Source organism: Streptomyces sp. NPDC045968 (assembly GCF_056430475.1).
In genome coordinates this window covers 155964-213634 of record NZ_JBWKLF010000011.1, presented here as the reverse complement: position 1 = coordinate 213634, position 57671 = coordinate 155964, and the positions used below count along the sequence as shown (strand labels likewise).

Annotated in this window: 41 protein-coding genes (1 of these 41 only partly in view); 29 read left to right on the top strand and 12 right to left on the bottom strand. The window is 70.6% G+C overall.

Features of this window, described 5'->3' with window-relative positions:
• The 5 genes from serA to AC07FA_RS29260 form a co-directional block, all read left to right on the top strand.
• Nucleotides 1-1332: the 3' portion of a phosphoglycerate dehydrogenase gene (serA, locus tag AC07FA_RS29280; RefSeq protein WP_479079302.1), read on the top strand. It extends 261 nt beyond the left edge of the window; the window shows 1332 of its 1593 coding nt (coding positions 262-1593); its start codon lies off the left edge, out of view; the stop codon is at nt 1330-1332.
• 80 nt (nt 1333-1412) lie between these two features.
• Nucleotides 1413-2003 (top strand): TetR/AcrR family transcriptional regulator, encoded by a 591-nt coding sequence (locus tag AC07FA_RS29275; protein ID WP_479079301.1) that lies wholly within the window; start codon nt 1413-1415, stop codon nt 2001-2003.
• Between the two features lie 145 nt (nt 2004-2148).
• A complete protein-coding gene (locus AC07FA_RS29270) occupies nt 2149-4704 on the top strand; it encodes a Tox-REase-5 domain-containing protein (protein ID WP_479079300.1) in 2556 nt (851 codons plus the stop codon).
• A gap of 103 nt (nt 4705-4807) precedes the next feature.
• Nucleotides 4808-5524 (top strand): Imm52 family immunity protein, encoded by a 717-nt coding sequence (locus AC07FA_RS29265; RefSeq protein ID WP_479079299.1) that lies wholly within the window; start codon nt 4808-4810, stop codon nt 5522-5524.
• Nucleotides 5521-6060 carry a hypothetical protein gene (locus AC07FA_RS29260; RefSeq protein ID WP_479079298.1) on the top strand — a complete coding sequence of 180 codons (540 nt, stop codon included), beginning with the start codon at nt 5521-5523 and terminating at the stop codon, nt 6058-6060. The genes AC07FA_RS29265 and AC07FA_RS29260 overlap by 4 nt, the downstream gene beginning before the upstream one ends.
• A 10-nt stretch (nt 6061-6070) precedes the next feature.
• Here AC07FA_RS29260 and AC07FA_RS29255 read toward each other — a convergent pair whose 3' ends face one another.
• Nucleotides 6071-7255 carry a PucR family transcriptional regulator gene (locus AC07FA_RS29255; protein WP_479079297.1) on the bottom strand — a complete coding sequence of 395 codons (1185 nt, stop codon included), beginning with the start codon at nt 7253-7255 and terminating at the stop codon, nt 6071-6073.
• Between the two features lie 179 nt (nt 7256-7434).
• On the opposite strand from AC07FA_RS29255, the gene AC07FA_RS29250 reads away from it, so the two are divergent.
• The 11 genes from AC07FA_RS29250 (at nt 7435) to cimA (ending at nt 20583) form a co-directional block, all read left to right on the top strand.
• Nucleotides 7435-8361, top strand: a complete 927-nt coding sequence (locus AC07FA_RS29250) for a proline dehydrogenase family protein (RefSeq protein WP_479079296.1) — start codon at nt 7435-7437, stop codon at nt 8359-8361.
• 47 nt (nt 8362-8408) lie between these two features.
• Entirely contained in the window at nt 8409-10040 is a 1632-nt protein-coding gene (gene pruA / locus AC07FA_RS29245; protein ID WP_479079295.1) for an L-glutamate gamma-semialdehyde dehydrogenase, read from the top strand.
• Nucleotides 10041-10247: 207 nt separating this feature from the next.
• Nucleotides 10248-11306: a S1 family peptidase gene (locus AC07FA_RS29240; RefSeq protein ID WP_479079294.1), complete on the top strand. Its 1059-nt coding sequence runs from the start codon at nt 10248-10250 to the stop codon at nt 11304-11306.
• 420 nt (nt 11307-11726) lie between these two features.
• Nucleotides 11727-11855, top strand: coding sequence for a hypothetical protein (locus AC07FA_RS29235; RefSeq protein ID WP_256669038.1), 129 nt, complete (start codon nt 11727-11729; stop codon nt 11853-11855).
• 89 nt (nt 11856-11944) lie between these two features.
• Nucleotides 11945-12988: a 3-isopropylmalate dehydrogenase gene (locus AC07FA_RS29230; RefSeq protein ID WP_479079293.1), complete on the top strand. Its 1044-nt coding sequence runs from the start codon at nt 11945-11947 to the stop codon at nt 12986-12988.
• Between the two features lie 254 nt (nt 12989-13242).
• Entirely contained in the window at nt 13243-14346 is a 1104-nt protein-coding gene (locus tag AC07FA_RS29225; protein ID WP_479079292.1) for a branched-chain amino acid aminotransferase, read from the top strand.
• Nucleotides 14347-14547: 201 nt separating this feature from the next.
• Entirely contained in the window at nt 14548-15234 is a 687-nt protein-coding gene (gene ureA / locus AC07FA_RS29220) for an urease subunit gamma (protein WP_479079291.1), read from the top strand.
• The gene (locus AC07FA_RS29215; RefSeq protein ID WP_479079290.1) at nt 15234-16916 is read left to right on the top strand and encodes an urease subunit alpha; all 1683 of its coding nucleotides are present in this window, start codon (nt 15234-15236) and stop codon (nt 16914-16916) included. Before ureA ends, AC07FA_RS29215 begins: the two co-directional genes overlap by 1 nt.
• A 26-nt stretch (nt 16917-16942) precedes the next feature.
• The gene (locus tag AC07FA_RS29210; protein ID WP_479079289.1) at nt 16943-17968 is read left to right on the top strand and encodes an agmatine deiminase family protein; all 1026 of its coding nucleotides are present in this window, start codon (nt 16943-16945) and stop codon (nt 17966-17968) included.
• A gap of 57 nt (nt 17969-18025) precedes the next feature.
• On the top strand, nt 18026-18643 hold the full coding sequence (locus AC07FA_RS29205) for a TetR/AcrR family transcriptional regulator (protein ID WP_479079288.1): 618 nt from the start codon (nt 18026-18028) through the stop codon (nt 18641-18643).
• Between the two features lie 332 nt (nt 18644-18975).
• Nucleotides 18976-20583 (top strand): citramalate synthase, encoded by a 1608-nt coding sequence (cimA, locus tag AC07FA_RS29200; protein ID WP_479079287.1) that lies wholly within the window; start codon nt 18976-18978, stop codon nt 20581-20583.
• Nucleotides 20584-20590: 7 nt separating this feature from the next.
• Here the strand turns inward: cimA and AC07FA_RS29195 are convergent, their stop codons facing one another.
• On the bottom strand, nt 20591-22459 hold the full coding sequence (locus tag AC07FA_RS29195; protein WP_479079286.1) for a ricin-type beta-trefoil lectin domain protein: 1869 nt from the start codon (nt 22457-22459) through the stop codon (nt 20591-20593).
• A 288-nt stretch (nt 22460-22747) separates the two neighbouring features.
• Between AC07FA_RS29195 and AC07FA_RS29190 the strand changes: the two genes are divergently transcribed.
• From AC07FA_RS29190 to AC07FA_RS29170, 5 genes are all read left to right on the top strand, one after another.
• Nucleotides 22748-23722, top strand: a complete 975-nt coding sequence (locus AC07FA_RS29190) for a LacI family DNA-binding transcriptional regulator (protein ID WP_479079285.1) — start codon at nt 22748-22750, stop codon at nt 23720-23722.
• Nucleotides 23723-23840: 118 nt separating this feature from the next.
• Nucleotides 23841-26927, top strand: coding sequence for a glycoside hydrolase family 3 N-terminal domain-containing protein (locus AC07FA_RS29185; protein WP_479079284.1), 3087 nt, complete (start codon nt 23841-23843; stop codon nt 26925-26927).
• A 69-nt stretch (nt 26928-26996) separates the two neighbouring features.
• Nucleotides 26997-28379: a hypothetical protein gene (locus AC07FA_RS29180; RefSeq protein WP_479079283.1), complete on the top strand. Its 1383-nt coding sequence runs from the start codon at nt 26997-26999 to the stop codon at nt 28377-28379.
• Between the two features lie 52 nt (nt 28380-28431).
• Nucleotides 28432-31218, top strand: a complete 2787-nt coding sequence (locus tag AC07FA_RS29175; protein WP_479079282.1) for a SpoIIE family protein phosphatase — start codon at nt 28432-28434, stop codon at nt 31216-31218.
• A 93-nt stretch (nt 31219-31311) separates the two neighbouring features.
• Nucleotides 31312-32277: an NAD(P)/FAD-dependent oxidoreductase gene (locus AC07FA_RS29170; protein WP_479079281.1), complete on the top strand. Its 966-nt coding sequence runs from the start codon at nt 31312-31314 to the stop codon at nt 32275-32277.
• A 91-nt stretch (nt 32278-32368) separates the two neighbouring features.
• Here AC07FA_RS29170 and AC07FA_RS29165 read toward each other — a convergent pair whose 3' ends face one another.
• A complete protein-coding gene (locus AC07FA_RS29165; RefSeq protein WP_479079280.1) occupies nt 32369-32986 on the bottom strand; it encodes a YceI family protein in 618 nt (205 codons plus the stop codon).
• Between the two features lie 246 nt (nt 32987-33232).
• Between AC07FA_RS29165 and AC07FA_RS29160 the strand changes: the two genes are divergently transcribed.
• A complete protein-coding gene (locus tag AC07FA_RS29160) occupies nt 33233-33754 on the top strand; it encodes a hypothetical protein (RefSeq protein ID WP_479079279.1) in 522 nt (173 codons plus the stop codon).
• A gap of 59 nt (nt 33755-33813) precedes the next feature.
• Here AC07FA_RS29160 and AC07FA_RS29155 read toward each other — a convergent pair whose 3' ends face one another.
• On the bottom strand, nt 33814-35040 hold the full coding sequence (locus AC07FA_RS29155; protein WP_479079278.1) for a glycoside hydrolase family 64 protein: 1227 nt from the start codon (nt 35038-35040) through the stop codon (nt 33814-33816).
• A gap of 356 nt (nt 35041-35396) precedes the next feature.
• Here AC07FA_RS29155 and AC07FA_RS29150 point away from each other — a divergent pair, with 356 nt between their 5' ends.
• The 4 genes from AC07FA_RS29150 (at nt 35397) to AC07FA_RS29135 (ending at nt 43896) form a co-directional block, all read left to right on the top strand.
• Complete coding sequence (locus AC07FA_RS29150) at nt 35397-39266, top strand: endo-alpha-N-acetylgalactosaminidase family protein (RefSeq protein WP_479079277.1); 3870 nt, start codon at nt 35397-35399, stop codon at nt 39264-39266.
• Nucleotides 39267-39449: 183 nt separating this feature from the next.
• A complete protein-coding gene (locus AC07FA_RS29145) occupies nt 39450-41798 on the top strand; it encodes a polysaccharide lyase 8 family protein (RefSeq protein WP_479079276.1) in 2349 nt (782 codons plus the stop codon).
• Between the two features lie 245 nt (nt 41799-42043).
• Entirely contained in the window at nt 42044-43627 is a 1584-nt protein-coding gene (locus AC07FA_RS29140; RefSeq protein ID WP_479079275.1) for an acyl-CoA carboxylase subunit beta, read from the top strand.
• A 65-nt stretch (nt 43628-43692) separates the two neighbouring features.
• Nucleotides 43693-43896, top strand: coding sequence for an acyl-CoA carboxylase subunit epsilon (locus AC07FA_RS29135; RefSeq protein ID WP_479079274.1), 204 nt, complete (start codon nt 43693-43695; stop codon nt 43894-43896).
• Between the two features lie 85 nt (nt 43897-43981).
• Here the strand turns inward: AC07FA_RS29135 and AC07FA_RS29130 are convergent, their stop codons facing one another.
• From AC07FA_RS29130 to AC07FA_RS29095, 8 genes are all read right to left on the bottom strand, one after another.
• Nucleotides 43982-44563, bottom strand: a complete 582-nt coding sequence (locus AC07FA_RS29130) for a GTP-binding protein (RefSeq protein WP_014048542.1) — start codon at nt 44561-44563, stop codon at nt 43982-43984.
• Nucleotides 44544-45182 carry a DUF742 domain-containing protein gene (locus tag AC07FA_RS29125; protein ID WP_479079273.1) on the bottom strand — a complete coding sequence of 213 codons (639 nt, stop codon included), beginning with the start codon at nt 45180-45182 and terminating at the stop codon, nt 44544-44546. The genes AC07FA_RS29130 and AC07FA_RS29125 overlap by 20 nt, the downstream gene beginning before the upstream one ends.
• A gap of 90 nt (nt 45183-45272) precedes the next feature.
• Nucleotides 45273-45686 carry a roadblock/LC7 domain-containing protein gene (locus AC07FA_RS29120; RefSeq protein ID WP_479079272.1) on the bottom strand — a complete coding sequence of 138 codons (414 nt, stop codon included), beginning with the start codon at nt 45684-45686 and terminating at the stop codon, nt 45273-45275.
• A 10-nt stretch (nt 45687-45696) separates the two neighbouring features.
• The gene (locus AC07FA_RS29115; protein ID WP_479079271.1) at nt 45697-48846 is read right to left on the bottom strand and encodes a nitrate- and nitrite sensing domain-containing protein; all 3150 of its coding nucleotides are present in this window, start codon (nt 48844-48846) and stop codon (nt 45697-45699) included.
• A gap of 352 nt (nt 48847-49198) precedes the next feature.
• A complete protein-coding gene (locus AC07FA_RS29110) occupies nt 49199-49780 on the bottom strand; it encodes a GTP-binding protein (RefSeq protein ID WP_073213974.1) in 582 nt (193 codons plus the stop codon).
• On the bottom strand, nt 49761-50168 hold the full coding sequence (locus AC07FA_RS29105) for a DUF742 domain-containing protein (RefSeq protein WP_003966010.1): 408 nt from the start codon (nt 50166-50168) through the stop codon (nt 49761-49763). The genes AC07FA_RS29110 and AC07FA_RS29105 overlap by 20 nt, the downstream gene beginning before the upstream one ends.
• Nucleotides 50169-50302: 134 nt before the next feature.
• Nucleotides 50303-50716: a roadblock/LC7 domain-containing protein gene (locus AC07FA_RS29100; protein ID WP_024495006.1), complete on the bottom strand. Its 414-nt coding sequence runs from the start codon at nt 50714-50716 to the stop codon at nt 50303-50305.
• A 9-nt stretch (nt 50717-50725) separates the two neighbouring features.
• The gene (locus AC07FA_RS29095; RefSeq protein ID WP_479079270.1) at nt 50726-54439 is read right to left on the bottom strand and encodes a sensor histidine kinase; all 3714 of its coding nucleotides are present in this window, start codon (nt 54437-54439) and stop codon (nt 50726-50728) included.
• 580 nt (nt 54440-55019) lie between these two features.
• On the opposite strand from AC07FA_RS29095, the gene AC07FA_RS29090 reads away from it, so the two are divergent.
• The 3 genes from AC07FA_RS29090 (at nt 55020) to gltX (ending at nt 57547) form a co-directional block, all read left to right on the top strand.
• Nucleotides 55020-55202, top strand: coding sequence for a hypothetical protein (locus AC07FA_RS29090; protein WP_479079269.1), 183 nt, complete (start codon nt 55020-55022; stop codon nt 55200-55202).
• Nucleotides 55203-55296: 94 nt separating this feature from the next.
• Entirely contained in the window at nt 55297-56082 is a 786-nt protein-coding gene (locus AC07FA_RS29085; protein ID WP_479079268.1) for a fumarylacetoacetate hydrolase family protein, read from the top strand.
• On the top strand, nt 56075-57547 hold the full coding sequence (gltX, locus tag AC07FA_RS29080; protein ID WP_479079267.1) for a glutamate--tRNA ligase: 1473 nt from the start codon (nt 56075-56077) through the stop codon (nt 57545-57547). The genes AC07FA_RS29085 and gltX overlap by 8 nt, the downstream gene beginning before the upstream one ends.
• Nucleotides 57548-57671 lie beyond the last annotated feature (124 nt).

Genomic DNA, 57671 nt, shown 5'->3' with positions numbered 1-57671 from the left:
GCCGGCGTGATGGTCGTCAACGCCCCGACCTCCAACATCGTCACCGCCGCCGAGCTCGCCTGTGGCCTGCTCGTCGCCACGGCGCGCAACATCCCGCAGGCCAACACCGCCCTGAAGAACGGCGAGTGGAAGCGCTCCAAGTACACGGGCGTCGAGCTCAGCGAGAAGACCCTCGGTGTCGTCGGCCTCGGCCGTATCGGTGTCCTGGTCGCGCAGCGCATGTCGGCCTTCGGTATGAAGATCGTCGCGTACGACCCCTATGTGCAGCCGGCGCGCGCCGCGCAGATGGGCGTCAAGCTCCTCACCCTCGACGAGCTGCTGGAGGTCGCCGACTTCATCACGGTGCACCTGCCCAAGACGCCGGAGACGCTCGGCCTGATCGGCGACGAGGCGCTGCACAAGGTGAAGCCCTCGGTGCGCATCGTCAACGCCGCCCGCGGCGGCATCGTCGACGAGGAGGCGCTCGCCTCCGCCCTCAAGGAGGGCCGGGTCGCCGGAGCCGGTCTGGACGTGTACACGAAGGAGCCCTGCACGGACTCCCCGCTGTTCCAGTTCGACCAGGTCGTCTGCACCCCGCACCTCGGCGCCTCCACCGACGAGGCCCAGGAGAAGGCGGGCATCGCGGTCGCCAGGTCCGTGCGTCTGGCACTCGCCGGTGAGCTCGTGCCGGACGCGGTCAACGTCCAGGGTGGCGTCATCGCCGAGGACGTCCGTCCCGGACTGCCGCTCGCCGAGAAGCTCGGCCGGATCTTCACCGCGCTCGCGGGCGAGGTCGCGGCCCGCCTCGACGTCGAGGTGTACGGCGAGATCACCCAGCACGACGTGAAGGTGCTCGAACTCTCCGCGCTCAAGGGTGTGTTCGAGGACGTCGTCGACGAGACCGTGAGCTACGTCAATGCCCCGCTCTTCGCGCAGGAGCGCGGTGTCGAGGTGCGCCTCACCACCAGCTCCGAGTCGCCGGACCACCGCAACGTGGTGACCGTCCGCGGCACGCTGTCGAGCGGCGAGGAGGTCGCGGTCTCGGGCACGCTGGCCGGCCCCAAGCACCTTCAGAAGATCGTGGCCATCGGCGACTACGACGTGGACCTGGCGCTGGCGGACCACATGGTCGTGCTGCGCTACCAGGACCGTCCGGGTGTCGTGGGCGCCGTCGGCCGCATCCTCGGTGAGGCCGGACTCAACATCGCGGGCATGCAGGTCTCGCGGGCGGACGTGGGCGGCGAGGCGCTGGTCGTCCTCACTGTCGACGACACCGTGCCGCAGTCGGTGCTGACCGAGATCTCCGAGGAGATCGGCGCCGCCTCGGCCCGTTCGGTGAACCTCACCGACTGATCCTCCGCTGCTCGGACCACGTGCCCGGCATATAGACGCCCGTCTTACACAGGTGTCTGTATGCCGGGTACGCTGCGTTCATGGGACATCGTGAGGATCTGCTCGAAGGCGCCAAGCGCTGCCTGCTGGAGAAGGGGTACGCCCGGACCACGGCGCGCGACATCGTGGCCGCGTCGGGCACCAACCTGGCCTCCATCGGTTACCACTACGGCTCCAAGGAGGCCCTGCTCAATCTGGCCTTCCTCAAGGTGACGGAGGAGTGGGGCGACGTCATCACGGACGGGCCGGACCAGCCCGAGGCGGAGTCCGGGGACGCCCCCCGGGACCCCCTCGAACAGTTCCGGGACGTCTGGGAGCGGGTCATCGGCTCCTACGGACAGACCCGCGCCGTCTGGCAGCTCCAGATGGAGGTCATCTCGCGGATCGACACCGACCCCGAGCTCCAGAAGGCCCTGGCGGCCCCGCAGAACGACGCGCGCGACGGGCTCGCCCAGAACATGCTGGGCATCGACCCCGAAACCGATCCCGAGAAGGCGCGGGTGGCGGGACTCTTCTGTCAGGCGCTGCTCGCGGGCGTGATGGTCCAGTGGATGATCGACGGTGACTCCGCGCCGTCCGCCCAGGACCTGACGGACGGCCTGAAGGCCGTACTGGAGGGCCGGGCCTCCTAGGTCCTGTCAGGCGGCGCCGCCGCCCGGCCCGTCCGGCAGGACTGGGCCCTTGGTTGGGCCCTGGGGCCCACGACTCCGCACCCCGCGCGGCCCTAGCGTGAGACATCGTCATTTCGCTCACTGGCTGCACGGGTTGGGGTCACGCATGTCTGCGATCGGTGGCATACCCGCACACGGCGGCGCCGTCCCCGCGCCGGGGCCGGGGCGGCGCGAGATGCCGCGTGCGCTGGGCGCGGCCCGCCTGCTGGTCCACGTCCTCTTCGCCGCGACGGTGCTGGGCGGGTTCGGCCTGCTCGCCTCCGCGCTGGCCGCCGACGCGATGGGCGCCCGGTTGCTGGGTATCGCCGTGTACGCGGCCGTGCCCGGGGTGGCCGGCTGGCTGCTCTCCCGGCGCGCCTGGAGTGGCGGCCGCCGTGTGTGGTGGGGCCTGGTGGCCGTACAGACATGGCTGCTGCTCGGCGGTGTCGGGAACATCGGTGACGGGTCGGCGCACGGATTCACCCAGCTGTTCCTGCCGACGCTGATCCTGGTCTTCCTCACCCGGCGGCAGAGCCGGGGGTGGTTCCGCCTGCCGGTGCGGGAGCGTGAGGACAAGCCGGAGTTCTCGCTGCCGCACATGATCACCTGGCGGCGGGACCGCGGGCAGTCGACGGTGGAGTACGTCGGACTGGTCATGCTGGTCGCCGCCATCGTCGTGGCGCTGCTGGTCACGGGCGTCGGCGGCAGCATGGCGGACGGCTTCCGGTCGGCGATCTGCTCGGTCACGGGCACGGCGTGCCCCGCGGGCGGCGACGACAGCGGCACGGTGGAGGCCGGCCAGGGACAGGACGGCGGGGCCACGGGCGGCGCGGACGAGGGCTCGACCGTGACGGGGGGTTCCGGTTCCGGCGCGGGGGGCGCGGACGGCGGCGCCACGGGTGCCAAGGGCGCTGACGGGGCGTCCGGTGGCACGGGCGGTGCCGGTGGCACGGGCGGTACCGGGGGCGCCGGTGCAGGAGGTTCGACCGGTGGCACGGGCGGTGCGGACGGAGGTGCCGCCAGCGGTACGAGTGGTGCCGACGGAGGCTCCACCGGCTCCACCGGCTCCACCGGCTCCACCGGCACCACCGGCTCCACCGGCTCCACCGGCACCACCGGTTCCACCGGCACCGGCGGTGCCGACGGTGGGTCCGGTGGCGATACGACGGGCGGGCCCGAGGGCTCCCGCGACGACACCTATCCCGAGACCAGCGCCGAGCCCGAGGCGACGTACGACGACCTCCCCGCGTCGGACTCGGACGACGACGACGGCGGCGACGACGGCGACGGGGGCGACAAGGCCGACGAGGAGGACTGCGGAGGCTGGGGGTTCTTCGGCTGTGCCTGGGACCGCACCACCCAGGTCGTCAAGGGCGTGTTCGTCGACGGCATCTGGGGTGACGTCACCGGCATCATCGACCTCTTCAAGGCCGAGACCTGGTCCGGGATCGCCGACTACGGCAAGCAGCTGGGCGACCAGTGGGTGCAGGACTCCAAGGACGCCGCGGACAAGTGGAGCGACGGCGACTACCTCGGCGCGATCGGCGACTGGGGCGGAGCGTCGCTCAACACCGTGATCAAGGTCGGCGACGACGTGTTCGTCGGTGACGAGGTACGGGAGCGCTGGAACAACGGGGAGAAGACCCGGGCCGTCACCGATGTGATCTGGAACGTCGGTTCGCTCTTCATCCCCGGCTACGACGTCGCGAAGGTCATCGGCAAGGTCGGCAAGCTGGGCAAGATCGGCAAGGCCGCGGAGGAGGTCGCCGAGGCCGCCACCGACGCGGGCGACGCGGCCCGCCGGGCCCGCAAGGCGGCCGAGGCCGGTGACGTCGACGGGGTCCGGAAGGCGGCGAAGGAGGCCGACGAGGCGGCGGACGAGGCCGAGGACGCGGCCCGCAGGACCGGCTGCACCATCGCCTTCGGCCCCCGGGTGCGCTACGGCGGCACCGGGGGAGTCGCCGGGGCAGGTACCGGCGTACTGGCGTCAGGACCGCGGGACCGGGTGGTTCTCGCGGACGACGGCTGCGACGAAGCGGCCAAGGCCAAGGCGAAGGAGGCCCGCGACCAGGAGCGGGCCGCCCATCTCGAACAGAAGCGGGCCGAGGAGCCGGAGCGGGCGCGCCAGGCCGAGCTGGACAAGAAGAAGTACCCCGAGCCCGACCCGAACGACACGAGCGACCCGCGCAACTACAACCCGCCGGACTGGGCCGAGGACCTGGACACACCCACGCTGGGCGACGCCGACCTCGGTGACGGCTACTGGGCGAGCCGCGACCGCAACCCCCCGCCCAACTGGAAGAACGAGTCCTGGCTCCGCTACCAGGAGCAGATCACCGGCACCAACCGCGGCAGCGAGTACGTCGTACCGCATCCGAAGGAGGGTGTGCCGGCGGTCGAGTACGACGGCTGGGACTCCAGCCGGCAGACGTTCCTGGAGGCCAAGAACGGCTACGGCAGCTACTTGTCCAAGACCGAGCCGGGCAAGCTCACCGAGTCGGGCCGCAAGAAGTTCGTCGACGAGGCCCAGCGCCAGGTCGACGCGTCCGGCGGGCGGGCCATCGAATGGCACTTCTCCGACCCGGAGGTGGCCAAGGCAGCACGCAAGGCGTTCCGTGACGCGGGGCTCCCGATCAAGGTCATACCCACCCCGCAGAGCAAGGTGGCGGGGGCGAAGAAGTAGGAGGGAGACCGGAAGCCGGGCTGAGCGGTGACGGGGAGCGGCAAGCCCTAGGGTGGCAGCGGCTGGACCTGAGGAAGAGAGCGGCGAGGTACGGAGGCAGGACATGCAGCGTGTGGTGCGGGGATTCTGGGGACCCAGGCAGGAGTCCGCGGAGGCGCTGGCCCGGCGGTGGAAGCAGACGCTCGACCGGCTCGCCGGACTATTGCCCGAGGCGTGTGCCGGCGCCGGGAGCGACGGGGCGTGGCGGAACGTGCCGGGTTCCGGGCCCGCCACCGCTCTGCGTCCGGACGAGGAGTCCCTGCTCGCCGCCGTCCGCGCGGCGCAGGCGGCGGACGGCTGGTCGGACCGTACGGGCAGCAGCATGCAGTTCGTCGCGTCGGGGACGCCCGGGTGGAAGGTCGACGTCAGCGGGCGGGCCGGCGGCACTTCGGAGTACCTGCTCCAGACGGTCGTGATCGGTGTCCGGCCACCGGACGGTGCCGAGGTACCCGACGCCGCGCTTCTGGCGGCCGTCGCCGAAGTGTGGGAGGCCGACTTCGGGGGCGTGAGCGACGACGACGTGCTCGACGCCCTGGAGGACGAGGGCGGATTCGCCCCCGACGACCCGTCCGTCGGCTGGCTCGGATACCTCTCCTCGGCCCGCGCCGCCCTGCTGCCGGACGGCATCGCGGCCGCCCGCAAGGACGTGGGCTCCCAGGGCGTACTCCTGGACATCGCCGCACCCGGTGACGTCCCGGCGGTGCTCCGCGCCAACCTGCGGCTGCGCGAGGCGGGGGCGCTCAAGGCGCTGCCGCGCCCGATGGACCGGGCCGCGCTGTGACGGCCCGGGCGGGGGAGGAGTTCGACGCCGTACGCGCGGTCGCGGACGTGGACGCGCTGCTGGCCGGACCGGTACCGGAGGCCGGTCCGACCGTCGCCGTCGGTGATCCGGCCACGGGGGAGTGGACCACCACGCGAGGCGAGGGCTTCCGGGTCGTCCCGCTGTGGGAGGGCGACTCGCTCACGGGGGTGTACGAGCCCGGCTGGAACGCGGCGGTGGACGCCGCCGAAGCCCACCTCGCCGCTCTCGTACGCGAGTTGGACGACCGGTGGGGTGCGCACCGCCGGGTGGCGATGCATGTGCCGCTGTTCCGCAAGCAGCGCGGTGCATCCCTGCCGCCGCTGTTCGACGCCCTGCTGGCGGAGGACTGCTACGGAGATCTGATGGTGTGGGGGCCCGTGCCCGTCGAAGGTACGGAGGCCGTGCGGCGGTGGGTGGCGGTGAGCGCGGGACACAGCGACGGCGACGCCCCCGTGGTGCTGGCGGCCGCCGTCAGCGACCGGCCGGTCGTCGAGCTGCCCGAGGACGCCGCCTAGGACGCGTGCTTCACAGGCGCGCCGACTTCAGCGCCATGTGGAGCAGCAGCCGGTCCTCGCCGTCGTTCAGGTCGAGTCCCGTGAGCTGATGGACGCGGGCGAGCCGGTAGTAGAGGGTCTGGCGGTGGATGCCCAGCTCGGCGGCCGTCCGGCCGGCCTGGCCCGCGCAGTCGAGGAAGACCTCGGCGGTACGGGCCAGTTCGCTGTGCGCAGGGGTCAGCAGGGTGCGCACCGCATGGTCCGGGGCGGTGTCCGCGGACCGGGGGAGCGAGGTCAGCAGACGGTACGGGCCGATGGCGCGCCAGTCGGCGATCCTGCCGAAGCGGGTCTCGGCCGTGGCGGCGCGGGCCGCGGACGTGGCCTCGTGCCAGGAGACGGCCAGCTCCGCCAGACCCCGGCGCGGGACCGCGATCCCGGCGGTGGCGGCCGGACCCGCGGCGGAGCGCAGCCGGTCCGCGGCCGCCGTGGCGGGGTCCAGGACATCGGACGAGCGCAGCCTGATCAGCGCGGCCAGCGATACGGTGCCCGGCCCCGGCGGGCCCTCGCCGGCCGACGGGGCCGCCGCCCCGCTCGTGTACGTGACCGTGGACAGGGCCGCCGCCGACGGCACCGTACGGGCCGATGGGGTCTCGTCGGCCCATTCGGTCACGCACACCACCGTGTGCAGCCCGTCCGCGTCCGGGCCGAGGGCCTCGCGCAGCGCGGCCACCGCCATGTCGCGCTGCCAGCCGCGCACCGCCGTGAGGACCGCACCGAACTCCCGTGACAGGTCCGTGCCCGCCCGCGCCTCGTCGGAGAGCAGCGCCCCGATCCGGGACGCCACGTCCATGGCCGCCGTCAGCTGGTCGTCGGTCGGGCCGGGGTCGGCGTCGAGCAGCCACACGTAACCGAGTACGACACCCCGATGGCGTACCGGAAGACAGATCCGGCCCCGGAACACGCCGGCCTCCGGGGCGGCCGGAATGCGGACCGGGCCGGTGGCGCGGGCGATGCCGAAGTCCTCGAACCAGGCCCGGACCGCGGGTGTGGAGCGCCGGGTCAGGATCGACCGGGTGCGGACCGGGTCCATCGCCGTGTCGTCGTCGCTGTCGTGGGCCCCGAAGGCGACCAGGCCGAAGTCCCGGTTCTCCAGGGTCGCCGGGGCGCCGAGCAGTGCGGAGATCTCGTCCACCAGCTCCTGGTAATCGCCTTTCACCCGCCCATTCTCGCACCTCCTCAGACATATGTCTGAGGAGGCGGCCACAGATGCGTGACAGGTGTCGATGGCACAGGATCGGAGAGATCCTTAGATTTCACGGTGGTTCTCCGTGCTGTACCGGTCCGTGTCACTTCGTACCCGTACGGCCTCGTTCGTTCATTCCGTGGAGGTGCCCCGTGCTGGGTCCCGTGATTCTCGCCGCGTCACGCAGCGACAAGATGCGTCGTTTCATCTCGGCAGCGCCGGGCACGAAGCAGGTCGTCGACCGGTTCATCGCCGGTGAGACGGTCGAGCAGGTCGTCCCGATCGTCAAGGACGCCACAGGCAAGGGCCTGGAGGTCACCCTCGACGTCGTCGGCGAGGACATCACCACTCCCGAGCAGGCCGCCGCCGCGCGCGACGCCTACCTGGAGCTGATCGGCCGGCTCGAGGAGCTGGGCCTGGGCACGAGGGCCGAGATGTCGGTCAAGCTGTCCATGTTCGGCCAGGCGCTGGAGGGGGGCCACGAGCTGGCCCTCGCCAACGTGCGCCCCGTCGTCGAGGCCGCCGCCGCGATCGGCACCACGGTCACGCTGGACGCCGAGGACCACACCACTCTCGACTCGATGTTCGCCATCCACGAGGAGCTGCGGAAGGACTTCCCGCAGACCGGCTGTGTGATCCAGGCGTACCTGTTCCGCACCGAGGGCGACGCCCGCCGCCTGGCCGCCGCGGGCAGCCGCGTGCGCATCGTGAAGGGCGCCTACAAGGAGCCCGCCTCCGTCGCGTACCAGGACAAGGCCGAGATCGACAAGGCGTTCGTCCGCATCATCAAGATCCTGATGGACGGCGAGGGCTACCCGATGATCGGGTCCCACGACCCCCGCCTCATCGCCATCACCCAGGAGCTCGCCCGCAAGGCCGGGCGCAAACTGGACGAGTACGAGTTCCAGATGCTGTACGGCATCCGCAGCGACGAGCAGATCCGGCTCGCGGCCGAGGGCCACCGGATGCGCGTCTACACGGCGTACGGCACCGACTGGTACGGCTATTTCATGCGCCGCCTCGCGGAGAAGCCGGCCAACCTGCTGTTCTTCGGCCGTTCCATCCTCACCAAGGGCTGACCTGCCCGGCTGACCCCCACCCCCTGATACAAGGAGACAAGGCACTCATGGACGCTGTTACCCAGGTCCCCGCGCCGGTCAACGAGCCGGTCCGTTCCTACGCCCCCGGTACCCCCGAGCGCGCCCGCCTCGAAGTGAAGCTCAAGGAGCTCGCCGAGAACCCGATCGACCTGCCGATGACCATCGGCGGGGAGAAGCGGATGGGCGGCGGAGAGCGCTTCGACGTCGTACAGCCGCACAACCACAAGGCCGTCATCGGTACCTTCGCCGGTGCCACGCAGCAGGACGCGCAGGACGCGATCGACGCCGCCCTCGCCGCCGCCCCGGCGTGGCGCGCGATGTCCTTCGACGACCGCGCCGCGATCATCCTGCGCGCCGCCGAGCTGCTCGCCGGCCCCTGGCGCGAGACGCTGGCCGCCTCCACGATGCTCGGCCAGTCGAAGACCGCGCAGCAGGCCGAGATCGACACTCCCTGTGAGCTCGTCGACTTCTGGCGCTTCAACGTGCACTACGCGCGCCAGATCCTCGCGGAGCAGCCCCCGGCCAACTCGCCCGGCGTGTGGAACCGCATGGACCACCGCCCGCTCGAAGGCTTCGTCTACGCGATCACGCCGTTCAACTTCACGGCCATCGCGGGCAACCTGCCCACCGCCCCCGCCCTCATGGGCAACGTGGTGGTCTGGAAGCCGTCCCCCACGCAGACCCACGCCGCCGTGCTGCTGATGCAGCTCCTGGAGGAGGCCGGTCTGCCGAAGGGCGTCATCAACCTGGTGACCGGTGACGGCATCGCCGTCTCCGAGGTGGCGCTGAACCACCGCGACCTCGCCGGTATCCACTTCACCGGTTCGACCCCGACCTTCCAGCACCTGTGGAAGACGGTCGGCAACAACATCGCCAACTACCGGACGTACCCGCGTCTGGTCGGCGAGACCGGCGGCAAGGACTTCGTCGTCGCCCACCCCAGCGCCGACCCGGCCATCCTGAAGACCGCGCTGACCCGTGGCTCCTTCGAGTACCAGGGCCAGAAGTGCTCGGCGTCCTCGCGGGCGTACGTGCCGGCCTCCATCTGGAACTCCGGTTTCAAGGAGGCGTTCGCGGCCGAGGTCGACGGCATCACCATGGGTGACGTCACCGACCTGTCGAACTTCATCGGCGCCGTGATCGACGAGCGTTCCTTCGCGAAGAACAAGGCCGCGATCGACCGCGCCGCGTCCGACCCGAGCTGCACGATCGTCGCGGGCGGTACGTACGACGACTCGGTCGGCTACTTCGTCCGCCCGACGGTCATCGAGTGCGCGGACCCGTCGAACGAGGTCTTCACGACCGAGTACTTCGGCCCGATCCTCGCGATCCACGTCTACGAGGACGACGCGTACGACGAGATGCTGACCCAGATGGAGTCCGTCTCGGACTACGCCCTGACCGGCTCCGTCATCGCGGGTGACCGCGCCGCGGCGGCCTACACGATGGAGAAGCTGCGGTACGCCGCGGGCAACTTCTACATCAACGACAAGTCGACCGGTGCCGTCGTCGGCCAGCAGCCCTTCGGCGGCGGCCGTGCCTCGGGTACGAACGACAAGGCCGGTGCGCCGCAGAACCTGCAGCGCTGGACGCTGACCCGCGCCATCAAGGAGACGCTGGTCCCGCCGACCGACTACGTCTACCCCCACCAGGGCTGATCTCCCCGGGGCGCCGCACGGCGCCCCGCCACGAGTCCCGCCCCCCGCCCGGCCCCCCAGCCGGCCGGGGGGCGGTTTTCATGTGCCCCGGGGCCCTCCCGGCCGTCGCTTCCGGGGCACGCACCCTTGCGGCATAGGTAATGCGCATGTCAAATTCCTTGCTCGGTACGTACGTCCCCACACGTCATCCGAGAAGGAGCTCCCCCCATGAGACGCACCCTTCGCACGCGCATCGGCGTTTCCCTGCTCGTCGGTGCGACCCTCGGCCTCGGCGCGACCCCCGCCGGGGCCGAGGCCGGTCCCGCCCCGGCCCCCACCCCCGCCCCGGCCGCGTACGCCCTGGACGCCACGCTCGAACGGCAGCTCGGAGCGGACAGCGCGGGCAGTTACCTCGACGCGCGGACCGGCGGCCTCGTCGTCACCGTCACCAGCGACCGTGCCGCCGAACAGGCCCGTGCCGCCGGAGCCACCGTCCGCAGGGTCACCCGCAGCGCGGCGGAGCTAGGTGCCGCGATGGACGCCCTGGAGGCCGGAGCGAAGATCACCGGCACCTCCTGGGGTGTCGACCCCCGGACCAACCAGGTCGCCGTGGAGGCCGACGAGTCGGTCTCCCCGCGGGAGATGGCACGGATCAGGGCCGTCGCGAACCGGCTCGACGGGGCCGTCCGCATCGCCAGGGTGCCCGGCGTCTTCCACCGCGAGGTCGCGGGCGGCGGCGCCATCTACGGGGGCGGCAGCCGCTGTTCGGCCGCGTTCAACGTCACCAAGAACAACGCCCGGTACTTCGTGACCGCCGGCCACTGCACCAACATCTCCGCCAACTGGTCCGCGACTTCGGGCGGAGCGGTCATCGGCGTCCGGGAGGGCACCAGCTTCCCGACCAACGACTACGGAATCGTCCGGTACACCGACGGCTCCGCGCCCGCCGGAAACGTCGACCTCTACAACGGCGGCTTCCAGGACATCGCCTCGGCCGCGGACGCGGTCGTGGGCCAGGCCATCAAGAAGAGCGGCTCCACCACCAAGGTGACCAGCGGGACCGTCACCGCGGTCAACGTCACGGTCAACTACGGTGACGGACCCGTCTACAACATGGTCCGCACGACCGCCTGTTCGGCCGGCGGCGACAGCGGCGGCGCCCACTTCGCCGGCTCCGTCGCCCTAGGCATCCACTCGGGCAGCTCCGGCTGCACCGGCACCAGCGGCTCCGCCATCCACCAGCCGGTCAAGGAGGCGCTGGCCGCGTACGGCGTCACCGTGTACTGACCCGTCCGCGGGGGCGCCGATCCGTGACCGGCGCCCCCCACCCTCCACCCTCCGCCCTCCGCCGTCGAGCTGACGGCGGAGGGCGGCGGCGTACTCCCGGGCCGCGGAGGGCGGAGGGCGCCGGCCGAGACCAAGCGGTTCCTGATACCCCGTGGCCGGCATCCAGGAGTTCGGAGCGGCCGGTTCCGGCCCGGCCGTCTCAGATAGTAGGAAGTCCGAGTAATTGTGGAGACAGAACGGCTCACCTGTCCTAGCGTTGTAGAAGCCGAACGACTCGCTCGATCAAGCGACTGGCGGTTGTGAGCGCGTGCCCCGAAGCAGGCAACCCCTGCGGCACGCTCCCCGCCCTTCCGGCGCCTCGAAATCCCGATCTCGAATCTCGATCTCGAAATCCTCGCGATCTCAAGGAGTCGATCCATCATGGCCGAGACCACCGCCCGCCGCGTCCGTCACGCCCACCGCCCCACCGAGTCCGAGCGGAAGAACGCCGCCGCCGCACTCCAGCGGGCCCTCGACCGCAGGGACAACGGCGGCTCGACCGGCCACTGAGGGCCGGCCGGACCACCCCCACACCCCATCCGCTGTCCGCATGGCGGACAGCGGATGTCATGGGATGGGACGAACAGTAGGGTGCCGATATGTCTCGCAGCATCAATCTCGCAGTGATCCCCGGTGACGGTATCGGCCAGGAGGTCGTGGCCCAGGGCCTCAAGGTCCTCAACGCTGTTCTCCCGCAGGATGTGAAGCTGGAGACCAAGGAGTACGACCTTGGCGCCCAGCGCTGGCACCGCACCGGTGAAACCCTCCCGGACGCGGAGCTGGAAGCGCTCAAGAACCATGACGCACTGCTGCTCGGCGCGATCGGTGACCCGTCCGTGCCGTCCGGCGTCCTGGAGCGCGGGCTCCTGCTGAAGCTGCGTTTCGCGTTCGACCACTTCATCAACCTGCGCCCCTCGAAGCTCTTCCCGAACACCGCGACCCCGCTCGCCGGCCGCCCCGACATCGACTTCGTCGTCGTGCGCGAGGGCACCGAGGGCCCGTACACGGGCAACGGCGGTTCGCTGCGCACGGGTACGGAGCACGAGGTCGCCACCGAGGTCAGCGTCAACACCGCCTACGGTGTCGAGCGCGTCGTCCGTGACGCCTTCGAGCGGGCGAACGCCCGCCCGCGCAAGAAGCTGACGCTGGTCCACAAGAACAACGTCCTCGTGTACGCGGGCCACATGTGGAAGAACATCTTCGACAAGGTCGCGACCGAGTATCCCGAGGTCACCACCGACTATCTGCACGTCGACGCCGCGACGATCTTCTTCGTCACGCAGCCGGAGCGCTTCGACGTCATCGTCACCGACAACCTCTTCGGTGACATCCTCACGGACCTCGCCGCCGCCGTGACCGGCGGTATCGGCCTGGCCGCCTCCGGCAACATCAACCCGACGGGCACGTTCCCGTCGATGTTCGAGCCGGTCCACGGCTCTGCCCCCGACATCGCGGGCCAGGGCAAGGCCGACCCGACCGCCACGATCCTCTCCGTTGCCCTCCTGCTGCGTCACCTCGGCTACGAGACCGAGGCCGTGCGCATCGAGGACGCCGTCTCCGCCGATCTCGCGGAGCGCGACGGCACTCGGGCCCGTACGACCGACGAGATCGGCGACGCGCTCGCGGTACGAGTAGCCAGCTGATCCGACGACTCCACTTCGAAGCCGCCGGGTCACGACGCACCCGGCGGCTTCTCCTATGCGGTCTCCGGGTGCCACCATCGACCCTGGACCGCAATCACGCCATTTCGCGCACGGCCACCCCCGGGAGATAATCGAACGCGGGGCCGTGGCTCGCGGCAGTGCTCGGACGTCCTAGGACCTGTCCGACAGCCGTCGGGCGGCAGAGGGCGTGAGCGCGGTCCATCACACACAAGACCGGTGAAGGACACGCACTCATGACGACGCCCACGATCGAGCTCAAGCCCTCCTCGAACCCGCTGTCCGACGCGGAGCGCGAGGCGATCCTGGTCAACCCCGGATTCGGCCGCTACTTCACCGACCACATGGTGACGATCAGGTGGACCGAGGGCCGGGGCTGGCACGACGCCCAGCTCGTGCCGTACGGCCCGCTGTCGATGGACCCGGCCAACATGACCCTGCACTACGGGCAGGAGATCTTCGAGGGCCTCAAGGCCTACCGCCAGCCCGACGGCACCGTGGCCAGTTTCCGCCCCCAGGCCAACGCCGCGCGCTTCCAGCGGTCCGCGGCCCGGCTGGCGATGCCCGAGCTGCCCGTCGAGACGTTCATCGCGGCCTGCGACGCCCTCGTCCAGCAGGACGCGGCCTGGGTCCCGGAGCACGGCGGCGAGGAGTCCCTCTACCTGCGCCCGTTCATGATCGCGGCCGAGGTCGGCCTCGGCGTGCGGCCGGCCAACGAGTACCTCTTCATCGTCATCGCCTCGCCCGCCGGCGCCTACTTCCCCGGTGGTGTGAAGCCCGTCTCCATCTGGCTGTCCGAGAACCGCGTCCGCGCCGTCCCGGGCGGCATGGGCGACGCCAAGACCGGCGGCAACTACGCGGCCTCCCTGCTGGCCCAGGCCGAGGCCGCCGTGAAGGGCTGCGACCAGGTCGCCTACCTCGACGCCGTGGAGCACAAGTGGGTCGAGGAGCTCGGCGGTATGAACCTGTACTTCGTGTACGGGCAGGAGGACGGCAGGAAGCGCATCGTCACCCCCGAGCTGACCGGCTCGCTGCTCGCCGGTGTCACGCGTGACTCGCTGCTCCAGGTCGCCCGTGACCTCGGGTACGAGTCCGAGGAGGGCCGCGTCTCCATCGACCAGTGGAAGGCCGACACCGAGAACGGCACCCTGACCGAGGTCTTCGCCTGCGGCACCGCCGCCGTCATCACGCCCGTCGGCACCGTCAAGTCCGTCGGCGGCGAGTGGGTCCAGGGCGACGGCACGCCCGGCGAGGTCACGATGAAGCTGCGTAACCGCCTGCTGGACATCCAGCGCGGCATCGCCGAGGACACGCACGGCTGGATGCACCCGCTCGGCTAGGGGCTCCGGGTCCTGGACCCCTCCCGCTCACCTCTCAGGCGCCGTACGGGCTCGTACGGCGCCTGAGCCGTACCGTCGTACGGTCTCCTTCTGTCCGTCGATTTGAGCGTCGCTCAAAGTGACCATGAGGTAGCGACATTAGATGTTCCAGTAAAGCCGAATTCTGGTTAGAGTGACGCTCTAACTAGGAGGTGTGGTGACGTGAGACTGACCCCGACCGAGCGCGACCGGCTACTGCTCTTCGGAGCCGCCGAACTGGCGCGGGCACGCCGGGCGCGTGGGCTGAGGCTCAACGTCCCCGAGGCCACCGCGCTCATCGCGGACACCGTCTGCGAGGCGGCCCGCGACGGCCGCCGGCTCGCGGAGGCCATCGAGGCGGCGCGCACCGTGCTGGGACCCGACGACGTCCTGCCCGGAGTGGCGGACGTGGTCACCGAGGTCCATGTCGAGGCCGTCTTCGACGACGGTTCCCGGCTGGCGGTCGTGTCCGCGCCCATCGGCGGCGGGAGCCTCGGCGACGCCGCGCCCGGCGCCGTACTGCCCGCCCCGCCGCACGCCGAACCCGAGCCGGCCCTGCGGCTGACCGTGCGCAACACCGCGACCGTCCCGGTCAGTGTCACCTCGCACTTCCACTTCTTCGAGGCCAACCCCCGGCTCCGCTTCCACCGGGCCGCGGCCTACGGCATGCGGCTGGCGGTCCCCGCCGGATCATCGGTCCGCTTCGACCCGGGCGGCGAGGTCGAGGTCGGCCTCGTGCCGATCGGCGGCGCGCGGATCGCCATCGGCTTCGCGGGCCTGGTCGACGGCCCGCTGGACGCGCCCGGCGCGAAGGAAGAGGCCCTGCGGCGCGCGGCGGCCTGCGGCTATCTCGGAGTGGAGGACGCCTGATGGACCCCTACGAATACGCCTCGGTCCACGGACCGCGCGCCGGGGACCGGGTGGTCCTCGGGGACTCCGGCCTGGTGGTGCGCGTCGAATCGGACGCCCAGCGGCAGGGCGACGAATTCCTCGCCGGATTCGGCAAGACCGCGCGCGACGGGCTGCACCTGAAGGCGGCCGCCGTACGCGACACCTGTGACGTCGTCATCAGCAACGTGCTGGTCATCGACGCCGTCCTGGGCATCCGGAAGGTCTCCATCGGTATCCGCGAGGGCCGCATCCACGCGATCGGACGCGCCGGGAATCCCGACACCCTCGACGGCGTCGACGTCGTCGTCGGCACCGGGACCACGATCGTCTCCGGCGAGGGCCTGATCGCCACGGCCGGCGCCGTGGACACCCATGTCCATCTGCTCTCGCCCCGCATCATGGAGGCCTCGCTCTCCTCCGGCGTCACCACCGTCATCGGCCAGGAGTTCGGCCCGGTGTGGGGGGTCGGCGTCAACTCGCCGTGGGCGCTGCGGCACGCCTTCAGCGCCTTCGACGCCTGGCCGGTCAACATCGGCTTCCTGGCCCGCGGTTCGTCCTCCGACGACGCGCCGCTGGTGGAGGCGCTCGCCGAGGGCGGCGCGTCCGGTTTCAAGGTCCACGAGGACATGGGCGCCCACACCCGTGCGCTCGACACGGCCCTGCGCGTGGCCGAGGAACACGATGTGCAGGTCGCCCTGCACAGTGACGGGCTGAACGAATGCCTGTCCGTCGAGGACACCCTGAGCGTCCTGGACGGCCGGACGATCCACGCCTTCCACATCGAGGGCTGCGGCGGCGGCCACGTACCGAACGTCCTGAAGATGGCGGGCGTTCCCAACGTCATCGGCTCCTCCACCAACCCGACCCTGCCCTTCGGCAGGGACGCGGTGGCCGAGCACTACGGGATGATCGTCTCCGTACACGACCTCAAGACCGACCTGCCGGGCGACGCCGCCATGGCGAGGGACCGGATCAGGGCGGGCACGATGGGCGCCGAGGACGTGCTGCACGACCTCGGCGCGATCGGGATCACCTCCTCGGACGCGCAGGGCATGGGGCGCGCGGGCGAGACCGTGCGCCGTACCTTCGCCATGGCCGGGAAGATGAAGGCCGAGCTGGGGCCGCTGGAGGGCGACGGCCCGCACGACGACAACGCCCGGGTCCTGCGCTACCTGGCCAAGCTCACGATCAACCCGGCGCTCGCGCACGGTCTCGCGCACGAGATCGGTTCGATCGAGGTGGGCAAGCTCGCCGACATCGTGCTGTGGAAGCCGCAGTTCTTCGGGGCGAAGCCGCAGCTCGTACTGAAGTCCGGCTTTCCCGCGTGGGGAGTGACGGGCGACCCCAACGCCGCGACCGACACCTGTGAACCGCTGGTCCTGGGACCGTTGTTCGGCGGGTACGGCGCCACCCCCGCGGACATCTCCGTGGCCTTCGTGGCGAAGGCCGCGACCGAACTGGGCTCCGACCTGATGCCCACCCGGCGCCGCAGGGTCGCCGTGCGCGGCACCCGCGGCATCGGTCCGGCCGACCTTCGCCTCAACTCCCGGATCGGTTCCGTGGGCGTGGACGGGCACAGCGGTCTGGTCACGCTGGACGGCGCCCCCGTGCGCTCCGAGCCGGCCGAATCGGTCTCCCTCAACCGGCTCTACTTCCTCTAAGAACACCACCTTTGGAGTACGACGACATGAGCTTCCGTATGCCGCCGGAGTGGGCCCCGCACGAGCGGACCTGGATGGCGTGGCCGGGCCCCAACGTCACCTTCTCCGGTGACGACCTCGCCGCGTCCCGCGAGGCGTGGGCCTCGGTCGCCCGGGCCGTACGCCGCTTCGAGCCGGTGACGATGGTCGTCGGCCCCGGCCAGTCGGAGGAGGCCCGCGGCCTCCTCGGCCCGGACATCGAAGTGGTCGAGCGCGAGCTGGACGACGCCTGGATGCGGGACATCGGTCCCACCTTCGTCACCGACGGCACCCGGCTGGCAGCCGTCGACTGGGTGTTCAACGGCTGGGGCGCACAGGACTGGGCCACCTGGGAGCACGACGCGAAGATCGCCCGCCATGTCGCGGACCTCGCGGGCGTACCCGTGCACAGCTCGCCCCTGGTCAACGAGGGCGGCGGTATCCATGTCGACGGCGAGGGAACCGTCCTGCTCACCGAGACGGTGCAGCTGGGCCCCGAGCGCAACCCCGGGTGGACCAAGGCGGAGGCCGAGGCGGAGATCCACGCCAAGCTCGGCACCACGAAGGCGATCTGGCTGAAGCGCGGCCTCACCGGCGACTACCCGCCGCACGGCTACGGCACCCTCGGCCATGTCGACATCGTCGCCGCCTTCGCCGCCCCCGGGGTCGTCGTGGCCCACACCCAGCCCGACCCGTCCCACCCGGACCACGTGCTCTGCCAGGAGAACGTGGAGATGCTCAGGGCGCAGACGGACGCGAAGGGCCGCAGCCTGGAAGTGATCGAGGTCCCGGCCCCGACGGCGGTGCAGGACGCGGACGGCCAGTGGGTCGACTACTCCTACATCAACCACTACCTCTGCAACGGCGGCGTGGTGCTGTGCGCCTTCGACGACCCGCGCGACGAGCACGCCGCGGCGATCTTCCGCCGTCTCCACCCCGGCCGTACGGTCGAGCTGGTCGACGCCCGGACGATCTTCGCGGGCGGCGGCGGCATCCACTGCATCACCCAGCAGCAGCCGGCCGTGCACGGCTGAGCCGCGTATCCGGTAGAACGTACGGGTGAACGAGATGCTCTGCGCGCCGGGCGCCGCATGACCCCGCCACCCGCCCGCCGGCGCAATATCGCCCCGCCCCGGGAGTCCGTGCTCGTCGCGGCCATGGCCACCATCGCCGAGCGCGGACTCGACGGGCTGACCATGGCCGGGCTCGGGCGCGAGGTCGGGATGAGCAGCGGGCACCTCCTCTACTACTTCCGGTCCAAGGACGAACTGCTCCTCCAGACCCTGGAATGGAGCGAGGGCCGGCTCGGCGCCGAGCGCAGCGCCCTGCTCTCCCGGCAGGCGCCGGTCGCCGAGCGGCTCGACGCGTACGTCGATCTGTACGTACCCGAAGGCCCGCGCGACCCCCACTGGACGCTCTGGCTGGAGGTCTGGAACCGCTCGCAGAACGCCGACGCCGACGCGCGCGGACGGCAGGCCGCGATTGAGGGAGCCTGGCACCGGGATCTGGTGGCGCTCCTCGCCGAGGGGATCTCGCGCGGCGAGTTCCGGGCGGTGGACCCGGACCGTTTCGCCTCACGGCTGCGGGCCCTGCTCGACGGATTCAGCGTCCATGTCGCCGTCGGCATACCGGGTACGGGACGCGAGCAGGTCCTGTCCCATGTGCGGGAGTTCCTGCGGGACGCGCTGTTCCCGTTCCCCGGCGCGTGAACGCGCCGACCGGTGCGAGAGCCGCCTGCGACGGACGTCACGACCGCATCCTGAGACGGGCCGGGGCACGGGGGCGGCGCTGTGCAAGACTGCGTCCGTGTCCTCGTTCGTCATGATTATTGGCAACAGGCGCGCCGGTCCGCAGTGACCGTCCCGTACCACCACGTACGGCGCGGACACCGTGCCCCAGACCCGCGCGCAGACCTCTCGCACCCGCGAGAGGTTTTTTCGTTTTCCGGCCCTCACCTCGGCCGGGGCGCCGCGCGCGGGATGATGGGGGCAAGTGGAGCCCGATCGTCCGGTATCCACTCATCCGACAGGAGTCAGACAGCATGACCACCAAGGCCAAGGCCACCGACGACAGCTTCCATGTCTTCGACACCACACTGCGCGACGGTGCACAGCGTGAAGGCATCAACCTGACGGTCGCGGACAAGCTGACCATTGCCCGGCATCTGGACGACTTCGGCGTCGGCTTCATCGAGGGCGGCTGGCCGGGCGCCAACCCGCGTGACACCGAGTTCTTCGCCCGCGCGGCGCAGGAGATCCAGTTCGCCAACGCCCAGCTGGTCGCGTTCGGGGCGACCCGCAGGGCGGGCGGCAGCGCGGCCGACGACCCGCAGGTCGCGGCGCTCCTCGAATCCGGTGCGCCCGTGATCACCCTGGTCGCCAAGTCCCACGACCGGCATGTCGAACTGGCGCTGCGCACCACTCTGGAGGAGAACCTGGAGATGGTCCGCGACACCGTCTCCCACCTCCGCGCGCAGGGCCGGCGCGTCTTCGTCGACTGCGAGCACTTCTTCGACGGCTACCGCGCCAACGCCGAGTACGCCAAGGCCGTGGTCCGGGCCGCGTCCGAGGCGGGCGCCGATGTCGTCATCCTCTGCGACACCAACGGCGGGATGCTTCCCGCCCAGATCCAGGCCGTCGTCGCCACCGTCCTCGCGGACACCGGGGCCCGCCTCGGTATCCACGCCCAGGACGACACCGGCTGCGCCGTGGCCAACACCCTCGCCGCCGTCGACGCGGGCGCCACCCACGTCCAGTGCACGGCCAACGGATACGGCGAACGGGTCGGCAACGCCAACCTCTTCCCCGTCGTCGCCGCCCTGGAACTCAAGTACAGCAAGACCGTCCTGCCCGAGGGCGCGCTCGCCGACATGACCCGGATCTCCCACGCCATCGCCGAGGTCGTCAACCTGACGCCCTCCACCCATCAGCCCTACGTGGGCGTCTCCGCCTTCGCCCACAAGGCCGGACTGCACGCTTCCGCGATCAAGGTCGACCCGGATCTGTACCAGCACATCGATCCGGAGCTCGTCGGCAACACCATGCGGATGCTCGTCTCCGACATGGCGGGCCGTGCCTCGATCGAGCTCAAGGGCAAGGAGCTCGGCATCGATCTCGGGGGAGACCGCGAGCTCGTCGGGCGGGTGGTGGCCCGGGTCAAGGAGCGCGAGCTCAAGGGCTACACGTACGAGGCGGCCGACGCCTCCTTCGAACTCCTGCTGCGCAGCGAGGTCGAGGGCCGCGCCCGCCGCTACTTCCGTACGGAGTCCTGGCGCGTCATCACCGAGGACCGCCCCGACGGCACGCACGCCAACGAGGCGACCGTGAAGCTCTGGGCCAAGGGCGAGCGCATCGTCGCCACCGCGGAGGGCAACGGGCCGGTCAACGCCCTGGACCGGGCGCTGCGCGTCGGCCTGGAGCGGATCTACCCGCAGCTGGCCAAGCTGGAGCTGGTCGACTACAAGGTCCGCATCCTGGAGGGCACGACCGGCACCGACTCCACCACCCGGGTGCTGATCACCACGGGTGACGGGGCCGGCGACTGGTCGACGGTGGGGGTCGCGGAAAACATCATCGCGGCCTCCTGGCAGTCACTGGAGGACGCGTACACCTACGGCCTGCTGCGGGCCGGCGTCGAGCCCCTCGACTAGGGGTTCCTCACTGGAGCCGCCACTTCTGGTTGGCGGCTCCGGTGCAGGTCCAGATCTGGGTGCGGGTCCCGTTCGCCGAGGACTGGCCGGTCACGTCGAGGCATTTGTTCGCGGCCGTGTTGACGAGGTCCCCGGTCGCCGGGTTGTACGTCCAGCGTTGCGCACCCGTCCCGTTGCAGGTGTACAGCTGGACCTTCGCCCCATCGGCCGTGGACCCCGAGGTCACGTCCAGGCAGGCGCCGAGCACCCGCACGGAACCGTCGCCCGGGAGGTTCCAGCGCTGGTTGGCCGCGCCGGTGCAGTCCCAGATCTGGACGGGCGTGCCGTCCGCGCCGGTGTTGCCCGTGGCGTCCAGGCACTTCCCGCCGATGCCGGCCAGGGCGCCGGTGCTGCCGGTCGAGCCGGACTGGGTCCCCGACCAGGTGAAGGTCGCCGAGGTGCGGCCCGGAAGCGAGTAGGTGAACTTCTGCCCGCCCCAGTTGACGGTCACCTGCTGGGCGGAGGCCGAACCGTTGTAGGCGATCAGTGCCTTGGAGCCGTCGGGGTTGCGCCAGGCGACGTTGGGCACCGTCGAGCTGGCGGTGGAGGCGATGCGTGAGGCTCCGGGCCGCACGAACTTCGTCAGGTGGCCCATCGTGTAGTACTCGACCGTGTAGTCGACCTGCCCGTGCCTGCTGTCCCCGTTGTGCACGGTGATCAGCCCGTCGCAGGTGCCGCAGCCGCCGTTGTGCGGGCCCCGGTTCTGGTCCACGGCCAGCGACCACTTGGTCACCGACTTCGCCCAGTTCCTGGTGTAGTCGATGATGTTGAGCATGTCCTCGCGCTGCTGGTCGGCGATCCAGGTGCCGCCCGAGTGCTCGGTCTGGAAGGCGTCCAGCTGCGGGTACTGGTTGTGCACGGTGGTCTGCTTGGCGATGTCACCGCCGTAGCCGTGCCAGGCGATCCCGCCGAAGTTGGGGTGGCTGCGCACGGCAGCGTCGTCCACGGTGGCCGCCGCGTAGGCGTCGTAGGTGTCCCAGTTCCAGTCGTGGGCGAGCACCTTGGTGGCCAGCCCCGCCGACTGGAGCTTCGGCAGCAGCTCGCTCTTGGTGAAGTAGGCGAGTCCCGCGCCGTTCCAGCTCATGGACGGGTAGCCGGAGCAACAGGTGGGTTCGTTCTGCGCGGTGACGTAGTCGACCGCGATGCCCTGGTCCTTGTAGGCCTGGAGGTACTTCACGAAGTAGTTGGCGTACGCACCGTAGTTCTCGGCCTTCAGCCAGCCGCCGTTCAGCTGCCCGTTGTCCTTCATCCAGGCCGGCGCGGTCCACGGGGACGCGACCGTCGTCAGCGCGGGATTGAGCTGCTTGGCCTGCTTGGTGAGCGGCAGCACGTCCTGCAGATCGTGTGCGATCGAGAAGTTGGCGAGGTTCGGGTCGGTCTGCCCGGCGGGCATGTCGTCGTACGTGTAGCCGAACCTGGCGAGGTCGGACCCGCCCATCGGATTGCGTACGAACGAGAGCCCGATGCCGTCGGTGGGGGAGAACAGCTTCCTCATCGTCGCGTCGCGGGTCGACTGGCTGAGCGCGCCGCTGCCTTTCATCAGCCAGGCCGCGGTGTCGGTGAACGAGGCGCCGCCGCCGGTGAAGGTCTGGTAGCGGGTGTTCTCGTCGACCGTGATGTTCGTGCCCGAGCCGCCGTTCCCCGCGCCGAAGGCGATCGGCGTCTGGGCCTGGAGGCCACGGGTGACATGACGGCCGCCGGAGTCGTCCGTGGTGGTCAGCGCGATGTTCACGCTCTCGCCTGCTGCTTGCGCGGTACCGGAGGAGAGCCCGGTCAGACCTGCGGTCGCGAGCGCCGCGGCGACAAGGACTCTCGCCGCTCTGCTTGTTCGGATCATGGCTGCTGCCTTTCTCGGCAGGGGTGTGGGGTGTGCCGTCGATCGTGGCGAGAGTGAAACCGTCTTACGTGTCCGCGTCAAGAGCGTGTGTGTTCAGGAATTGAACGGACAATGCGTCCGGCCAGGTGGGGGAATGGGTACGGACCTATCTCGGTGTGAAGTATTGACGGCACCTTTTCGGCGCGGTTAACTCCAGCCGCGACGACGGAACCGGTTCCGGCAGCGGTTGCGGAACCGGTACCGGAGCCGTGATTTCCGCCCTGCTCCGCCGTGCCCACGGAGGCCTCGATGCGTGTCACCATCGCCGATGTCGCCCAGGCGGCCGGCGTGAGCAAGACAACGGTGTCGCGCGTCGTCAACGGCAAGGCGGACGTGGATGCTTCCACGGCCGACCGTGTTCGGGAAGTGATCGCAGGACTCGGCTATGTACCCAGCTCGGGAGCGGTCGGACTGGCCCGTGGCAGCAGTCGTACGGTCGGCATGCTGGTGCCCTCGCTGACCTGGCCGTGGATGGGCGAACTGCTCCAGGGCGTCGTCGACACGGTCGAGGCCGCCGACTACGGGCTGCTGCTCTTCACCTGCAACCGCGGCGCGGAGTCCGTGCGGCGGTTCACGGACCAGGTGTCGGCGCGCGCCTTCGACGGGCTCGTCGTCGTCGAACCGGAGAACACCCTGGGCCATCTCACCGCACTGCACCGGGCGGGCCTGCCCATCGTGCTCATCGACGACCGCGGCCACCATCCCGAGTTCCCCTCCGTCGTGACCACCAACCACGAGGGAGGCGCCTCGGCCGCCCGTCACCTGAGGGACTCCGGCCGCACCCGGCCCCTGGTCGTGACGGGCCCCCAGGACTTCGGCTGCGTACGCGACCGGATGCGGGGGTTCAGCTCGGTCCTGCCCGCCGCCCCGGTCGTGCGCGGAGACTTCACCGAACACGGTGGCCGGCTCGCGATGGAGCAACTCCTCGCGTCCGGAGCCGAGTTCGACTCGGTATTCGCGCACAACGACATCAGCGCGGTGGGCGTGCTGAGGGCCCTGCGCGCGGCCGGCCGCCGCGTTCCCGACGACGTCGCGGTGGTCGGCTTCGACGACATCCCGGTGGCCGAACACACCGAACCGCCGCTGACCACCGTGCGCCAGCCCACCCGGCGGATGGGGGAAACGGCGGCACGGATGCTGCTCGCGCACCTCGGCGGCACCGCCGTCCCGGACGAACCGGTGGTGCTGCCCACGGAACTGGTCGTGCGCCACTCGGCGCCGTAACGCACCGGCCCTCCCCGGCCGGCCCCGCTCTCCCCCCGGACCTACCCTCCCGGATTCCTCCCGCCCACTCGCCGCTCCGACGCTTCCTTCGGAGCCCACAGCCCTCACTGGAGCCGCAATGCCACGAACCCCGCACGCCCGCGCCCGCCACAGGGCAAGACCGGCGACGGCCGCGCTCGCCGCCGTCACGGTCCTCGCCGGACTGCTCGCCGGAGCCGTCCCCAGCGCCGCAGCCGAAGGAGACGACCCCGCGCCGGTCCTCGTCGACCGGTTCGAGGGCGAGGTCCCGTTCGGCAACCCGCCCGCCGACTCGCTGTTCACCTGGGGCGGTGACGCCGACGACCAGCCGAAGCTGGAGCTGGAGGAGCGGGCCGACGCGCCCGAGGGCGCCAAGGTCCTGCGAGGCACCTACGACATCAGTGCCTGGGGCGGGCTCAGCCATGAGTTCGCCGTGGACCAGCCGCCGAAGAACTGGACCACCCACAAGGGCATCCGCTTCTGGTGGTACGGACAGAACACCGCGCCGCTGCCCCCCGGTTCGGGCAGGCGGATCAACTTCGAGATCAAGGACGGCGGCGCCAACGGCGGCGCGTCCGAGCTGTGGACCACCTCCTTCACCGACGACTGGGAGGGCTGGCACCAGGTCGAGATCCCGTTCGCGGACTTCGTCTACCGGACCGACTACCAGCCCGTCGGCGGCATCGACCAGATCCTCGGCCTCGACGAGATGTGGGGCTACGCCCTCACACTGCCGACCGGCGGCCCCGGCGCGTTCGCCATGGACGGCGTCGAGCTGTACGGGAAGCCCGACCCGGCACTGAAGTCGAGCGTCGTCATCGACTCGGCCGTGCACCCGGTGAAGGAGGGTGCCACGGCGGACATCGAGATCTCCGTCGCGACCACCGGCTCCCTCCCCATCGAGGAGCCCGTCACCGTCGCGTACACGACCAAGGGCGGCAGCGCCGCGCCGGGCGCCGACTACACACCAGTCACCGGCACCCACACCTTCCCCGCGGGCACCGCGTCCGGTACCTCGCACACGGTCGCCGTGGCCACCGCGAAGGACGGGGACGCGGAGTCGGCGGAGACGATCCCGGTCGAACTCACCGTCACCGGGGCCAAGCCGCCCAAGGAGAACCCGCAGGTCGTCATCGACGCCCACGGACTCCCGTACCAGAACGCGAAGCTTCCGGTGAAGAAGCGCGTCGCCGACCTGGTGGCGCGGATGTCGCCCGCCGAGAAGGCCGGCCAGATGACCCAGGCCGAGCGCAACGCGCTGAAGTCGCAGGGCGACATCGCCGCGTACGACCTCGGCTCGCTGCTCTCCGGCGGTGGCTCCGTACCCACCCCGAACACCGCTGCGGCCTGGGCCAAAATGGTCGACGCCTACCAGCTGCGCGCCCAGGCGACCCGCTTCCAGATCCCGTTGATCTACGGCGTGGACGCGGTGCACGGCCACAACAACGTCATCGGCTCGACGATCATGCCGCACAACATCGGCATCGGCGCGGGCCGCGACCCGAAGCTCGCCGAGAAGACCGGTGCGGTCACCGCGAGCGAGGTCCGCGCGACGGGCATCCCCTGGGACTTCGCCCCGTGCGTCTGTGTGACCCGCGACGAGCGCTGGGGCCGTTCCTACGAGGCGTACGGCGAGGACCCTGCCCTGGTCGAAGCCATGGAGACGGTCATCAGGGGCATGCAGGGCAGCCCGTCGGGCAAGGACCTGGACCGTGACGACAAGGTGCTGGCCAGCGCCAAGCACTTCGTCGGCGACGGCGGCACGGAGTTCGGCTCGTCCACCACGGGCGCGTACACGATCGACCAGGGCGTCACGAAGGTCACCCGCGAGGAGCTCGAAGCGGTGCACCTCGCGCCGTTCGCCGAGGCCGTCGAGCGGGGCGTCGGCACGGTCATGCCGTCCTACTCCTCGCTCGACATCATCGGCGACGACGCGGGCCCGGTGAAGATGCACGCGAACGCCGAGATGATCAACGGGGTGCTCAAGGACCGGATGGGCTTCGAGGGCTTCGTCATCAGCGACTGGCAGGCCATCGACCAGATCCCCGGGGACTACGCCAGTGACGTCCGTACGTCGGTCAACGCCGGACTCGACATGATCATGGTGCCGACCGCGTACCAGGACTTCACGAAGACGCTCCAGGACGAGGTCACCGCGGGCCGGATCGGCCAGGCCCGGATCGACGACGCGGTCTCCCGCATCCTGACCCAGAAGTTCCGGCTGGGGCTGTTCGAGAAGCCGTACGCGGACCCGGCCCACCTGGACGAGGTCGGCTCGGCCGCACACCGCGCCGTCGCCCGCGAGGCGGCCGCCAAGTCCCAGGTGCTGCTGAAGAACGACGGCGCGGTCCTCCCGATCGAGCCGTCCCAGAAGGTCTACGTCGCCGGGTCCAACGCCGACGACCTCGGCAACCAGGCCGGCGGCTGGACCGTCAGCTGGCAGGGCTCGTCCGGGAAGATCACCACGGGTACGACGATCCTGGAGGGCATCCGCAAGAACGCCCCCTCGGCCACGTACTCCAAGGACGCCTCCGCCCCCACGGACGGCTACGACGTCGGAGTCGTGGTCGTCGGTGAGACGCCGTACGCCGAAGGCATCGGCGACGTCGGCAACGGCCACGACCTGGAGCTGACGGCCGCCGACCGGGCGGCCGTGGACACGGTCTGCGCCGCCATGAAGTGCGCCGTCCTGATCGTCTCCGGCCGCCCGCAGCTCATCGGGGACCAGCTCGGCTCCATCGACGCCCTCGTGGCCTCCTGGCTGCCGGGCACGGAGGGCGACGGGGTGGCCGACGTCCTGTACGGCAAGCGGGCCTTCACCGGACAGCTTCCGGTGACCTGGCCGAAGTCCGAGGCACAGCTGCCGATCAACGTCGGTGACGCGGCCTACGACCCGCAGTTTCCCTACGGCTGGGGGCTGACCACGCTGACGAAGCCCCCGGCGGGCGGCGAAGTCACCCTCTCCGCCCTCGCCGTCGCCGCGCACGTCGCGGAGAAGGCGGGCCTCGGAAAGACCCCGCAGGGCAAGGCGATCGTGGACCGGGCCAGGCTGCTGGTCCAGGAGAAGACCCGGGGCGAGGTGACCGCGGCGGTGTCCAGGCCGTTCGCCGACGCCGACCACCTGCTGCTCACGGGTGATCTCACGGGAGCGATGGCGAAGCTCCGCGCGGCCTACCGCGCCGCGTAAGCACGTAACAGTACAAAAGGAACCCAAGTGGGCGGCGCATTTGTCGCCCACTTGGGCTACTTTCGGAGTATGCGGAAGAGGCTGTTCGTGCCCCTGTGGGCCTGCCTGCTGCTGATGCTCTCGGCGGCCGTGCTGGCCATGTCCCCCGCCGCGTCCGCCCCCACCGCGATCGACGACGCCGCCCGGGCCCTGCGCCAGGGCCCGGTCTACGTCGACCCGGCGGCGGCCGGCCAGCTCTCCTCGTCCGAGGCGGACGCCCTGGAGAAGAAGATCGAGGACGCCGACAAGCCGGTGTTCGTGGCCGTCCTGCCGCAGTCCTCCGACTTCCCCGCCGAGGGCCTCCTCGCCAACCTGCGCAACGACACCGGGATCACCGGCCTCTACGCGGTCCGGCTCGGCGACGGCTTCGACGCCGGCGCGGACCGCAGCGTGATGCCGGTCCGGGCCGTCGACAACCTGGTCGCCTCCGTGAAGACGCAGGACAGCGGCGCGGACGCGGCGAAGCAGCTCAACGCCTTCGTGGACCAGGCCGTCGAACAGGCCCGGGGCAACGCGCCCGCTTCCTGGTCCGGTGGGGCCGCGGGTGACGCGGGGCCCTCCGCGACCGGCCTGATCGCGCTCGGCGCGGTGGCCGTGGCCGGCGGCGCCGGCGCGTACGCGATCGTCCGCCGCAACCGGCTCCGCAAGGCGGAGGAGGAGAGGGCCGCGCTCGAAAAGCTGCGGGTCGTCGTCGATGAGGACATCACCGCGTACGGCGAAACCCTGGAACGGCTCGACTTCCACCCCGCCGAACCACGCGCCGACGACACGATGCGCGCCGACTACGAGCGCGCGCTCGATTCGTACGAGAGCGCCAAGACGAGGATGGAGCGCGCCCAGCACCCCTCCGAGGTGCGCGGCGTCACCCAGGCCCTGGAGGACGGCCGGTACTCCCTCGCCGTCCTGGAGGCCCGCAGGACGGGCGCGGAACTCCCCGCCCGCCGCCCGCCCTGCTTCTTCGACCCCCGGCACGGCCCCTCGGTCGCCGACGTCCTGTGGACGCCGTCCGGCGGCGCGGGGCGCGAGGTCCCGGTCTGCGGCGCGGACGAACTCCGGCTCCGCGAGGGCGAGGACCCGATGAGCCGCACCGTCGACGTCGGGGACGGCCGCCGCCGCCCGTACTGGGAGGCGGGACCGGCGTACGGCCCCTGGGCGGGCGGCTACTTCGGCGGCGGACTGCTGCCGGGCCTGCTGGTGGGCACGATGCTCGGCTCGATGCTGGCGACGCCCGCGTACGCCGCTGAGTACGGCGGCGGAGAATTCGGCGCGGGCTCCGGCGGTGAATGGGGCGGCGGCGACGTCTCCGGCTCGGACTTCAACTCGTCGGACTTCGGCGGCTTCGGCGACGGCGGAGGATTCGGGGACGGCGGCGGCTTCGGCGGCGGAGGATTCGACGGGGGCGGCGGCTTCTAGACGAGCTGACCGCACCGTTCGGGAAGGTGCGATCCGTGCTAGACCTGATCTTATGTGGGGTTCCGGTCGATTCCGGGCGTGGTTCCGTCGCCCCGCTCGGCGGCCGCATCAGCACGGCGACGGCGGCCCGGCCCATGCCGAACGGCCGCTGCCCGGCAACGGCGGAGCGGAGAAGCCCGTGCGCGGCGGGGCGCGGGCGCTGTTCAACGTGCGCACGGTGGCCGGACAGGTCTTCTGCCTCATGCTGGGCCTCGTGGTGCTGCTCGTGTCCGCCGCCGCCGTCGCGCTGGTGGTCCAGGGCCGGCGCGACACCATGCAGGAGGCCAGGCTCCACACCCTGGGCGTCGCGGAGACCTTCGCCCACGCACCGGGCCTCGTGGCGGCGATGGACGGCCCCGACCCCACGGCCGTCCTCCAGCCGCTGGCCGAGCAGGTCCGCGAGAAGGCCGGGGTCGACTACGTGGTCGTCTCAGACCGCCGGGCGATCCGGCTCACGCACCCGGACCCCGAGCTGATCGGCAAGCGCCTCATCGGCCCGTACCGCAAGGCCCTGGCGGGCGAGCCGTTCACCCGGACCTTCGAGGGAGCCCGCGGACTCGCGGTCAACTCGGTGGTGCCCGTCCCCCGGCCGGACGGCTCCGTCGCCGGGTTGGTGTCCGTGGGCATCACGGTGGGCTCCGTGGAGAGCGTGGCGGACCGGAGCATCCCGTTCAGCATCGGTGCGGCGGGAGTGGCACTCGTCCTCGCCGCGGGCGGCGCCGCACTGGTCAGCAGGCGCCTGGGCCGCCAGACGCACGGGCTCGGGCCGGCCGGGATGACCCGGATGTACGAGCACCACGACGCCGTGCTGCACGCGGTCCGCGAAGGGGTGCTCATCATCGGGCCCGACGGCCGGCTGCTGCTCGCCAACGACGAGGCCCGCCGGCTCCTCGATCTGCCCGCGGACGCCGAGGGCCGGCTGGTGAGCGCCCTGGGCCTGGACGACGGAACCGCCGAACTGCTGGCCTCCGGCAGGAGCGTCACGGACGAGGTGCGGCGGGCCGGAAACCGGCTGCTGGCCATCAACCTCCGCCCCACCGACCCGCACGGCGGCCCGCCCAGCACGGTCGCCACCCTGCGGGACACCACCGAGCTGCGCGCCGTCACCGGTACGGCGGAACAGGTACGGGAACGTCTGCTGCTCCTGTACGAGGCCGGTGAGCGGATCGGCACCACCCTCGACGTCACCCGGACGGCCGAGGAGCTGACGGAGGTGGCGACCCCGGGGTTCGCCGACTTCGCCTCCGTCGACCTCGCCGACGCCGTCCTGCGCGGCGAGGAGCCGCCCCCGCCCGTGGGGGACGTACTGGAGATGCGGCGCACCGCCATCGCGGCCGCCGACCCCGACCACCCCCTCTACCCGCTCGGCCGGGTGGTCGGCTTCATGCCCACCACCGCGGGCGCCGTGGGCACGAGCACGGGCCACACCTGGATGGAGTCCGACCTGTCGGAGGCGCGGCGCTGGCAGCAGCGCGACCCCGAGCGCGGGGCGAAGGTGCTGGAGTACGGCATCCACTCCCTCATCTCCGTACCGCTGCACGCGCGCGGCGTCATCCTCGGCATGGCCAACTTCTGGCGCGCGGGGAACCCGGAACCCTTCGACCAGGATGACCTCTCCTTCGCCGAGGAACTGGTGGCGAGGGCCGCGGTGAGCATCGACAACGCCCGCCGCTACACCCGTGAGCACGAGATGGCCGTCACGCTCCAGCGCAGCCTGCTGCCCAGGCGCGTGCCCGATCAGAACACGCTCGACGTGGCGTACCGCTATCTGCCCGCCCAGGCGGGCGTGGGCGGTGACTGGTTCGACGTGATCCCGCTGTCCGGAGCCAGGGTCGCCCTGGTGGTCGGCGACGTCGTCGGTCACGGGCTGCACGCGGCGGCCACGATGGGCCGGCTGCGCACCACGGTCCACAACTTCTCCACGCTGGACCTGCCGCCCGACGAACTCCTCGGCCACCTCGACGAACTGGTCGCCCGGATGGACCAGGACGGCACGGACGACGGTTCCGACGCGGGGATCGCCGGGGCCACCTGTCTGTACGCGATCTACGACGGGGTCTCCGGGAAGTGCTGCATGGCCCGGGCCGGGCACCCCGGCCCGGCGCTGGTCCTGCCCGACGGCACCGTCGAGTTCCCCGAGACCTCTCCCGGCCCGCCGCTCGGGATCGGCGGCATGCCCTTCGAGTCGACCGAGTTCGCCGTGCCGGAGGGCAGCCGTCTCGTCCTCTTCACCGACGGCCTCGTCGAACGCAGGGACCGGGACTTCGACGTCGGCCTCGACATGCTGCGTACCGCTCTGGCGCACGCCGACCGGACGCCGGAGGAGACCTGCGACGACGTGATCGAGGCCCTGCTGCCCAGCCACCCCACCGACGACGTCGCCCTCCTGGTGGCCCGCACCCGCCGTCTCGACTCCGGCCGGGTCGCCCGGTGGGAGGTGGCCCCCGAGCCCTCGGCGGTCGCCGGAGTGCGTAAGGGAGTGGCCCGCTGGCTCGGCGAGCGGGGGCTGGACGAGGAGGCGTTCGTCACCGAGCTCATCCTGAGCGAGCTGGTCACCAACGCCATCCGTTACGGCACCGGGCCCATCGAGGTCCGGCTGCTGTACGACCGCAGCCTGGTCTGCGAGGTCTCCGACACCAGCAGCACCTCGCCGCACCTGCGCTACGCGGCGACGACCGACGAGGGTGGCCGCGGTCTGTTCCTCGTCGCCCAGTTCGCCGAACGCTGGGGCACCCGCTACACGCCCACGGGCAAGGTCATCTGGTCGGAGCAGGCGATCGGTCCGACGGACGACGACTAGATTCGGCCACACCATGCGTTTGCCGTTACGGCAATCTAACTTGTCGGTACAGCGGTACTCCGCGCACCATCTCCGTCCATGGAGGTGTTTCGTATGGACGACGACAAGCAGCGGTACGACGTAGTGGTGGTGGGCGGCGGGGCGGCCGGTCTGAGCGGCGCGGTGGCCCTGTCCAGGGCGAGGCGTTCGGTGCTGGTGATCGACGCGGGCCGGCCGCGCAACGCTCCCGCGTCCCACGTGCACAACTATCTGGGCCGTGAGGGCACCGCCCCCTCGGAACTCCTGGCAGCCGGGCGCGAGGAGGCGGCCGGGTACGGCGCCGAGTTCGCCGATGGCGCCGCGGTCTCCGCCGAGAAGCTCCCCGGCGGGGAGGGCTTCCGCGTCGTACGCGAGGACGGGAGCGCTGTCTTGGCGCGCCGGCTGCTGGTGACCACCGGCCTGGCCGACGAGCTGCCCCCGGTGCCGGGCCTGGCCGAACGGTGGGGCCGCGAGGTGCTGCACTGCCCGTACTGCCACGGCTGGGAGGTCAGGGACCTCCCGGTCGGCGTCCTCGCCGTGAGTCCGATGGCCGCGCACCAGGCGCTGATGTGGCGCCAGTGGAGCGAGGACGTCACGCTCTTCCGTCACACCGGACCCGAACCGGCCGACGAGGAGTACGAGCAGCTCGCCGCCCGGGGCATCGCCGTCGTGGACGGGGAGGTGACCGGGCTGGAGGTGACCGACGACCGGCTCACCGGGGTGCGGCTGGCCGGCGGACGGGTGATCGCCCGGCAGGCGCTCGTCGTCCAGCCCCGCTTCACCGCGCGCTCCCAGGTCCTGCTGAGCCTGGGCCTCGCGGCGACCGAGCAGGAGGTGGCCGGGCACGTGGTCGGCACCTACGTCGCCGCCGATCCGGCCGGGGCGACGCACGTCCCCGGGGTCTGGGTGGCCGGAAACGTCGCCAGCCTGATGGAGCAGGTCATGGGGGCCGCGAGCGCGGGGCTGAAGGCCGCGGCGGCGATCAACGCGGACCTGATCGCCGAGGACACCCGTGAGGCGGTGGCCGCGTACCGGCGGTGAGGCGGACGGCCGCACACGCCGAGCGCCCGCCTTCCTCCCCGGTGGAGGAGTGAAGGCGGGCGCGCTCGGTCGTACGGTGGTGCTGCGGGGATCAGGCCTGCGGGGCGGCCTTGATCGCGGAGATGTCGAAGTTCAGCTTGACCTTGTCGCTGACCATCACGCCGCCGGTCTCCAGCGCCGCGTTCCAGGTCAGGCCCCAGTCGGAGCGCAGGATGTCCGCGCCGCCCTCGAAGCCGACGCGCTCGTTGCCGTAGACGTCGGTGGCGGAGCCGTTGAACTCCAGGTCGATGGCGAGCGGACGCGTGACGTCCTTGATGGTGAGGTCGCCGGTGACGCGGTACTTGTCGCCACCGAGCTGCTCGGCGCCGGTGGACCGGAAGGACATGACCGGGAACTTCTCGGCGTCGAAGAAGTCGCCGCTGACCAGGTGTCCGTCACGGTCCGCGATACCGGTGTCGATGCTGGCGATCTTGACGTCGATCGAGGCGGCGGAGTTCGCCGGGTCGGCGCCGTCCAGCTTCAGGCTGCCCTCGTGCTCACCGAAGGATCCGCGCACGTTGGTGACCATGGCGTGGCGCACGGTGAAGCCGATGCTGCTGTGGGCCGGGTCGATCACGTAGTCGCCGGTCAGGGCGGCCAGTGCGGGGTCCACCGTGAGCGTGGCGGTCGTGGACGGGGCGTCGTTGTTCTTGCGGTTGAACAGAGCCATGGCTCCTCCTCGGGGGACGTGATCGAGCGGCTGTCGAAAGGTTGTTTAACCTTCAACGAGATTGACTGTAGACCAATCTAGTTCAAAGTTCAACATCAAGGGTCCAGGCCGGTCCGGAAGTAGCCGTTCCGCTCATCCGGTGGGCGCAGCCCTCTGGCGGACGCGCGTAGAACTCGGGCACTATCTGCCCTGCCCGCCGCAAGGCGACTGCCTCACTCTGATTGTCATGAGCAGGAGGAATCCCCCATGTCGTACCGTCCGAAGCTCCGCTCCGTCCTGACCGCCCTAGCGCTCGTCCTCGGCGCTCTCTTCGCCCCCGGCGTCGGTGTCGTCGGAGGCGCGACCGACGCCTTCGCCGTCACCAAGATCAGCCACTCCACCGCCACCTCGATGTTCCGCTCCTCCAACATCACGTGGTCGTCCTCCGGCGGCTGCTCCGACCGGTACAACTCCACCTGCACCTCGTTCGAGCAGCTCAATCTGGCCAGTGCCCAGGGCGCCCAGACGCTCAAGAGCGCCACCGGCTGCGCGCTGAACATCACCGGGGGCACCGAGACCGGGCACGCCAGTGGCACGTACTCGCACTGGAACGGCTACAAGCTCGACTTCTCCAAGACCACCTGCCTCACCAACTACGTCCACGGCGTCTTCACCTACATAGGTGTGCGCGGCGACGGCGCACCCCAGTACCGGTCCGGTTCCGGCAACATCTACGCGGACGAGGGCAACCACTGGGACGTGACGTACTACAACTGCGGCGGCTGCTGAGCCGTACGCGGGAGTGCCCCCGTCCGGCGGGACGGGGGCACTCGTACGCGACGGTGGGGTCAGGAGCCGACGCTCACCGTGAAGCGCCTCGGGTTGCCGTCGTACGCGGCTCCGGAGACGTCCGGCTGGCCGTCGGGGCGTACGTCGTCGTACGGGAACGCGTAGCCGATCGGGGAGTTGGCGTGGACGATCCGGGACCAGTGGTTGGTCACCGCGCCCCGGTAGTAGTCCGCCACCGTGGTGCCGTTCGGCTGCTGCGGATGGCTGAGCATGATCGAGCGGTTGAAGCCCGCCGCGAGCCTGGCCAGCAGCGCCTTCTTGTCGTCGGAGGCGCCCGGGTTGTTCGTGAACGGCCCGTGGTTGCAGGTGAAGATGTCCTTCGAGGCGGGCTTGGCGAAGGTGTGGCCGCCCTCGAACGTCAGCGTGTCACCGACGACCCGGCCGGCCAGGGTGCCCCGGCCGCCCTGGAGGTCGATCCGCAGGTCGGTCGTGCGGTACTTCTGCCAGACCTCGTCGATCTGTGCCGTGAACAGATCGCGGAACGGCATCTGGTCCGGCCGGTCGAAGAACGGGGCCATCAGGTTCTGCGGCGAGACGACCCGCAGGACCTTCCCGTCCGGGCCTCTGGTGACCAGCTTGTCCCAGGGCTGCCCGTCCAAGGCGGCCTGGGCGGTGAGGCCGTCGGCGATCCGCTGTACCGCGCCGTCCGGGAGCGGCGCGACGGTGTGCGTGGTGTCGCCCTGGAGGTTCAGGCCGATCGGCAGCGCGGTCACCAGGTCGACGTAGCTGATGTTCGCGTACAGCTGCTGCGGGTTGAACGTGAACTCGCAGAACGACCAGGTCCGCCCGTAGTTCGGGTCGGTGGGCGTCGCGAAGGCCGGCTCGACCAGCGAAGGACCCGGGTTGAGGTAGAAGTCCAGCTTGGCGTCGCGTACGAAGTAGATCCTCGCCCCGTACATCTGGGGGAGTGTCAGGACCACGGGTCCGGCGCCCGCCCCCTTCAGCGGGATGGCGCAGTCGACCGGCAGCGGGGTCTGCGGAGCGCCGGGGGAGTCGGGGCGGTAGACGCCGCCGTCGGCCCGTAGCAGCACCCAGCGGCCGGTGCCCTGCTCGTGGCCGGTCACGTACGCGTTCACCGTGCCCGGCAGTGAGCGGTTCTCCAGGGCCAGTTCGCAGGTGGCCGGTGCGGCGGAGGCGTGCGGGCTCAGGGCGCCGCCCCAGAGGGGATAGGTGAGCGCGGTCGCGGAGGCGGCGGCGCCGGTCAGGAACAGTCTGCGCGAGATCACGAGGTACTCCCGAGAGGTGGGGGCCGCAGACGGACATCTGGGGGGTGGACCGGGGAGGTGACGCGGTGGGGGCGTCTGCGGTGCGCACCACTTTCACGATGCTCCGGCGGAGCGTCAAGAGTTACGACTGAGAGCGCTCTCAAAAGTCAGATGTCTTCACAACTCAACGCCCCAGTCGGGAGTTTGGCGACTGGCTGTCCTTGATCGCCTGCCCTTGGTGAACAGGAACCGAACGCGATCCCGCCCCGGACCGCTCCCCTCCCACTTGGACTAACGCGGGGCGGTTGTTGGACTGGTAAGCCCATCCGGGCCGTACGCCGTTGACGGTGTCCGGACACGGGGACTACTCAGGCCCCATGTCGCGAAGATTCACTTCGGCGGGCGCTGTCGCCGCCGCCTCAGCAGCCGTCCTGGCGCTCGTGGGGACCACCCTCCCCGCCGTAGCCGCCGCCCCTCTCCCCGCCGCGGCCGACGCCGCCGGCTCCGCCGTGATCGGATCGGCGCAGCTGTCGGTCGCCGTCGCCGACGACTTCCCCCGCGTCCTGTCGTACACCGACCGGGCCGGCGGCGGGCAGCTGGCCGGCAGCACGCGGCCGGTCACCGAGATCACCCTCAACGGAGCCGCCCGCCCGGTGCGGCTCAAGGCGGCGCCCGAGGTCACCGCCACGGCCGCCCGCTACACGCTCACCTTCCCCGACCTGCCGGGCGTCGAGATCGACGCGGCCATCGAGGTCTCCGGGCGCGCCACCACCTTCAAGGTGACCGCCGTACGCGACACCGAGGCCTTCCGTGTCGGCACCATCGACATACCCGGCCACGACCTGGTCTCGGTCGGCTCCACGGACACCGGTGCCGCGACCGCCTTCACCCGCCTCGACCCGGACTCGACGAAGACCGCCGACGTCTTCGGGAAGGTCACGGCGGAGACCGCCGCCGACGCCGCCCCCGTGGGCGCCTCGTACGCCCTCGTCAACACCGGCTCCCTCGCCGCGGCCGTCGAGTCCAACTCCTCGTACGACAAGCCGTCCGGCGCCACCGGCGGCGACGACGCCCGTTTCTGGCACCAGGCGCGCAAGGCGGCGGACGGCAGCGTCCGGGTCGGCGTCTGGTCCGGACAGTGGACCTACCGGGGCGCCGGTGCGCCGGAGCCCGAGAGCGGGGCGGACCTGCCCTGGGCGAAGGTCGTCGTCACGCCCGACGCCAACGGCGACAGGACCGTGGACTGGCAGGACGGCGCCGTCGCCTTCCGCTCGATCGGCGTCGCCGCACCGGGCGGTGACGAGACCGCGAACCGGGTCATCACCCACATCCCGTTCAACTTCGCCAGCCAGGCGACGCACCCCTTCCTGCGCACGCTCGACGACGTGAAACGCGTCTCCCTGGCGACCGACGGGCTCGGGCAGATGGCCCTCCTCAAGGGGTACGGCTCCGAGGGCCACGACTCCGCCCACCCGGACTACGGCGGCAACTACAACAAGCGCGCCGGCGGGCTGAAGGACCTCAACAAGCTGCTCAAGCAGGGCAAACGGTGGGGTGCCACGTTCGGCGTGCACGTCAACGCCACCGAGTCGTACCCCGAGGCGAACGCGTTCGACGAGCAGCTCGTCGACAAGAGCAAGCCGGGCTGGAACTGGCTCAACCAGAGCTACTACATCGACCAGCGCCGCGACATCAACAGCGGTGACCTGGCCCGGCGTTTCCAGCAGTTGCGCGACGAGACCGACAGCAATCTCAGCCTGCTCTACATCGACGTGTACTACTCGCACGGCTGGATCGCCGACAAGACCCTCCAGGCCGTGCGGAAGCAGGGCTGGAACGTCGCCACCGAATGGGCCGACAAGTTCGAGCGCGCCTCGCTCTGGTCCCACTGGGCCAACGACCTCAGCTACGGCGGCGCCACCAACAAGGGCCTCAACTCGCAGATCATCCGGTTCATCCGCAACGGTGAGAAGGACGTCTGGAACAACGACCCGGTCCTTGGCCAGACGGCGATCGAGGAGTTCGAGGGCTGGACCGGCGAGACCGACTGGAACGCCTTCTACGACAACATCTGGCAGAAGAACCTGCCCGCCAAGTACCTCCAGCACCAGAAGATCACCCGCTGGGACAAGGCGGCCGGCGACATCACCTTCACCGGCGGGGTCCGGGGCACGGTCGAGAACGGCAAGCGGACGTTCTACGACCACGGCCGCACGGTCCTCAGCGGTACGGACTACCTGCTGCCGTGGGACGGCGGCAAGAAGCTGTACCACTACAGCAAGTCGGGCGGTACGAGCAGCTGGGCGGTGCCCTCGACGGGCGCGTACACCGTCTACGAGCTCACCGACAACGGCCGGAAGAAGACGGCCACCGTGCGCCCGGTGAACGGGAGGATCACGCTGAAGGCCGCGGCCGGGCAGCCGTACGTCCTCTACCCGGACCAGGCGCCGCAGGCCACGGACCCGCGGTGGGGCGAGGGGGGCCCGATCGACGATCCCGGCTTCAACGACAACGGGCTCGACAGCTGGTCGACGACAGGCACCGCCGCCCGGCACACCGACGACCGGGGCCGCAACAGCGCGAAGCTCTCCGGCACCGGCACGGCGGCGCTCGCGCAGAGCGTCGAGGGCCTGGAGCCCGGCAAGCGGTACACCGCCTCCGCACTGATCGAGGTCGAACCGGGCCAGGCCCGGCGCACCACCCTCTCGGCCGGCGGGAAGTCCGTCACCGTGAACCGCTCCACCGCCCGGGACCAGGTCGCCGCGTCCGACTGGCACGGCAGCTACTTCCAGCGGGCCAAGGTGAACTTCACCGCCCCGGCGAGCGGCCGGACCACGCTCCGGATCGAGGCGGCGAAGGGCAGTGCGGCGACGGTACGCGCCGATGACGTACGGCTCGTCGCCAACGCCCCGGCCACCCGCGACAACACCGTCGTCCACGAGGACTTCGAGGACGTCGACCAGGGCTGGGGGCCGTTCCTCAAGGGCGACGCGGGTGGTTCGACGGACCCCCGCACCAGCATCTCCCAGCTCCACGCCCCGTACACCCAGGCGGGCTGGAACGGCAAGCTCGTCGACGACGTGCTGGGCGGCAAGGAGTCCCTCAAGGCCCACGAGGAGAACACCGGTCTCGTGTACCGGACCGCCCCCTGGACCGTGCCGATGGCCGACGGCCACCGCTACACGGTCGAATACGACTACCAGTCCAGCCACGCCGGAGCCTACGAGTGGGTCGACGGCTACGACCGGATCGACGCGAGCGGCGACCCCGACTCCGTCGAGACCCGGACCACGGCCATCGGACAGCAGCGCACCACCGGCCACTTCAGCGAGACCGTCACGGCGGGCTGCGGAGACACCTGGACCGGTCTGCGCAAGCGCGGTGACGCCCCCGAGGGCGCCGACTTCGTGCTCGACGGCTTCACCGTGACCGACCTCGGGCCGGCACCCGCGGGGGAGCGGGCCGCCTGTGGCACGCTCACCGTGGCGGCGGGGGCCGAGACGCTGGAACCGGGCACCGCCAACACGGTCGCCGCCACGTTCACCAACTACGAGGCGACGGCGGCGACGGGCGTCGAGGTGGGCCTGACCGTGCCCGAGGGCTGGCGGGCGGAGCCCGCGGGCGCCGTCACCTTCGACTCGGTCGCCCCGGGCGCCGAGGTCACCGGCAGCTGGCGGGTCACCCCGCCGGTGGACGCCGAGTACCGGACGTACACCCTGGGTTCGCAGGCGTCGTACACGGTCGGCGGCGCTATCCGGAAGCTCGGTGCGCAGACGTCCGTACGGACCCTGCCGCCGCCGCCCACCACCGACAGCTGGGCCAGTGACCTGGACTGGACGGCCTCCGAGAACGGCTGGGGACCCGTCGAGCGCGATCTCTCCAACGGTGAGACCGGAACCGGCGACGGCACCCCGCTCAGGATCGGCGGCGTCACCTACGCCAAGGGCATCGGCACCCACGCCCCGGCGAAGGTCCGCTACTACCTGGGCGGACGGTGCACCTCCTTCACCGCCGAGGTGGGCGTCGACGATGCGCAGACCACCCGCGGCACCGTGCAGTTCTCCGTCACGGCCGACGGTACGGAGAAGGTGAAGTCGCCCGTCCTGCGGGCCGCCGACACCGCCTGGACGCTCACGGCCGACGTCACCGGCGCGAAGTACGTCGACCTGCTGGTCGGCGACGGTGGTGACGGCAACGGCAACGACCACGCCGACTGGGGCAGCGCCCGCTTCCACTGCGGCAGCTGACCCGCACAGAGGCACGGGCGCGGGGCACCGGCCCCGCGCCCGTGCCGTGGCGCTTCCCTTCCGGGAGCCCGCCGGGGAGAAAGCGCTTTCGATCAAAGCCCGCGCGCCCATTGAAAGGGCCTCGGGGCGCGTGCTAAACCAGCGGACAACAGGTCTACACCACTTGCTCCGGGAGGACTCCCCGTGCCGCTCCTGCCTGCCGCCTGGTCCCGCCGCGCCTTCCTCGCCACCACCTCGGCCACCGCACTCGGCGCCGCGCTCGCCGGCCCCGCGCGCGCCGCCTCGGGCGCGGACGCGGACGCGTACGACACGCTCAGGGCCCGCTGGGTCGGGCTCTCGCTCGGCACCGGCTTCGACCCGGCCGCCGAGCCCTTCGCCTCCCGGCTCCGCGAGACCGGCCAACTGGCCGCCGGCTTCCGGGCCTCCATGGCACCGGCCGCCAACTCGCTGTGGCCCGGCTACACCTTCGACCCGCCGTCCGGCATCTCCCAGAGCTACAGCCGCCTGTGGACCATGACCCAGGCGTACCTCCAGCCGGGCACCGGCCTCACCGCCGACGAGGCCCTCCTCGCCGACATCGTCAGAGGGCTCGACCACCTCTCCACGACGGTCTACAACCCCTCGACGACCCGCTACGGCAACTGGTGGGAGTGGCAGATCGGCAGCCCGCGTCTGCTCCTGGACATCCACGCAGGGCTCCACGACAAGCTCACGGACGCCCAGCGCCAGGCCGCCTGCGCCGCCGTCGACCACTTCATCCCCGACAGCGTGCTCACCGACTACACCGGCACGAGCACCGGCGCCAACCGGGTCGACCTCTGCCGCTCCGTCGCCCTGCGCGGCGTCATCGGCCGCGACCCGGCGAAGATCGCCCTCGCCCGCGACGCCCTCTCACCCGTCTTCCCGTACGTGACGAAGGGCGACGGCCTCTACGCGGACGGGTCGTTCGTCCAGCACACCTGGGTCGCCTACTCCGGTACGTACGGCCAGGTCATGCTCGACGGACTGGGCCGCCTCTTCACCCTCCTCGCCGGCTCGGACTGGGCGGTCACCGACCCGAACCGCCAGATCATCCTGGACTCGGTCGAGAACGCCTACGCGCCGCTGATCTACAACGGCCTGATGATGGACAGCGTCAACGGGCGGGCCATCAGCCGCGGTTACCTCAAGAGCGACGACCGCAAGGTCATGCGCAGCGACCACTTCCACGGGCAGGGCCTGATCGCCGCCATTGCGCTGCTCGCGGGCGGAGCCTCCGCCGCCGAGCAGCAGCGCTGGACCGCGATGATCAAGGGGTGGATCGACCGGGACCGCACGACGCCGCTGCTCACCGCCCCCCAGTTCAACGTCGCCGACCTCGCCCGGCTGCACGCCGTCGCCGCCTCGCCCGTGCCCGCCGCCCCCGAGCCCGTGGCGCACAAGCTGTTCGCCGCCATGGACCGTGCCGTGCACCGCAGGCCCGGCTGGGCCGCCGGCATCTCCATGGCCTCCGAGCGGATCTCGTTCTACGAGTGCGGCAACGGCGAGAATCCACGCGGCTGGCACACCGGCGCCGGAATGCTCTACTGGTGGCCGGGGGAGACGTGCGGGGACCAGTACACGGACTGGTTCTGGCCGACCGTCGACTTCTACCGCCTGCCGGGAACGACCGTGTCCACCAAGCGGCTCGCCGACCGGGCGGGTGGCGAGTGGGGAGCGCCCAAGCCCGCGGTGAAGTGGGTCGGCGGCGCCACGGACGGCGAGTTCGCCGCCGTGGGGCAGCACCTCAAGGGGCTCGGTTCCACGCTCGAAGCCCGCAAGTCGTGGTTCTGCGTCGCCGACACGGTGGTCTGTCTCGGCGCCGGCATCACGAGCACGGACGGAGTCTCCGCCGAGACGGTCGTCGACAACCGCATGCTCGGCGAGGCCGGCACGAACGTGTTCACCGCCGAGGACCGTACGGCCCCCCGCTGGGCCCACCTGGAGGGTCACGGCGGCTGGGTCTTCCCCGGCGGCGCGGGCCTGCGCACCCTGCGGGAGGACCGCACCGGTTCCTGGAGCGACATCAACACCACCAGCACCACCGAACGCCGCACCCGCCGCTATCAGACGCTCTGGCTCGACCACGGCGTCGATCCGGTGGACGCCCGGTACGCGTACCTGCTGATGCCGGGCGCCTCCCGGCGCACCGTCGCCGCCCGCGCGGCCGACGGCGACTGGCTGAAGATCCTCGCCAACACCTCCGCCGTCCAGGCCGTGGCGATCGGCTCGCTGGGTGTGACGGCCGCCAACTTCTGGCAGCCCGGCACGGCGGGCCCGCTCAGCGTCTCGGGCCCGGCGAGCGTGCTCGTCAGAACGGGGAGGTACTCCACTACGCTCTGTGTGAGCGGACCCGACCGGACCGGCGCCCCCGTGGACGTGGTCTGGAACCGTCCCGTACGGGAAGTCGTCGCCACCGCCCCCGGCATCGAGGTCCGGTCCACCGGCAGGAACCTGGTCCTGCGCGTCACGCCCGGCGTCGCGGGCCGCACCCTGCGGTGCGCGTTCCGCTAGGCCGCGTTCCGTCCGTCCTTGAGCGGTACCCGGACGACCGGGTGAACCTGTCGCCCGACACGGCACCGGGCCGTGTCCGGCGACACACCTTCCGCTTTGTCGGGGGCCCACAAAGCGGAAGGCCTGTGAGCTGGTGGAACGCCTGCTCGGCGTTCGGGTTCTGTTGAGGCCCACCAGGAAACGGGGCAGGAGACTGTACGGAGTCGACGGCACGATTTGTGCGGTCGGCTTCGTAGGGTCAGTACATGACCGTTGTGGACGAGACCCCGAGCGAGCCGAGCGACACCCGTGGCCGGGTGGCCGAACTGCTGGCCCTGCGTGAGCAGGCCCGGCGGGGACCGAGTGACCGGGCGACCGAGGCCCAGCACGCCAAGGGCAAGCTGACGGCCCGCGAGCGCATCGCACTGCTGCTCGACGAGGGTTCGTTCAAGGAGGTCGAGCAGCTGCGCCGGCACCGGGCGACCGGGTTCGGCCTGGAGGCGAAGAAGCCGTACACCGACGGCGTCATCACCGGATGGGGCACCGTCGAGGGCCGCACGGTCTTCGTCTACGCCCACGACTTCCGCATCTTCGGCGGGGCGCTGGGCGAGGCCCACGCCACGAAGATCCACAAGATCATGGACATGGCCATCTCGGCGGGTGCCCCGCTGGTGTCCCTGAACGACGGCGCCGGCGCCCGTATCCAGGAGGGCGTCTCCGCGCTCGCCGGATACGGCGGGATCTTCCAGCGCAACACCCGGGCGTCCGGTGTCATCCCGCAGATCAGCGTGATGCTCGGCCCCTGCGCGGGCGGCGCGGCCTACAGCCCCGCCCTCACCGACTTCGTCTTCATGGTCCGCGAGACCTCGCAGATGTTCATCACGGGACCGGACGTCGTCAAGGCGGTCACCGGTGAGGAGATCACCCAGAACGGACTCGGCGGCGCGGACGTGCACGCCGAGACCTCGGGCGTCGCGCACTTCGCGTACGACGACGAGGAGACCTGCATCGCCGAGGTCCGCTACCTGATCGGGATGCTGCCCTCCAACAACCGGGAGAACCCGCCCACGGTCACGAGCGACGACCCGGCCGACCGGCGCGGCGACACCCTGCTCGACCTGGTCCCCGCGGACGGCAACCGCCCGTACGACATGCACAAGGTGATCGAGGAGCTCGTCGACGACGGCGACTACCTGGAGATCCACGAGCGCTGGGCCCGCAACATCGTCTGCGCCCTCGCCCGCCTGGACGGTCAGGTCGTCGGCATCGTCGCCAACCAGCCGCTGGCCATGGCAGGCGTCCTGGACATCGAGGCGTCCGAGAAGGCGGCCCGTTTCGTCCAGATGTGCGACGCGTTCAACATCCCGATCGTCACTCTGCTGGACGTACCCGGCTTCCTGCCGGGCGTCGATCAGGAGCACGGTGGGATCATCCGGCACGGAGCGAAGCTGCTCTACGCGTACTGCAACGCGACCGTGCCGAGGATCAGCCTGATCCTGCGCAAGGCATACGGAGGCGCGTACATCGTCATGGACTCCCAGTCCATCGGAGCCGACCTCACCTACGCCTGGCCCACCAACGAGATCGCGGTGATGGGCGCGGAAGGTGCGGCCAACGTCATCTTCCGCCGCCAGATCGCGGAGGCCGAGGATTCCGAAACCATGCGGGCCCGCATGGTCAAGGAGTACAAGGCCGAGCTCATGCACCCGTACTACGCGGCCGAGCGCGGGCTGGTCGACGACGTCATCGACCCCGCCGAGACGCGCGAAGTCCTGATCGCCTCGCTCGCGATGCTCCGCAACAAGCACGCCGACCTGCCGTCCCGTAAGCACGGCAACCCGCCGCAGTAGGGCAGCCGACGCGGGTGACCCCGCCGAAGCCCGCGCCATCCTGCCGAGAAGACGGAGACACATCCATGACCACCACTCCCGCCGAGTCCGTGCTGCGTGTCGAGAAGGGTCTCGCCGACCCCGAGGAGCTGGCGGCCATCACCGCCGTCCTGCTCGCCCGCGCGGCGGCCCAGCCCGCCGCACCCGCCCGCCGAGGCCGTAACACCGCCGGATGGCGCCGTCTGGAGCGCACGCCCGGCTTCCGCGCCCCGCACAGCTGGCAGGGCTGAGAACCGCCGCGCGCGCCGCTCGGGCCGCGCACGAAAGGCCCCGCACTCCCAAGGAGTGCGGGGCCTTCGCCGTATACCGGGACCGTCAGCGCAGGCGGGCCATGAGGGCGTGCTCGACCAGCGTGATGAGCGCGCTCTTGGCGTCCGCGCGGTGGCGGGCGTCCGTCGTCAGGATCGGCGTGTCCGGGCCGATCTGCAGGGCCTCGCGCACCTCGTCCGGCGTGTAGGGCTGGTGTCCGTCGAAGCCGTTGAGGGCGATGACGAAGGGGAGGCCGCTGTTCTCGAAGTAGTCGACGGCGGGGAAGCAGTCGGCGAGGCGGCGGGTGTCGACGAGGACGACGGCGCCGATGGCGCCGCGTACGAGGTCGTCCCACATGAACCAGAAGCGGTCCTGTCCGGGGGTGCCGAAGAGGTACAGGATCAGGTCCTGGTCCAGGGTGATGCGTCCGAAGTCCATGGCCACCGTGGTGGTGGTCTTGTCCCCGGTGTGTGTGAGGTCGTCGATGCCCGCGGACGCGGACGTCATCACGGCTTCGGTGCGCAGCGGATTGATCTCCGAAACGGCGCCGACGAACGTGGTCTTACCCACGCCGAAGCCCCCTGCCACCACGATCTTCGCCGAGGTAGTGGAGCGGGCCGCTCCGCCGCTAGAGCTTGCGAAGTCCACTGAGCACCCTTTCGAGCAGTGTCACGTCTGGTTGGCCGCCGGCAGCCTCGTCGCCGCCGGGCTGATGGATAGCGACGAGTCCGGCCTCTGCCAGGTCGGCGACGAGGATCCGGGCAACGCCGAGGGGGATCGAGAGAAGGGCCGAGACCTCGGCCACCGACTTGATCTCCACGCAGAGCCGGCAGATCCGCTGGTGCTCGGGCAACTGCCCTTGCAGCCTCGACGGATCGGCCGTGGTGCTGACCAGCGCCTCGATGGCGAGCTGGTAACGCGGCCGGGTCCGGCCGCCGGTCATGGCGTACGGACGGACCAGCGGGTTGTGGGCCGCGGGCGCGGGCGCCGCGGCTCGCCGCGGCTGCACCGGCTGAATACGGGGCGCCTGGGGCGATTCGTACGGCTGCTGGGGCTGCTGCTGCGGCCACGAGCCCTGCTGCGGCCAGTCGGAGCCCTGCTGGGGCCAGTCGGACCCCTGCTGGCTCTGCGGCTGCTGGTAGGGCTTCTGTGGCTGATACGAACCCTGTCTGCCGGGCGCGGAGGGGAAGTTGAAACGGTTGTCGCCGTGCTCACCCGGAACCCGCTGACCACCCTCATATGGGTGTCCGCCTGTGGGTGCTGTCACGCTTCCTCCTCCGAATGCCGATCGCTGAACCCAGTGGGGTCGCGCCACCGCACCTTATGGCGCGGTGGCGAGAAACGCACTGTCTGTCTACTAGTTAAGAAGACTTCCCTGGAGCTCCGCACGGAGATCCGGGGTGAGAACGCTGCCCGCGCGATCCACCAGAAGCGCCATTTCGTACCCAACCAGACCGATATCGGCGTCCGGATGGGCCAGGACGGCCAGTGAGGAGCCGTCGGAGATGGACATGATGAAGAGGAATCCTCGCTCCATCTCCACAACGGTCTGATTAACGGCGCCGCCCTCGAAGATCCGGGAAGCACCCGCGGTCAGCGACGTCAGACCGGAGGCGACAGCCGCCAGCTGGTCGGCGCGGTCGCGCGGGAAACCTTCGGACATCGCCAGCAGCAGGCCGTCAGCGGAGACCACCACCGTGTGCGACACCCCGGGGGTGCTGTCCACGAAGTTGGTGATCAACCAGTTCAGATTCTGCGCCGCCTGGCTCATCGGGCTCACACTAACGCTCCTGGTTGTAGGTGTTACTTGCGTCCGACCCCGCATCGCGGCCCCGCTGGACACCGCGCCGCAGATTGCTCAACCTGCCACGGACGTCCTCGGGTGCGCGGGAGACCTGGGGGCCGCCCTGCTGCGTCTGCTCCGCCGTGCCCTCGACCAGATTGGCCTTGGGCACGCGGCGGGGGAGACCGGACGGGGTGATCCCGCCCGCCTTCGGGTCGCGGAGCTTCTCCGCCCGCTCCCAGCGCTCGTCGTTCGTGGAGCGCCAGTCGTCGGGACCCTCGCCGTTCACCGGGGCGGACGGCGGCTGCGGTGCGTCCTGCTGTGCCACGGCCGACGACTCGTTACCGCGACCGGTGGGCTGCCAGTGCTGCGCACCGCCCCGCCGCGGCAGACCGGCTTCGGTCATCTCCTGCGCGGCGTTCGGGACGGGTCCCGAACGGTCGAAGCCTACGCGCTCCTGAAGCTCCGCGGGAGCACTCGGTACGGATTCCGCTTCAGCCTGCGGCGCGGGCTCATAGGCCCCCTGATAGCCGCCCTGACCGGGCCAGTCATCCTGGTGGGACGGGGCTGCGGCGGAGTTGAACTGCTCGCCGTACTGGGCCTGCTGGGCTTCCGGAGCGCCATACGCCGCTTCCGGATAGCCACCCTGCTGACCCTGCTGCGGATAGCCGGCCTCGGTGCCGTACGGCTCGTAGGGAGCCTCGTACGACGCCTGCTCGTACCCCTGCTGCGCGGACTGCGGCTCCTGGGCGTACTGGTCCTGGCCGTACGGGCCCGGCCCGTACTGCTGCGTCTCGTCCTGGAACGCCGGGCGGTCCCCCGCCTGGGCCTCCAGCGCGGCCCGTCGCTCCTCCCGCAGGAGGGAGCGGCCGACCGGGTCCAGCTGCGCGTCCGCTTCCGGTATCTCGTACCGCGAGTCGTCGAAGCCGAGCTCGGCCGCCGTACGCATCGTGGACTGGTGCGGCATCGGGTCGAACGCCTGCTGCTGCTCCGGAATGATCGAGGAGACCGTGAAGTCGTCCTGCGCGGAGGCCTCGCCACCGCCACCGTGGGTGATCGCGTCCGGCAGCATGACCAGCGAGGTGGTACCGGCCTGCTCGCCCGAGGGGCGCAGCTGGACGCGGATGCCGTGCCGGTCGGCGAGACGGCCGACCACGAAGAGACCCATGCGCTGCGAGACGGCTGCGTCCACGGTTGGCGGGTTGGCCAGCTTGTGGTTGATGTCCGCGAAGTCCTCGGCGGTGAGGCCGATGCCCTTGTCGTGGATCTCGACCATCACCCGGCCGTCGGGCAGCCGGGTCGCGGTGACCCGGACCTTGGTCTGCGGGGAGGAGAACGTGGTGGCGTTCTCCAGCAGCTCGGCCAGCAGGTGGACGAGGTCGGTCACGGCCTGCCCGTGGATCTCGCTCTCCGGTACGCCGGTGAGCTCGATGCGCTCGTACGACTCCACCTCGGAGGAGGCGGCCCGCAGGACGTCGACCAGCGGAACGGGCTGGTTCCAGCGGCGGCCCGGCTCCTCGCCCGCGAGAACGAGGAGGTTCTCACCGTTACGGCGCATACGGGTGGCCAGGTGGTCCAGCCGGAAGAGGCTCTCCAGCTGGTCCGGGTCCGCCTCGTTGTTCTCCAGGTCGGTGATGAGGGTCAGCTGGCCCTCGATGAGCGACTGGTTGCGGCGCGAGAGGTTGGTGAAGATCGCGTTGACGTTGCCCCGCAGCATGGCCTGCTCGGCGGCGAGCCGGACGGCCTCGCGGTGCACCTGGTCGAAGGCGCGGGCGACCTCGCCGATCTCGTCCTGGGTGTTGATCGGGATGGGCTGGACCCGGGTGTCGACCCGGCCCGGGTCGGTCCGCGACAGCTGGTCGACGAGCATCGGCAGCCGCTGCTCGGCGATGCCGAAGGCGGCGGTACGCAGCTGGCGCATCGAGCGGCTCATCTGGCGGGCCATGAGCCCGGCGATGATGAAGGCGGCGAGCAGCGCGACGATCACGATCGCCGCGTTGACGATGGCGTCGGTCTTGGCGTCGGACGAGATGTCCGCGGCCTCGGTCACGGCCTTGTCGACGAGTTCGTCCTCGACCGTGGAGTAACCGTCGAACTTGGCGGTGGCGGCGGCCATCCAGGTCTCGGGGGTGATCCCCTTCGCCCGCAGCTCGGCGGGCGACTTGCCCTGACCGATCTGCTGGGCCATGCCGTCGAAGACCGAACCGTCGATGCTCGGCGGCGGCACGAACGGCTTGCCGGCGGCCTGGGCCTGCTCGGCGGCCGTCTTCAGCTGCTTGGCGCCCTCGGCGGCCTTGCCGGCCATCACGGTCTTGAGGCGGGTGGCATCGGCCTCCGTACCACCGGAGACGAACTCGCCGAGGGCGATCTGCTCCAGGTAGTTGTACGAGCCGAACGCCTTGACCTGCGCCTGGAACGTGTCGCGCTTCTGGCTGGGACGGACCAGCAGGTGCATACCGATGGAGCGCTGAAGCGATTCTGCGGCCTTGGCGAGCTCGATCGCGTAGACCGTACGGCCGTAGCTGGTGATGTTGCCGGTACCGAGCCCGAGCTCGTTGGAGAACTCCATCAGGGAGTGCTGGACCTTGGTGTAGCCCTCTTCGGTCTTCACCGGGTCCATCGCCTCGGCGTAGGCCGCCTTGCGCAGGCCGGGGAGGAGGGGCTCCTCCACCTTGAACAGCTTGAGGCGGCGCTCCAGGCCCTGCTTCTGCGGCATGCCCTTGACGGCTTCGTCGAACTTCGCCGCGGCTTCGTCCGTGGTGGCGCGGGCCTGCTCGACGACGTCGGCGGTGCGCTTGTTCGACAGGAGCGGCTGAGCGGACAGGTCACGCTCGTTGAGCAGCGCCTGCCCGTACTCCGAGGCCGCGCGCACGACCAGCGCGGTCTTCTCGGCGTCCTGGGCCTCGTTCCAGGTGTCGATCGATCCCTTCACCTGGAAGCCGCCCATGATCAGGCCGACCAGTGCGGGGATCAGGAGGATCGCGTTCAGCTTCGTGGGCACCCGCCAGTTGCGCGGGGACAGCCGGTTGGTGGAGCCACCGGCCGGTTCGGGCGCGGACATGTCCGCGGACGACGCCCCGGCGCGCGGCGGCGGGGTGAAGTTGCCCCGCTCCGGCTGCGCCGGGGAGCCCTCGTTGCTTCGCCTCACTCGACCAACAACCTCTCGGCGTCGGCACCAACGTTGTGCCGAAGTTTTTCGTTCAGGGGGCCGTACTACTCGGTAGTTCGTCGAATTCCAGCACGGGGACCGGTCGCGTTCCAAACAGTCGGAATGAGCCATTCCGAGTGGTCCACGCCGCAGATAAAACGGGCATAAAGAGCGAGCCCCGTCAAAAGGCGGGGCTCACATGAGCAGAGTGGTACCAGTCGAACGCATCGGGTGTTGATGCGAACGCAATTCTCTGTCGAAACGTTATGAACACGGGGGCGGATCGTGTCAAAGGACACAGTCCGCCCCCGGGCGACTACAACAACTTCCGTACGCCAATACCGACTTGCGTCTACTTGAGACGTGCCATCAGGGCGTGCTCCACCAGCGTGATCAAACCGCTCTTGGCGTCCGCGCGGTGGCGGGCGTCGGTGGTGATGATCGGGGCGTCGGGGCCGATCTGGAGGGCCTCGCGCACCTCGTCGGGCGTGTAGGGCTGGTGTCCGTCGAAGCCGTTGAGGGCGATGACGAAGGGGAGGCCGCTGTTCTCGAAGTAGTCGACGGCGGGGAAGCAGTCGGCGAGGCGGCGGGTGTCGACGAGGACGACGGCGCCGATGGCGCCGCGTACGAGGTCGTCCCACATGAACCAGAAGCGGTCCTGTCCGGGGGTGCCGAAGAGGTACAGGATCAGGTCCTGGTCCAGGGTGATGCGTCCGAAGTCCATGGCCACCGTGGTGGTGGTCTTGTCCCCGGTGTGTGTGAGGTCGTCGATGCCCGCGGACGCGGACGTCATCACGGCTTCGGTGCGCAGCGGATTGATCTCCGAAACGGCGCCGACGAACGTGGTCTTACCCACGCCGAAGCCCCCTGCCACCACGATCTTCGCCGACGTGGTGGCACGGCCCGTCCCGCCGTTAGAGCTTGCGAAGTCCACTGAGCACCCTTTCGAGCAGTGTCACATCCGGCGCGCCGCCGGCCTCTCCGTTGCCCGGCTGGTGGATGGCCACCATGCCGGCTTCCGCCAGGTCCGCCACGAGGATGCGGGCCACACCGAGCGGCATGGACAGCAGCGCCGAGACCTCGGCCACCGACTTGACCTCACGGCACAGGTGGCAGATCCGCTGGTGCTCGGGGAGCAGGGTCCCCAGGTGCGCCGGGTCGGCCGTGGTGCTGACCAGCGCCTCTATCGCGAGCTGGTAGCGCGGCCGGGTCCGGCCGCCGGTCATGGCATAGGGACGGACCAGCGGCTGGTCGCCTTCACCGTCGTACGACGCGTGGTGCAGTGCGCCGTACGGATCAGGTGAGGCGGGTGGCGGGGTCATGAATCCTCCGGGCGTGACAGCAGTGTGTCGGCTTGCCGTCTGAAGGGGCCGGTGGGGGGTCTGAGGCGGCCGGACGGGTGAGGGTTGTGGGTAGTACCTGGGGGGATTGTGACTGGTGTCCGCTGCATGGCCGCCTAGTGGAGCAGACTGCCCTGGAGCTCGGCGCGCAGGTCGGGCGTGAGGACGGTGCCCGCACGGTCGACGAGAAGGGCCATCTCGTACCCGACCAGACCGATGTCGGCGTCCGGGTGGGCGAGGACGGCCAGTGAGGAACCGTCCGAGACGGACATCAGGAAGAGGAAGCCTCGCTCCATCTCCACGACCGTCTGGCTCACGGCGCCGCCCTCGAAGATCCGGGAGGCGCCCGCCGTCAGCGACGTCAGACCGGAGGCGACAGCCGCCAGCTGGTCGGCGCGGTCGCGCGGGAAGCCTTCCGACATCGCCAGCAGCAGGCCGTCCGCGGAGACCACGACGGTGTGGGACACACCGGGGGTGTTGTCCACGAAGTTGGTGATCAGCCAGTTCAGATTCTGTGCGGCCTGACTCATGGGGCTCAACTAACGCTCCTGCTGGTGAGTGGGGCCGAGATGGAAACCGCCGGTCGACTGGCCGTTGTTGGCCTGCCGACCCTGCTGGATGCCCCGGCGGAGATTGGTCAGACGTCCGCGTACGTCATCGGGCGCACGCGAAACCTGGGGTCCGGACTGGTGATTCTGCTGCTGGGCGGTGCCCGGTACCAAATTGGCACGGGGAACCCGGCGCGGAAGTCCGGAGGTGGTGATCCCGCCGGCAGCCGGCTTCTTGACCCGCTCCGCCTGCCGGACGAGGTCGTCGTTGGGCGAGGGACGCCAGGTGCCGGCGGCGCCGGAGCCGGTGTCACCACGCCGGGGCATGGGCGGAACGGGCGCCGCGGACGGAGCCGGAGCCGGTGCCTGGGGCTCGGGAGCGGACGGCTGCTGGCCACCCTGCTGCGGGCCGTGGAACCAGTTCGTCTCCAGCGTGTCGTACAGCGGGGTACGACCGTCCCCGGGACCGGCCGGCGGAAGCGCCTCGGGCTGCGGCTGCTGCGGCAGGGCCGGGCGGCGCGGCATCTCACCCGCGGGTGAGGCGGCCGGACGCGGAGCGCCGAAGCCGGCGTCCTCCCCGCCACGCTGCCGCGGCGCCGGCATCCCCTGGTTCTGCTGGGGGGCACCGAAGTCGGGGCGGGCGAACTGGGCGGTTCCGGCCGGGTCCTGGGACACCTGCGGCGCCGAGAAGTCCGGACGGGCGAACTCCGCCGTGGCGGCGGGACCCTGGTGCTGGTCCGAACCGTTGAACGGCTGGTTCGGGCCGGCCGGCCGGGCGAACTGGCCGGTGGTGTCGGGCTCTTCGTGACCGCGCGGGGCATCGAGCGGAGACCGGCGCTGCGCACCCTGCTCCTCGACACCCCAGCTCGTGCTCTGCGGACGCTGAGGCTGGGGGTTGCCCCCGGGCAGCTCGGCGCGCGGGCCACCGGGCGACGGCAGCTGACGGCCGGTGCCGCCGGGCTGCTGGAAGCCGCTCTGGTCGTTCTGGGCGTGCCTGGCCTGCTGCGGCTGCCGGACGGGCGGGCCGCTCTGCTGTCCCTGCTGTCCCTGCTGACCGAACTGGCCGCCCTGCTGCTGGCCGGGCCTGCTCTGGCCCGAGTGACCGAACAGATTGGGCTGACCCGAGTCCGTACGGCCGGGAGCGTCGCCCTGGCCACCGCGGGCGCCCATCCGGGCACCGCCGCCGAAGGCGCCGGTCAGGCCGCCCGCGGGCGGCGTCTGCTGCGGCCGGCCCGCGTTCTGCGGGCCGTTGCCCTGCGGACCGTTGTTCTGCATGCCGTTGCTCTGGGAGCCGGCGGCGGGCTGCGGCGGACGCGGGCCGCCGTCGCGCGAGGGCAGCGCGGCACGCGGACCGGAGCCCGCACCGACCTGCCCGCGCTGCGGACCGGTTCCGAGCGGCGCCGAGGAGCCCGCAGGGGCCCCGCCGAGACCGGGACGCGGGGCGCTGCCCGGGGCACCACCGGCGAGCAGACCACCGGGAGCACCCTGCTGGCCGGGGCCCTGCTTGGACGGGGGCTGCTTGCCTCCGTGGGCGACGTCGACGGGAAGCATGACCAGCGCGGTCGTGCCACCGGAGTCCGAGGGGCGCAGCTGGATGCGGATGCCGTGTCGCAGGGACAGCCGGCCGACCACGAACAGACCCATGCGCCGGGAGACGGAGACGTCCACGGTGGGCGGCGACGCGAGCCGCTCGTTGATCGCCGCGAGGTCTTCGGGCGAGAGGCCGATACCCGTGTCGTGGATCTCGACGAGCACGCGGCCGTCGGGCAGCGCGTGACCGGTGACCTTGACCTTCGTCTGCGGCGAGGAGAACGACGTGGCGTTCTCCAGCAGCTCGGCGAGCAGGTGCACGAGGTCGTTGACCACGCGGCCCGCGACCTCGGTGGCGGGCACCGCGGCCAGTTCGATGCGCTCGTACTGCTCCACCTCGGAGGCGGCGGCACGGAGCACGTCGACCAGCGGCACGGGGCGGGTCCACCGGCGGCCCGGCTCCTCGCCCGCGAGGACGAGGAGGTTCTCGCCGTTACGGCGCATACGGGTCGCGAGGTGGTCGAGCTTGAAGAGGGAGGACAGCTGGTCCGGGTCGGCCTCGCGCGACTCCAGCTCGGAGATGAGCGAGAGCTGGCGCTGGATGAGGCCCTGCGAACGCCGCGACAGGTTGGTGAACATCGCGTTGACGTTGCCTCGCAGCAGCGCCTGCTCGGCGGCGAGCCGGACGGCCTCGCGGTGCACGTCGTCGAAGGCCGCGGCCACCTGGCCGATCTCGTCCCGGGAGTGCACACCGACGGACTCGACGGAGGTGTCGACGTCCTGCGGGTCCGTCTCCGAGAGCTGCTTGACGAGCTCGGGGAGGCGGTCCTGGGCGACCCGGGTCGCGGTGTCCTGGAGCCGCCGCAGCGAGCGGATCATGGACCGTGCGACGACGAACGCGCCCACCAGCGAGACACCGAGGACGAGGAGGATGACCACACCGTTGAGGATGGCCTCGCGCTGGGACTCCTCACGCAGCTCGCGGGCCTTGCCCTCCATGTCGCTGAGGAGGGTCTCCTCGATGGTCTTCATGGCCTGGATCTTGGTGGAGCTCTGGTCGTACCAGTCCATGTACGAGCGGGACTTCTTGCCCTCCATGCCCGTCGGGCTTTCGAGGACCTGCTTCGCGTACATGTCCGCGGCGTTGATCTCGGGGTGCCCGTTGGTCAGCGAGGACGTGAGCTCGTCGGCGCTGTTGCCGGTGTTCTCGTACGTCGACTTGAACGAGGCGAGCGTCTGCGCCTCCTTGCGGAGGGCGTTGCGGCCGAACTGCTGGTCGTTCTTGTCGAGGTTCGTCTTCTGGCTGTTGCCGCCGGGCAGCGCCGCAGCGATGACCGCGCGCTGGACCGAGGCGAACTCCTTGGAGGAGGAGAAGGCCGCCAGGGCCCGGGTCCGCTTGATCATCTCCGGGTTGTTGGTCGCCTGCGCCATGTCCTGCGAGAGGCTCAGCAGCGAGGTGATCAACTGGCTGTACCGGTCGATCGTGTTGAGGCTCGGAGTGCCCTTGGCGTACGCGTCCTCGCGGATGTCCCGGATCTGGCCGAGCTGCGTCGAGATCTGGCTGACGCTCGCGTGGATGCCCTCGAGGGCCTCGTCACTGTCCGTGTTGCCGATCGCGTTGGTCGCCTCGAAGAAGGCGTCCTTGGAGCGGTCGGTCTTCTTGCGGGGTTCCGTGACCTTGAAGTCGGTGGGCTTCACGCCGTTGGACAGCGGGCCCGCGGAACGGTCGCGCTCCTCCTGGAGCGCCTGGGCGAGCGCGGTCGCCTGCTTGGTCATCTTCGTCAGCAGCTGCATGTGCTCCAGCTGCTGCATGTCGTTCATGGACTCGTTGATACGGAGTCCGCCCAGCGTGGTCGCCGCCACCACGGGAAGGGCGAGAAGCGAGACCAGACGCGTGCTGATGCGCCAGTTACGGAGAGCTATTCGTGAGCCGGTGTTGACCGGGCCACGTGACTGGAAAGCGTCGGCCGGTTCCGCGGCGCCGCTCGGCGTCGCGCCTGAGCGCTGCGCGCGGTCGCCACTGTCACCGGCCGCGGCCTGCCCGGGGTTCTGGGCGTGCTGGGGCGAGGAACCGCGGTCGTTCCCGCCGCGCGGCTCCTGATCAGCCGGAGCTTCCCCTCGGCCCTGGCGGGCCTGGGGAGACCCCGTGCCATCCCTCTTGAAACGTCCCTGCACTAGCGTCGCAACCTCTGGACCAGGCGTCCCTTCCGCGTGTGCGGGTCGGGACGGTGTCGGCGTCGTGGGGCGCTGGACGCGCCCCATGGTGGTCGTGAGTGACCGGCGTTCTTCCCCCTCCCGCCGCGACTCGGCGCTGCTTAGCGCCCTGCGCGCCGGCCTGAAACCCGCGGCGGTGCGTGGAATTCCAGCACAGTGCCGGATCTCCAACAAGGCCCCTGTACCGGCCTGTGACCTGGGTGACACGTTGTGATGAATGTGTAACAAGGCGTGGAGAGTGTTCACGGTCAAACCGGACGATTAGTGATGAGTCGCTTACGGGTGGGGGGTGCCCAAGTCGCGATGATCAGCAGCGGAATGACGCATTCAGCTATGCAATGTCCGTTTCACGTCCCGTGATCACCTGCCCGTGATGTGGCATTTGTCGGCAACTTCGTGAGCAAACTCACATGATGATCGCCGTCTCTGCGGGGCGCCGCGTGGGAATTGGATGTTTAGCCTGACGCTTTACTGGGATGGCGAATCCGACAACCTCGCGCCCCTCCGGGTGGCGCCCACACCGACAGGGTCCAGACGGCAGATGAAGACCACGATGATGTTCCGCAACATTGCCAACCCCCGGCGCACCACGCTGGCGCACCTCGAGGACGCCCAAGCGCTGCGGACGCCGGAGCAGCCGGAGCACTCGGTCGACCTGCCCACCCAGACGGCCAACCCCCGCCGCACCATCCTGATGGAAGCCCCGGTCGCGGCCGGCGCCTGAGCCGGGACGCCGACGGCGCCGCTGTCCCCCTCGCCCGCGCTAGCCTGGAGCATCAGTCTTCAGCCAGCAAGCAAGTGAGGGGCGACAGCTTCCCGTGCGCATCGCCAGGTTCTCCATCGACGGCAATGTCGCCTTCGGCGCCGTGGAGGGTGAGGGCACCGTTGAATCCGGTGACCTCGTCCTCGACATCATCAGGGGCATTCCGTACACCGACTTCGAGCTCTCCGGCACCAAGGTCCCGCTGAGCAAGGTCCGGCTGCTGCCTCCCGTGCTCCCCAACAAGGTCGTGGCCATCGGCCGCAACTACGCGGAACACGCCGCCGAGCTGGGCAACGAGGTCCCGGAGGTCCCGGTCGCCTTCTTCAAGCCCACCACTTCGGTGATCGGCTCGGGAGACGCCATCGAGTACCCCTCCTTCTCCGACGAACTGCACCACGAGGCCGAGCTGGCCGTGGTCATCGGCCGTATGTGCCGCGAAGTTCCGCGTGAGCGCGTCAAGGACGTCATCTTCGGCTACACCTGCGCCAACGACGTGACCGCCCGTGACGCCCAGCGGCGCGAGAAGCAGTGGGCGCGGGCCAAGGGCTTCGACACCTCCTGCCCGCTCGGCCCCTGGGTGGAGACCGACCTCGACCCCACCGACCTCACCATTCAGGCGACGGTCAACGGCGAGCAACGTCAGCTCGGCCGTACGAGCGACATGATCCGCTCCATCGAGGACCTGGTCGTCCACATCACGGAAGCCATGACGCTGCTCCCGGGCGACGTGATCCTCACCGGAACCCCCGCAGGGGTAGGACCCCTGCACGTCGGCGACGAGGTCGCCGTCACCATCGAAGGCATCGGCACTCTCACCAACAAGGTGATCAAGCGTGGTTAACGGACCTGTCCGCGTACGTTTCTGTCCCTCCCCGACCGGTAACCCGCATGTGGGTCTGGTCCGTACCGCCCTGTTCAACTGGGCGTTCGCCCGGCACCACAAGGGCACCCTGGTCTTCCGTATCGAGGACACCGACGCGGCCCGCGACTCCGAGGAGTCGTACGACCAGCTGCTCGACTCGATGCGCTGGCTCGGCCTGGACTGGGACGAGGGCCCCGGGATCGGCGGCCCCCACGCCCCGTACCGCCAGTCGGAGCGCATGGACATCTACAAGGATGTCGCCGAGAAGCTGCTCGCCGCCGGTCACGCGTACCACTGCTACTGCACGACCGAAGAGCTCGACGCCCGCCGCGACGCCGCCCGCGCCGCCGGCAAGCCCTCGGGCTACGACGGCCACTGCCGCGACCTGAGCGCGGAGCAGACCGCCGCGTACGAGGCGGAGGGGCGCACCTCGATCGTCCGTTTCCGGATGCCCGACGAGGCGACCACCTTCACCGACCTGGTCCGCGGCGACATCACCGTCCAGGCGGAGAACGTGCCGGACTACGGCATCGTCCGCGCCAACGGCGCCCCGCTCTACACGCTGGTCAACCCGGTCGACGACGCCCTGATGGAGATCACCCACGTCCTGCGCGGCGAGGACCTGCTCTCCTCCACCCCTCGGCAGATCGCCCTCTACAAGGCGCTCATCGAGCTGGGCATCGCCAAGGAGATCCCGCTCTTCGGCCACCTCCCCTACGTCATGGGAGAGGGCAACAAGAAGCTCTCCAAGCGCGACCCGCAGGCCTCGCTCAACCTCTACCGCGAGCGCGGCTTCCTCCCCGAGGGCCTGCTCAACTACCTCTCGCTCCTCGGCTGGTCGATCGCCGAGGACCGCGACATCTTCGACATCGACGAGATGGTCGCCGCGTTCGACATCGAGGACGTCAACGCCAACCCGGCCCGCTTCGACCTGAAGAAGTGCGAGCACGTCAACGCCGAGCACGTCCGCAGGCTCGACGTGAAGGCGTTCACCGAGGCGTGCGGCCCCTGGCTGAAGGCGCCGTTCGCACCCTGGCGCCCCGAGGCGTTCGACGCGGAGCAGTTCGCGACGATCGCGCCGTACGCCCAGACCCGCCTGACCGTCCTCTCCGAGATCACGGCCAACGTCGACTTCCTCTTCCTCGACGAGCCGGCCGAGGACGAGGCGTCCTGGGCCAAGGCGATGAAGGAGGGTTCGAGCGACCTCCTCGTCACGGCCCGCGCCAAGCTGATCGCCGCCGAGTGGAACGCCGAGGCCCTCAAGGCCGCCGTCCTCGCGGCGGGCGAGGAGCACGGCCTGAAGCTCGGCAAGGCCCAGGCCCCGGTCCGGGTCGCCGTCACGGGCCGCACGGTCGGCCTGCCGCTCTTCGAGTCCCTGGAGATCCTGGGCCGCGAGAAGACGATCGCCCGCGTGGACGCCGCGCTGGCGAAGCTGGCCGCGTAGTACCCGTTACGGACACGGGCCCGGGGGGGGGGGGGGGGGGGGGGGGGGGGGGGGGGGGGGGGGGGGGGGGGGGGGGGGGGGGGGGGGGTGGTGGGTGTAGCGATGCGCCGTGTTGTTTTCTGCC

Coding starts and splice junctions, on each gene's coding strand:
- AC07FA_RS29205 (WP_479079288.1), top strand. CDS start 18,026: ATGACCCCGCCACCCGCCCGCCGGCGCAATATCGCCCCGCCCCGGGAG.
- AC07FA_RS29230 (WP_479079293.1), top strand. CDS start 11,945: ATGTCTCGCAGCATCAATCTCGCAGTGATCCCCGGTGACGGTATCGGC.
- AC07FA_RS29160 (WP_479079279.1), top strand. CDS start 33,233: ATGTCGTACCGTCCGAAGCTCCGCTCCGTCCTGACCGCCCTAGCGCTC.
- AC07FA_RS29120 (WP_479079272.1), bottom strand. CDS start 45,686: ATGAGCCAGGCGGCGCAGAATCTGAACTGGTTGATCACCAACTTCGTG.
- AC07FA_RS29175 (WP_479079282.1), top strand. CDS start 28,432: ATGTGGGGTTCCGGTCGATTCCGGGCGTGGTTCCGTCGCCCCGCTCGG.
- AC07FA_RS29275 (WP_479079301.1), top strand. CDS start 1,413: ATGGGACATCGTGAGGATCTGCTCGAAGGCGCCAAGCGCTGCCTGCTG.
- AC07FA_RS29140 (WP_479079275.1), top strand. CDS start 42,044: ATGACCGTTGTGGACGAGACCCCGAGCGAGCCGAGCGACACCCGTGGC.
- AC07FA_RS29165 (WP_479079280.1), bottom strand. CDS start 32,986: ATGGCTCTGTTCAACCGCAAGAACAACGACGCCCCGTCCACGACCGCC.
- AC07FA_RS29100 (WP_024495006.1), bottom strand. CDS start 50,716: ATGAGTCAGGCCGCACAGAATCTGAACTGGCTGATCACCAACTTCGTG.
- AC07FA_RS29150 (WP_479079277.1), top strand. CDS start 35,397: ATGTCGCGAAGATTCACTTCGGCGGGCGCTGTCGCCGCCGCCTCAGCA.
- AC07FA_RS29215 (WP_479079290.1), top strand. CDS start 15,234: ATGGACCCCTACGAATACGCCTCGGTCCACGGACCGCGCGCCGGGGAC.
- AC07FA_RS29210 (WP_479079289.1), top strand. CDS start 16,943: ATGAGCTTCCGTATGCCGCCGGAGTGGGCCCCGCACGAGCGGACCTGG.
- AC07FA_RS29170 (WP_479079281.1), top strand. CDS start 31,312: ATGGACGACGACAAGCAGCGGTACGACGTAGTGGTGGTGGGCGGCGGG.
- AC07FA_RS29240 (WP_479079294.1), top strand. CDS start 10,248: ATGAGACGCACCCTTCGCACGCGCATCGGCGTTTCCCTGCTCGTCGGT.
- AC07FA_RS29135 (WP_479079274.1), top strand. CDS start 43,693: ATGACCACCACTCCCGCCGAGTCCGTGCTGCGTGTCGAGAAGGGTCTC.
- AC07FA_RS29235 (WP_256669038.1), top strand. CDS start 11,727: ATGGCCGAGACCACCGCCCGCCGCGTCCGTCACGCCCACCGCCCCACC.
- AC07FA_RS29190 (WP_479079285.1), top strand. CDS start 22,748: ATGCGTGTCACCATCGCCGATGTCGCCCAGGCGGCCGGCGTGAGCAAG.
- AC07FA_RS29185 (WP_479079284.1), top strand. CDS start 23,841: ATGCCACGAACCCCGCACGCCCGCGCCCGCCACAGGGCAAGACCGGCG.
- AC07FA_RS29265 (WP_479079299.1), top strand. CDS start 4,808: ATGCAGCGTGTGGTGCGGGGATTCTGGGGACCCAGGCAGGAGTCCGCG.
- AC07FA_RS29090 (WP_479079269.1), top strand. CDS start 55,020: ATGAAGACCACGATGATGTTCCGCAACATTGCCAACCCCCGGCGCACC.
- AC07FA_RS29225 (WP_479079292.1), top strand. CDS start 13,243: ATGACGACGCCCACGATCGAGCTCAAGCCCTCCTCGAACCCGCTGTCC.
- AC07FA_RS29105 (WP_003966010.1), bottom strand. CDS start 50,168: ATGACCCCGCCACCCGCCTCACCTGATCCGTACGGCGCACTGCACCAC.
- pruA (WP_479079295.1), top strand. CDS start 8,409: ATGGACGCTGTTACCCAGGTCCCCGCGCCGGTCAACGAGCCGGTCCGT.
- cimA (WP_479079287.1), top strand. CDS start 18,976: ATGACCACCAAGGCCAAGGCCACCGACGACAGCTTCCATGTCTTCGAC.
- AC07FA_RS29180 (WP_479079283.1), top strand. CDS start 26,997: ATGCGGAAGAGGCTGTTCGTGCCCCTGTGGGCCTGCCTGCTGCTGATG.
- AC07FA_RS29270 (WP_479079300.1), top strand. CDS start 2,149: ATGTCTGCGATCGGTGGCATACCCGCACACGGCGGCGCCGTCCCCGCG.
- AC07FA_RS29195 (WP_479079286.1), bottom strand. CDS start 22,459: ATGATCCGAACAAGCAGAGCGGCGAGAGTCCTTGTCGCCGCGGCGCTC.